The organism is Idiomarina sp. UBA4520, from assembly GCF_002388365.1.
In the GTDB taxonomy this organism is placed as follows: domain Bacteria; phylum Pseudomonadota; class Gammaproteobacteria; order Enterobacterales; family Alteromonadaceae; genus Idiomarina; species Idiomarina zobellii.
Genome location: NZ_DGMK01000001.1, coordinates 1 through 57,671, shown reverse-complemented (window position 1 = coordinate 57,671; position 57,671 = coordinate 1). Strand labels below are relative to the sequence as shown.

General features: G+C 47.6%; 55 protein-coding genes and 1 tRNA gene (1 of these 56 running past the window's edge). 25 read left to right on the top strand and 31 right to left on the bottom strand.

Annotated elements, in window-relative coordinates:
- Both B3850_RS00280 and B3850_RS00275 read left to right on the top strand, forming a co-directional pair.
- On the top strand, positions 1–460 hold the 3' end of the coding sequence (locus tag B3850_RS00280) for a DUF3413 domain-containing protein (RefSeq protein WP_286911212.1). It extends 1,184 nt beyond the left edge of the window; 460 of the gene's 1,644 nt are visible here — the last part of the coding sequence; its start codon lies beyond the left edge, outside the window; the stop codon is at positions 458–460.
- A gap of 82 nt (positions 461–542) precedes the next feature.
- Positions 543–619, top strand: a tRNA-Pro gene (locus B3850_RS00275).
- Positions 620–628: 9 nt separating this feature from the next.
- Here B3850_RS00275 and B3850_RS00270 read toward each other — a convergent pair.
- From B3850_RS00270 to B3850_RS00260, 3 genes are read right to left on the bottom strand one after another with little or no spacing between them, the layout of a single operon-like run.
- A complete protein-coding gene (locus B3850_RS00270; protein ID WP_053953577.1) occupies positions 629–1,666 on the bottom strand; it encodes a Fic family protein in 1,038 nt (345 codons plus the stop codon).
- On the bottom strand, positions 1,666–3,714 hold the full coding sequence (locus B3850_RS00265) for a sensor domain-containing diguanylate cyclase (RefSeq protein WP_286911211.1): 2,049 nt from the start codon (positions 3,712–3,714) through the stop codon (positions 1,666–1,668). Before B3850_RS00265 ends, B3850_RS00270 begins: the two co-directional genes overlap by 1 nt.
- Positions 3,698–4,297: a biliverdin-producing heme oxygenase gene (locus B3850_RS00260; RefSeq protein WP_286874401.1), complete on the bottom strand. Its 600-nt coding sequence runs from the start codon at positions 4,295–4,297 to the stop codon at positions 3,698–3,700. The genes B3850_RS00265 and B3850_RS00260 overlap by 17 nt, the downstream gene beginning before the upstream one ends.
- 118 nt (positions 4,298–4,415) lie before the next feature.
- On the opposite strand from B3850_RS00260, the gene B3850_RS00255 reads away from it, so the two are divergent.
- Entirely contained in the window at positions 4,416–5,276 is an 861-nt protein-coding gene (locus B3850_RS00255) for a methyl-accepting chemotaxis protein (RefSeq protein WP_058579225.1), read from the top strand.
- On the opposite strand, the gene B3850_RS00250 is transcribed toward B3850_RS00255, so the two are convergent.
- Positions 5,266–5,673, bottom strand: coding sequence for an HIT domain-containing protein (locus tag B3850_RS00250; RefSeq protein ID WP_053953574.1), 408 nt, complete (start codon positions 5,671–5,673; stop codon positions 5,266–5,268). The genes B3850_RS00255 and B3850_RS00250 overlap by 11 nt on opposite strands.
- 10 nt (positions 5,674–5,683) lie before the next feature.
- On the bottom strand, positions 5,684–6,193 hold the full coding sequence (locus B3850_RS00245) for an alpha/beta hydrolase (protein ID WP_273269604.1): 510 nt from the start codon (positions 6,191–6,193) through the stop codon (positions 5,684–5,686).
- Between the two features lie 89 nt (positions 6,194–6,282).
- Here B3850_RS00245 and B3850_RS00240 point away from each other — a divergent pair, with 89 nt between their 5' ends.
- On the top strand, positions 6,283–7,119 hold the full coding sequence (locus B3850_RS00240) for a hypothetical protein (RefSeq protein WP_286874405.1): 837 nt from the start codon (positions 6,283–6,285) through the stop codon (positions 7,117–7,119).
- 11 nt (positions 7,120–7,130) lie between these two features.
- On the opposite strand, the gene B3850_RS00235 is transcribed toward B3850_RS00240, so the two are convergent.
- The 3 genes from B3850_RS00235 to asnA all read right to left on the bottom strand — a co-directional run bounded on the left by B3850_RS00235 (position 7,131) and on the right by asnA (position 9,612).
- Positions 7,131–7,517, bottom strand: coding sequence for a glutaredoxin family protein (locus B3850_RS00235; RefSeq protein ID WP_286874407.1), 387 nt, complete (start codon positions 7,515–7,517; stop codon positions 7,131–7,133).
- Between the two features lie 65 nt (positions 7,518–7,582).
- A complete protein-coding gene (locus B3850_RS00230) occupies positions 7,583–8,566 on the bottom strand; it encodes an LLM class flavin-dependent oxidoreductase (RefSeq protein WP_286911210.1) in 984 nt (327 codons plus the stop codon).
- 29 nt (positions 8,567–8,595) lie between these two features.
- A complete protein-coding gene (gene asnA, locus B3850_RS00225) occupies positions 8,596–9,612 on the bottom strand; it encodes an aspartate--ammonia ligase (RefSeq protein WP_286874411.1) in 1,017 nt (338 codons plus the stop codon).
- Between the two features lie 133 nt (positions 9,613–9,745).
- Between asnA and asnC the strand changes: the two genes are divergently transcribed.
- The 9 genes from asnC to B3850_RS00180 all read left to right on the top strand — a co-directional run bounded on the left by asnC (position 9,746) and on the right by B3850_RS00180 (position 21,864).
- Positions 9,746–10,216 carry a transcriptional regulator AsnC gene (gene asnC / locus B3850_RS00220; RefSeq protein ID WP_053953569.1) on the top strand — a complete coding sequence of 157 codons (471 nt, stop codon included), beginning with the start codon at positions 9,746–9,748 and terminating at the stop codon, positions 10,214–10,216.
- A 119-nt stretch (positions 10,217–10,335) separates the two neighbouring features.
- Positions 10,336–12,963 (top strand): M14 metallopeptidase family protein, encoded by a 2,628-nt coding sequence (locus tag B3850_RS00215; RefSeq protein ID WP_286911209.1) that lies wholly within the window; start codon positions 10,336–10,338, stop codon positions 12,961–12,963.
- A 154-nt stretch (positions 12,964–13,117) separates the two neighbouring features.
- Complete coding sequence (locus B3850_RS00210) at positions 13,118–13,288, top strand: DUF1328 family protein (RefSeq protein ID WP_074668909.1); 171 nt, start codon at positions 13,118–13,120, stop codon at positions 13,286–13,288.
- 121 nt (positions 13,289–13,409) lie between these two features.
- Complete coding sequence (locus tag B3850_RS00205; protein WP_286874415.1) at positions 13,410–15,092, top strand: carbon starvation CstA family protein; 1,683 nt, start codon at positions 13,410–13,412, stop codon at positions 15,090–15,092.
- An 11-nt stretch (positions 15,093–15,103) separates the two neighbouring features.
- Positions 15,104–15,376 carry a cory-CC-star protein gene (locus B3850_RS00200; RefSeq protein ID WP_058579233.1) on the top strand — a complete coding sequence of 91 codons (273 nt, stop codon included), beginning with the start codon at positions 15,104–15,106 and terminating at the stop codon, positions 15,374–15,376.
- A gap of 35 nt (positions 15,377–15,411) precedes the next feature.
- Complete coding sequence (locus B3850_RS00195) at positions 15,412–16,422, top strand: ArsA family ATPase (protein ID WP_286911208.1); 1,011 nt, start codon at positions 15,412–15,414, stop codon at positions 16,420–16,422.
- 90 nt (positions 16,423–16,512) lie between these two features.
- Positions 16,513–17,529: a zinc-binding alcohol dehydrogenase family protein gene (locus B3850_RS00190; protein WP_286874422.1), complete on the top strand. Its 1,017-nt coding sequence runs from the start codon at positions 16,513–16,515 to the stop codon at positions 17,527–17,529.
- A 70-nt stretch (positions 17,530–17,599) separates the two neighbouring features.
- A complete protein-coding gene (locus B3850_RS00185; RefSeq protein ID WP_286911207.1) occupies positions 17,600–18,751 on the top strand; it encodes an efflux RND transporter periplasmic adaptor subunit in 1,152 nt (383 codons plus the stop codon).
- 11 nt (positions 18,752–18,762) lie between these two features.
- Positions 18,763–21,864, top strand: a complete 3,102-nt coding sequence (locus B3850_RS00180; protein ID WP_286911206.1) for an efflux RND transporter permease subunit — start codon at positions 18,763–18,765, stop codon at positions 21,862–21,864.
- A 79-nt stretch (positions 21,865–21,943) separates the two neighbouring features.
- On the opposite strand, the gene B3850_RS00175 is transcribed toward B3850_RS00180, so the two are convergent.
- The 4 genes from B3850_RS00175 to B3850_RS00160 all read right to left on the bottom strand — a co-directional run bounded on the left by B3850_RS00175 (position 21,944) and on the right by B3850_RS00160 (position 26,137).
- Positions 21,944–22,336, bottom strand: a complete 393-nt coding sequence (locus B3850_RS00175) for a hypothetical protein (protein WP_286911205.1) — start codon at positions 22,334–22,336, stop codon at positions 21,944–21,946.
- Between the two features lie 73 nt (positions 22,337–22,409).
- The gene (locus tag B3850_RS00170) at positions 22,410–24,083 is read right to left on the bottom strand and encodes a M28 family metallopeptidase (protein ID WP_286911204.1); all 1,674 of its coding nucleotides are present in this window, start codon (positions 24,081–24,083) and stop codon (positions 22,410–22,412) included.
- Between the two features lie 23 nt (positions 24,084–24,106).
- Positions 24,107–24,628, bottom strand: coding sequence for a DUF192 domain-containing protein (locus B3850_RS00165; RefSeq protein WP_273269099.1), 522 nt, complete (start codon positions 24,626–24,628; stop codon positions 24,107–24,109).
- Between the two features lie 75 nt (positions 24,629–24,703).
- Positions 24,704–26,137 (bottom strand): protein adenylyltransferase SelO, encoded by a 1,434-nt coding sequence (locus B3850_RS00160; protein WP_286911203.1) that lies wholly within the window; start codon positions 26,135–26,137, stop codon positions 24,704–24,706.
- Between the two features lie 118 nt (positions 26,138–26,255).
- Here B3850_RS00160 and B3850_RS00155 point away from each other — a divergent pair, with 118 nt between their 5' ends.
- Positions 26,256–27,152, top strand: a complete 897-nt coding sequence (locus tag B3850_RS00155; RefSeq protein WP_273269103.1) for a gluconeogenesis factor YvcK family protein — start codon at positions 26,256–26,258, stop codon at positions 27,150–27,152.
- Here B3850_RS00155 and dcd read toward each other — a convergent pair.
- Both dcd and apbC read right to left on the bottom strand, forming a co-directional pair.
- The gene (gene dcd / locus B3850_RS00150; protein ID WP_053953558.1) at positions 27,149–27,736 is read right to left on the bottom strand and encodes a dCTP deaminase; all 588 of its coding nucleotides are present in this window, start codon (positions 27,734–27,736) and stop codon (positions 27,149–27,151) included. The two genes, B3850_RS00155 and dcd, sit on opposite strands and share 4 nt — an antisense overlap.
- Positions 27,737–27,782: 46 nt before the next feature.
- Positions 27,783–28,766 (bottom strand): iron-sulfur cluster carrier protein ApbC, encoded by a 984-nt coding sequence (gene apbC, locus B3850_RS00145; protein WP_286911202.1) that lies wholly within the window; start codon positions 28,764–28,766, stop codon positions 27,783–27,785.
- A gap of 108 nt (positions 28,767–28,874) precedes the next feature.
- On the opposite strand from apbC, the gene metG reads away from it, so the two are divergent.
- Positions 28,875–30,911: a methionine--tRNA ligase gene (gene metG, locus B3850_RS00140; protein ID WP_286874443.1), complete on the top strand. Its 2,037-nt coding sequence runs from the start codon at positions 28,875–28,877 to the stop codon at positions 30,909–30,911.
- Between the two features lie 13 nt (positions 30,912–30,924).
- Here the strand turns inward: metG and B3850_RS00135 are convergent, their stop codons facing one another.
- The gene (locus B3850_RS00135) at positions 30,925–31,227 is read right to left on the bottom strand and encodes a PilZ domain-containing protein (RefSeq protein ID WP_286874445.1); all 303 of its coding nucleotides are present in this window, start codon (positions 31,225–31,227) and stop codon (positions 30,925–30,927) included.
- Between the two features lie 97 nt (positions 31,228–31,324).
- Between B3850_RS00135 and hspQ the strand changes: the two genes are divergently transcribed.
- Both hspQ and B3850_RS00125 read left to right on the top strand, forming a co-directional pair.
- A complete protein-coding gene (gene hspQ / locus B3850_RS00130; RefSeq protein WP_053953554.1) occupies positions 31,325–31,636 on the top strand; it encodes a heat shock protein HspQ in 312 nt (103 codons plus the stop codon).
- Between the two features lie 61 nt (positions 31,637–31,697).
- Positions 31,698–32,066: a histidine triad nucleotide-binding protein gene (locus tag B3850_RS00125; RefSeq protein ID WP_053953553.1), complete on the top strand. Its 369-nt coding sequence runs from the start codon at positions 31,698–31,700 to the stop codon at positions 32,064–32,066.
- A gap of 1 nt (position 32,067) precedes the next feature.
- Here B3850_RS00125 and B3850_RS00120 read toward each other — a convergent pair whose 3' ends face one another.
- Together B3850_RS00120 and ggt are read right to left on the bottom strand one after the other, a co-directional pair.
- Positions 32,068–32,511, bottom strand: a complete 444-nt coding sequence (locus tag B3850_RS00120) for a hypothetical protein (protein WP_286911201.1) — start codon at positions 32,509–32,511, stop codon at positions 32,068–32,070.
- Between the two features lies 1 nt (position 32,512).
- The gene (ggt, locus tag B3850_RS00115; RefSeq protein WP_286874448.1) at positions 32,513–34,252 is read right to left on the bottom strand and encodes a gamma-glutamyltransferase; all 1,740 of its coding nucleotides are present in this window, start codon (positions 34,250–34,252) and stop codon (positions 32,513–32,515) included.
- A gap of 77 nt (positions 34,253–34,329) precedes the next feature.
- On the opposite strand from ggt, the gene rrtA reads away from it, so the two are divergent.
- Positions 34,330–34,899 carry a rhombosortase gene (gene rrtA, locus B3850_RS00110; protein ID WP_286911200.1) on the top strand — a complete coding sequence of 190 codons (570 nt, stop codon included), beginning with the start codon at positions 34,330–34,332 and terminating at the stop codon, positions 34,897–34,899.
- A 10-nt stretch (positions 34,900–34,909) separates the two neighbouring features.
- Here the strand turns inward: rrtA and B3850_RS00105 are convergent, their stop codons facing one another.
- The 14 genes from B3850_RS00105 to pspA all read right to left on the bottom strand — a co-directional run bounded on the left by B3850_RS00105 (position 34,910) and on the right by pspA (position 49,450).
- Positions 34,910–37,402: a S9 family peptidase gene (locus B3850_RS00105; RefSeq protein ID WP_286874452.1), complete on the bottom strand. Its 2,493-nt coding sequence runs from the start codon at positions 37,400–37,402 to the stop codon at positions 34,910–34,912.
- A gap of 11 nt (positions 37,403–37,413) precedes the next feature.
- Entirely contained in the window at positions 37,414–38,052 is a 639-nt protein-coding gene (gene maiA, locus B3850_RS00100) for a maleylacetoacetate isomerase (protein WP_273267983.1), read from the bottom strand.
- Complete coding sequence (locus tag B3850_RS00095; protein ID WP_286874456.1) at positions 38,052–39,077, bottom strand: fumarylacetoacetate hydrolase family protein; 1,026 nt, start codon at positions 39,075–39,077, stop codon at positions 38,052–38,054. The genes maiA and B3850_RS00095 overlap by 1 nt, the downstream gene beginning before the upstream one ends.
- 6 nt (positions 39,078–39,083) lie before the next feature.
- Positions 39,084–40,214, bottom strand: coding sequence for a homogentisate 1,2-dioxygenase (locus tag B3850_RS00090; RefSeq protein WP_286911199.1), 1,131 nt, complete (start codon positions 40,212–40,214; stop codon positions 39,084–39,086).
- On the bottom strand, positions 40,207–41,280 hold the full coding sequence (gene hppD / locus B3850_RS00085; protein ID WP_286874461.1) for a 4-hydroxyphenylpyruvate dioxygenase: 1,074 nt from the start codon (positions 41,278–41,280) through the stop codon (positions 40,207–40,209). Before hppD ends, B3850_RS00090 begins: the two co-directional genes overlap by 8 nt.
- 224 nt (positions 41,281–41,504) lie before the next feature.
- Positions 41,505–43,076: a transcriptional regulator TyrR gene (gene tyrR, locus B3850_RS00080; protein ID WP_286874463.1), complete on the bottom strand. Its 1,572-nt coding sequence runs from the start codon at positions 43,074–43,076 to the stop codon at positions 41,505–41,507.
- 120 nt (positions 43,077–43,196) lie between these two features.
- Positions 43,197–43,538: a 4a-hydroxytetrahydrobiopterin dehydratase gene (locus tag B3850_RS00075; protein ID WP_053953544.1), complete on the bottom strand. Its 342-nt coding sequence runs from the start codon at positions 43,536–43,538 to the stop codon at positions 43,197–43,199.
- Between the two features lie 39 nt (positions 43,539–43,577).
- The gene (gene phhA, locus B3850_RS00070) at positions 43,578–44,372 is read right to left on the bottom strand and encodes a phenylalanine 4-monooxygenase (protein WP_286874466.1); all 795 of its coding nucleotides are present in this window, start codon (positions 44,370–44,372) and stop codon (positions 43,578–43,580) included.
- Positions 44,373–44,432: 60 nt separating this feature from the next.
- Positions 44,433–45,665, bottom strand: coding sequence for a methionine gamma-lyase (gene megL / locus B3850_RS00065; protein ID WP_286874468.1), 1,233 nt, complete (start codon positions 45,663–45,665; stop codon positions 44,433–44,435).
- A gap of 108 nt (positions 45,666–45,773) precedes the next feature.
- Complete coding sequence (locus B3850_RS00060; RefSeq protein ID WP_286911197.1) at positions 45,774–46,769, bottom strand: TIGR01620 family protein; 996 nt, start codon at positions 46,767–46,769, stop codon at positions 45,774–45,776.
- Entirely contained in the window at positions 46,766–48,139 is a 1,374-nt protein-coding gene (locus B3850_RS00055) for a YcjX family protein (protein ID WP_286874471.1), read from the bottom strand. The genes B3850_RS00060 and B3850_RS00055 overlap by 4 nt, the downstream gene beginning before the upstream one ends.
- The gene (gene pspC / locus B3850_RS00050; RefSeq protein ID WP_053953539.1) at positions 48,136–48,519 is read right to left on the bottom strand and encodes an envelope stress response membrane protein PspC; all 384 of its coding nucleotides are present in this window, start codon (positions 48,517–48,519) and stop codon (positions 48,136–48,138) included. Before pspC ends, B3850_RS00055 begins: the two co-directional genes overlap by 4 nt.
- Positions 48,516–48,758, bottom strand: a complete 243-nt coding sequence (gene pspB, locus B3850_RS00045) for an envelope stress response membrane protein PspB (RefSeq protein WP_053953538.1) — start codon at positions 48,756–48,758, stop codon at positions 48,516–48,518. Before pspB ends, pspC begins: the two co-directional genes overlap by 4 nt.
- 14 nt (positions 48,759–48,772) lie before the next feature.
- Positions 48,773–49,450: a phage shock protein PspA gene (gene pspA / locus B3850_RS00040; protein ID WP_053953537.1), complete on the bottom strand. Its 678-nt coding sequence runs from the start codon at positions 49,448–49,450 to the stop codon at positions 48,773–48,775.
- Positions 49,451–49,639: 189 nt separating this feature from the next.
- On the opposite strand from pspA, the gene pspF reads away from it, so the two are divergent.
- From pspF to putP, 7 genes are read left to right on the top strand one after another with little or no spacing between them, the layout of a single operon-like run.
- Positions 49,640–50,719 carry a phage shock protein operon transcriptional activator gene (gene pspF, locus B3850_RS00035; protein ID WP_058579256.1) on the top strand — a complete coding sequence of 360 codons (1,080 nt, stop codon included), beginning with the start codon at positions 49,640–49,642 and terminating at the stop codon, positions 50,717–50,719.
- Positions 50,712–52,340: an ABC transporter substrate-binding protein gene (locus B3850_RS00030; RefSeq protein ID WP_286874476.1), complete on the top strand. Its 1,629-nt coding sequence runs from the start codon at positions 50,712–50,714 to the stop codon at positions 52,338–52,340. Before pspF ends, B3850_RS00030 begins: the two co-directional genes overlap by 8 nt.
- Positions 52,337–53,350: an ABC transporter permease gene (locus B3850_RS00025; RefSeq protein WP_053953534.1), complete on the top strand. Its 1,014-nt coding sequence runs from the start codon at positions 52,337–52,339 to the stop codon at positions 53,348–53,350. The genes B3850_RS00030 and B3850_RS00025 overlap by 4 nt, the downstream gene beginning before the upstream one ends.
- 1 nt (position 53,351) lies before the next feature.
- Positions 53,352–54,245: an ABC transporter permease subunit gene (locus tag B3850_RS00020; RefSeq protein ID WP_063744332.1), complete on the top strand. Its 894-nt coding sequence runs from the start codon at positions 53,352–53,354 to the stop codon at positions 54,243–54,245.
- Positions 54,245–55,237 (top strand): oligopeptide/dipeptide ABC transporter ATP-binding protein, encoded by a 993-nt coding sequence (locus B3850_RS00015; RefSeq protein WP_053953533.1) that lies wholly within the window; start codon positions 54,245–54,247, stop codon positions 55,235–55,237. The genes B3850_RS00020 and B3850_RS00015 overlap by 1 nt, the downstream gene beginning before the upstream one ends.
- Entirely contained in the window at positions 55,234–56,046 is an 813-nt protein-coding gene (locus B3850_RS00010; protein WP_273267957.1) for an ATP-binding cassette domain-containing protein, read from the top strand. Before B3850_RS00015 ends, B3850_RS00010 begins: the two co-directional genes overlap by 4 nt.
- A gap of 24 nt (positions 56,047–56,070) precedes the next feature.
- Positions 56,071–57,600: a sodium/proline symporter PutP gene (gene putP, locus B3850_RS00005; RefSeq protein WP_286911196.1), complete on the top strand. Its 1,530-nt coding sequence runs from the start codon at positions 56,071–56,073 to the stop codon at positions 57,598–57,600.
- Positions 57,601–57,671 lie beyond the last annotated feature (71 nt).

Genomic DNA, 57,671 nt, shown 5'->3' with positions numbered 1-57,671 from the left:
TCTAGCTAAAGCGCAACAACATCAAGTTTTGGTCAGTTATTTATCGCCTAAGGACCAGTCTGGATTGTTAGGCAAGGAGCAGTTTGCACTTGCAAACATGACTGTCCCATTGTGGCAATCGAACCTAGAGCTTCCTAAGCAACCTATTGCCGGTTTAATGGATATTATTCCGACTGTTATGGATGATCGCATTGCCTGCGCAGGGTCTTTTAAAAACTACACCAACGGTGAAAGTTTACACTCACAGAAGCCTCGTTGGCCGCTTATCGAAACCTACAGTCCTTATATTGTTATTTATGACGAAGCGGAAATAACGATTTTGGATAATAGTGGCCAGTTTAACGTCTACAGCAGCCCTGAATTTACTTTGAAAAAAGGCTCTGAACCACCGGTCCCGGTTTTAATAGACGCATTAAAAGACCTTAAACGCTTTACCGAAACTCAAGAGTCAGGTAATTGATGAAAATAGAAGCACTTGAGCAGCTAAAAGGCTTCTGAGGCTTGCGTAATACGTCAAATACAGTAAGATAGCTTCCCTCGGTCGGCGTGTAGCGCAGCCTGGTAGCGCACTGTCATGGGGTGTCAGGGGTCGGAGGTTCAAATCCTCTCACGCCGACCAATTCTTCCTTTAACTATCTCCCTGAAGCAAACCTAACTGTTCATTCAACGGCGCAACAACTCGCCAGTATCCGCCTCTTGCTGAGCCAACACGTTTTAATTGCCCGCGAGACTTTAATTTGGAAATGTGCTTTTCGACAGCACGGTCAGAAATTCCGAGCACTTCTGATAATCGTGCGGCACTCCACTCTGGATGTTCCTGTAATAACGCAAGAATGTTCTCACGAGTGGTAAAGTAAGGCCTAATTTCGTGAAAACGCCCTTTCTCCGAATTTATATCCGAACTTATTACCGAAGCTTTCATCGAATTTACAGGTTTATCGTGTTCCGTTAGTGTCTTTTTAACGCTATCCAGAAGTTCATCGAAAGCCTCATCCAAACGGTTCAGTACAAACTCAACCATGACACTCAGGTCATTATTGCCAATAGACAACCTTAAGCAGTCATAATATTCGCTACGCTTTTCTTTTAACTTAGTTTCAAAGTTAAGCCAACGCAGCAAACCATGCCACTGCTCAAGAATTAGGCTGACCCACAAATGGCCAATACTGCTATTCCCAATAGAAAAAGGCTGAATGAATTCGTATTGACGCAAAAATATGACGGCTTTAACTAGCGGATGCTCGTCCGCTTGCTCCACCCACTCAAGTAATGAGCGGAGTTGCTTAGGCACTTGCCCGGCGGGCGCGGTGGTATGAACCAGCTTGTTATATTGGTAAATACCCATGCCCGTGGAACGATAACTGCCGGCTTCCGGCGTCACGGCAGCGAAAGTTTGTCTATGAGCATCCCGAAGACTCTCATCAGAGCCTATGCGCCAGCGCGAATGCGACTCATAAGCTTCGCTTAAAGACACGCCGTTAAGCTGCGTTGCGTTTAAGTCCATACCAATAGAGGCATTTAGCTTTTTCTGACGCGAAACGTCACTAAGCCCAACTTGTTCAGACTGAGCATCTTCAAGCAAACACTCCAAATAGCCGAGCTTTTTACTAACATCAGCAACCAGGTTAATGCTTTGTGTCGACAACGCGCCCTCGGTATTTATCATTATTCTGCGGTCACCACCCTGTTTCGCCCATTTTCTTTCGCATCGTACAGCGCATCATCAACACGTTTTATCAGCTGAGCGCGGGCTTCTTTCTCTTTGTAGTCAGTCACACCAAAACTCGCGGTTACCGTGCCAACTTCATCGAAAGCAGCAGCTTCTAAGCACTTTCTTAAACGCTCTGCTAACGCAACAGTTGCCTCTAAATTAGAATGTTTAGCAACAACGATAAACTCTTCGCCACCCCAGCGGCCAAAGTCGTCGGTATCGCGCAGTTCTTTTTTAAACAAGCTTGCTAAACCAATTAACACAGAATCTCCGACGTCATGACCATAGTTGTCATTAACGTCTTTGAAGTTATCAATATCTAAAAGTATAACGCCTAGTTCGTGACTGTAGCGCTTCGCTGCACTAATTTGCTCGTCCAGAACATACTCCATGTGATACCGATTCCAAATTTGGGTTAATGCATCGGTATGCACAAGGTGCTCTAACTTATCGTTGGCGACTGTAAGCTGCTCGTTCAGCGTTTCAACTTCATACGCAGACAAGGCAATTGCTAAATCTTCCGCTAAGTTAATAGCCGCTTTTCTTTCGCTATCAAGCCACAGGGCTGAGCGTCCTTTTATTGTCTCCTTCCAGCTTTCAAAGGATGTTCGCGGCGACATAACCGTTTTACCTTTGTAATGCTCGATGGTGTCTTTATTGGGTTTTCCGGCCCACTCCAGCTCTTCAATTTGCTCGGGCCGGAAAAGCATCAACCAACCTTGCTGACTAGTCGAGCCCGCCGGTAAAGCAATTGCCATAACGCCAGTTACTGCATTGTCATGAAAAAGCTCGGCAACTTCTGATTCAGCTATCTTCCGGGTAACAAAGGTCCCCACTAACCGGCACTTTTTATTCAGCCATTTTTTAAAAGCCAGAACATTTTTATCCGACAATTCTGCTCCGGATTTAAGTACTTTATTGCCATAGGCTAACGCGACTGAATTCGCCCGAAAAAGCTCCAGCCACTTGTGACCTTCCCGTTCAAACAGGGTTTTCGGTTCATTAATTTCCTGACTGTCGCTAATGAGCGCCCCGCGAGTACTTTCAATGGCTTCAAAAAACGCTGCCGTTTCATATTGCTGCTGCAAAATCAGTCGCTGGCTAGCAAGTGTGACTAGCGCCTGAGCGGCATGCCGTTGCTGAATATTTAACGGGTGCGCTTCCAGTCCATGGCAAGACAGTAACCCCCACAGTTTATTTTCCTGAAAAATCGCAACTGACAGTGAACTGTGCAGCCCCATATTCTGCATGTAGGTCATATGAATAGGAGAAACAGCACGCAAAACACCTTTGGTTAAGTCCAGAGGCTCGCCAGCCTTATGAGCAATGATGTCAGCCGGTTGTTCGGCTGAGCCCACGATACTTCTTATCGGGTTTTTACTGTATAGCTCACGCACCTGTTTAGGAATATCGGAAGCCGGAAAGCGTTGGTGTAAATAACTGCGAATGGTCGACTGTTTACACAGTTCAGCAATAACCTGACCGTTCCATTCTTCGTCAAACTTGTACACCATAACGCGTTCAAAACCGGTAATTTCAGCAATACTTTTGGTCAGCTCATTTAAGGTTTTATCAAGCGAATCGGAACAACGAATTTGCTCTTGGTGCGCCTGTAGTTCAGATAAAAAGGTCGAACTTAAGGTGCCGGTAACCGGTTCAATTTCAACGCAAATATACTCGCCAGACACATAAATAGTGCAATACACCGAGTGACCGTTAATTTCATCATTAAAGCCGACTGATTCTGAACTAATTTGACGAAGCCGCAAAAGGTGCTGTTGCCAGCTCGCTTTCAAATAATCCGGGGCCGAGTGACCTAATAAGTGCTCCGCAGACACACCCAGTAGAGCCTCTATATTTGTGCTGCAATGGGTGAGCTGCTCGAAGTTATTAGTAAATGCTAAAAAATAGCCATGCGGTTGAATTGCACCCGGCGTATGTACCGGCTCGGTGGCGCAATTCTCCAAAGCTTCTTCAAGCTGCTTTTTAGTAAGCTCTGACAATGGTCGACTCCCTGTTAGCGCTTTGTCGATCAGTACCCTGGTGGCTCAATTCAAGCAGCAGTTCAAACGCGCTTATTGCCCCTGCACATACCTCATTATTTTCTGCTGGGCTGAGTGACTGCTTTGCCAACCAATTAATGTAATCTGACCAAGTATTTTCCTTATAAAAGCTAAAGTAGCTCAGGGCGTTAGCATTAGCAATGAAATCCTGTTTTTGCAGTCTTTTATGAAGTATTTTTCCGCCCAGAGTCGAGCCTTCAATAACATATGCAGCCCCTATAGCCTCAGTGTCAGTCATTGTTCGTCGGGGTGTGTCCAATACTGGAGGGTGGCCCAAAGCCTCTAGGTCGCTCTGAACGCACCAAAGTCGTGGCTTATACACATAGTCACTCTTTGTTAAATAAGCTTCTATAGCAGGCTCAAGTGTTGCCAGAAAAGTATTCAGGCTATTTAACGCAGCAACATACTGTCCATAGCTAATATCGGCTTTCATCAAGTCAGCAAAACAAGACTCTTGTTCTAGCTTACTGTGCAGTTTTTGAGTCTTTGTTCTAAGCTCATTTAATAAAGGAAAGGACGTCAAAAACTTCTCCTAATTATTTCGCTGTATTAACCGATAGCAATAATAGCTACGGCACAGTCACGCAAATAGTTTGTATTAATTAGGTAAGCATGAATTTGCAAAAGGCTTCAATGCGTTTGTGGCCAACCTCGGCAGTATTATTACGCATGTGCGCAATACCGCTTATGAGGTTAACGAAAAAGTGACATCAATTGATAAGTCCATGACGCAAATTGATGGCCTCTCCAACGAGCAGGAGAATAAAACAGACCAGGTTGCGGTCGCTATGAACGAAATGGAAACCACCGTTCGTGAAATTGCCGAAAATGCCAACCAAACGGCCAGCCATGCGTCAGAGTCACGCTCAACCACAGAGCAAAACCAAGAGCAGTTACGACAAGCCGTCAATACCATGCACCAATTGTCTGACTCGATGCAAAGTGCGGCACAGTCTGTTGAAAGCTTAGCAAACGACGTCGAAAGTATTGTTACTGTTATTGATACCATTGAAGGTATTTCAGAGCAGACCAACTTGCTTGCGTTAAACGCAGCCATTGAGTCAGCCCGCGCCGGTGAAGCCGGTCGAGGCTTTGCCGTAGTTGCCGATGAAGTCAGAACGCTGTCACAGCGTACCGGCCAGTCAACCGAAGAAATTCGTCAGAAAATAACTCGCCTGCAAGAGGGCTCTCGCAATGCGGTTTCCGCTATGGAGCACAACCGTAAGCAAGCGCAAAGCACCAGTGAAAAACTGAGCGATGCCGACAATAAGTTGAATGAGTTAGTTAACCTCATTCAAGAAACTGCGGATATGAGTACTCAAATCGCAACCGCAACAGAAGAGCAGGCGTCGGTTAGCCAGGATGTTGCTGCCAACATTCAGTCTATTGCTGACTTTGCGACGCAGGTGTCGACAGCGGTTCGCGAAAGTCACAGCGAGTGTGAACAAATGTCCTCACTCGCTGACAGCCTTCGTAAGCAATTAGAGCAATTTAAAACGTAATATCAGCAAATAACTCTTGCAGCCGTGCAACTTCCTTGTCTGAAAGGGGTTGCATTGGCTGCTTACCCCACACTGGATCCGGCCATGCCGCATCACTCATAAACCGGGCAATATGGTGCACATGCAACTGAGGCACTCGGTTTCCCAACGCAGCGACGTTGAGTTTATCGGGCTTATACTCTGCCTTTAGCCAGTGACTTAAAAAGGAGCTTTCATGCAAAAATTGAATTTGCTGCTCTTCGGTTAAATCGCAGAGTTCCCGCACGTCATCAACTCGCGGAATCAGCACAAACCAAGGGTACTGCGCATCATCCATCACACGCACTTGGCATAGCGGCCAGTCGGATAAAAAATAACTGTCTTCTAGCAGTGCCTTTGCAACCGGAAATTCACTCATTATTGACTCCTTAATTAGCGTCCTGCGTTTCAAGCTGGCTTAAAAACTGAGAGAACAACGTACTTATTTTAGGTAACGTGCCTATCAATCGGTGATCATCATCCAGTATATGCAATTCTGCTGAGTGTTGCTTCGCAAAGCGCCAGCTGTTTTCTACTGGCACAATATCATCACGCCAACCATGCACAATAGCCGTCGACTCGGGAAGAGCCACAGTATCGAAATTAACCGAGCCCCCCAAATAAAAGGCGGGAGCCAACACAAATAAGCCCTTACACGCGGTTTCTCCGGCGCAGGCTGTTGCCACGTAACCGCCCATGCTTGAGCCCACCAATACAACCGGCCCTTCTATAAATGTTAATTTTTCTCGAAGTTTAAGAGCGCGATCATCAACATTGTCAATCCCCTGATAATCGACACTATCAACCTCAAAGCCTTTTTCTTCAGCTATTTTAGCGAGTTCTTTGATCTTGGTTCCCCAAGGTCCGCTTTCTTTTCCGTGACTAAAAACAACATTCATGTATCAAAACCCTATATTTTTTGTTTAACTTGCGCTAAAACTTACAGTATAGATTTAGTTAACAAACATAATGCACACAGGAGGACGTTATGCCGCTAAAAAATGGTGTATCGCTACTTGTAATGGTGGCTGCTTCAATGGGCTCATTCCTGTCTGCAAAAGCAGTGGCTAACGATGACATTACCTGGGGCGTTAACTCGGCGCCGCCTTTTCATATTTACGATGGCGAATATAAAGACGCCGGTGTTTGCGATGCTCTGGTCAGTGCGTTCCAGCAAGAACTGCCGCAAAACATTCATAACATCAGAAAGCTGCCATCAAAACGCATTACGATGATAATGAAACGCAGTAAAAACCTGTGCTTTCCCTGTGTCATTAAAAACAGCTCCTATAACGACACCTTTCTTTACAGCGATACAACCCACAAGTACGCACCACATGGGGTAATAACCAACCAAGATACCGCTCAGTATATCACCGCCAAATATGGTTACCCTGTTCGGTTCGAAGAGCTCGCGAAAGACACCGACTTACGTTTTGGACAACCCGATGAACGCCGTTACGGCAAATTACAGCCTTTTATCGATGACTACCTGCTTAACTCGAGTAACTTTAGCTTTATCAGTGGGCAGAAGTCACACGTGAGCGTACTTGCTATGATACTGAATGATCGTATTGACTACACTGTCGACTACGAAATGATAAAAACCTATTACCAGCGCACTCATGATGACGGTGCCAAACTAAGTTTTGTTCCTATTGCAGAATACGACGGTCAGGTGATTGAAGGTGCTGTTGGTTGTACACGAAACGAATGGGGTAAACGCACCATAGAAACCCTGAACAGCGCGATAAGTTCCGTACAAAGCAATTCAGAGTTTCAGCGAGCGTTAGACCGGTGGTTGGGACCAAACCGGCCACGTTAATGTCGGCAGAATTAACCGAAACGCTTTTCTAAGTATTGATTAATATCATCAGACTCGTACATCCAGGTGGTAGAGCCGTCTTCTTCGCTTATGCGTAAGCATGGAACTTTCACTCGACCGCCACCCTGCTCTAACTCATTTCTATGAGTTTGGTTGTGTTGCGCATCACGCAGTTCGATAGGCAACGACAAACGCGCAATGGTTTTGCGAACCTTTATACAAAACGGACAGGTTTTAAATTGATATAACGCTAGGTTCTTACACTGTTCATCCACCTTGCTTTGCTCTTCAGCACTGCGTTCAACACCTTTCGGGGTTGTCAGCTTTTCACCAATAATCATAAATGGCATTAAAATAAGACGAACTAAGCGGAAGAAATAACGAATCACAATGCGCATAAAGCAAAAACTCAACTATTAATAACAAAGAAAGGCCGATAGCCTAGCACATATCGGCCTATTGCTTAACGCTCGTTTAATACCTCGCTGGCAATTTCAAAACTCCTCAAACGCGCGTCGTGATCATACCCATGGCAGGTTAAAATCAATTCATCGATACCTGTGTCATCAATAAACTGATTGATATGACGACTCACGGTATCTTTTGTGCCAACTGCGGTATAAGTCAGTGCGTGATTCGCACCTGCAATTTCCTGCGGTGAGCCCACCCGGCTAATATCCTCAACCGGCGCTTTTAATTTACCCGGCATGCCTCGTCTAAGCGCAATGAACTGCTGTTGCATTGAGCTCATCATGTATCGGGCCTCGGTTTCCGAGTCTGCGGCAAACACATTCATTGCTGCCGCAACATAAGGCTTATCCAAATATTGTGAAGGCTTAAAGTTGTCCCGATACGCTTTTAGTGCATGATGCAAATAGTCCGGTGCGAAGTGTGAGGCGAAGGCGTACGGTAGCCCCAGATGAGCTGCAAGCTGCGCCCCAAAGGTACTGGACCCCAGCAACCAAACCGGTATTTTTTGCCCATAGCCAGGTACCGCTTTAATGACATCAGCAGGCTGAGCTTCTGCCAGATAGCCAAGTAACTCTTGCACGTCACGCGGGAAGTTCTCTGCGTCATTCGGAGTGCGGCGCAATGCCCGTAATGTGGCACCATCAGTGCCTGGCGCCCTGCCCAGCCCCAAATCGACTCGGCCCGGGTATAACGCATCTAAGGTTCCGAATTGCTCCGCCACTACAAAAGGCGCATGATTTGGCAACATAATACCGGCTGAGCCCACTCGTATGTGCTCAGTCTTGCTCGCCACATAACCCAACGCAACGGCCGTTGCGGCTGAGGCTATGCCTTCCATATTATGATGCTCCGCCATCCAGAAGCGAGAGTAGCCCCACTTTTCTGCGTGCTTAGCAATGTCTGCTGCATTATGCAAAGCGGTTGCAGCTGTTCCCTCCTCGGTCACCGGAGCCAGGTCTAATAATGAATATTTCATAACAACTCAAAAACAGTGATTGATACTCTCTATATTGGCATGGCTTCTTTATTTTCAAGGTCTGATTGCAATGACTGCGTAACCTCCTCTGGCCACACACTCGCCTGCACCTTGGCAATATGACTGTCCTGCATAAGGAACATAACCACTCGCGACTGACCTATACCGCCACCAATTGTTAAAGGCATTTTCCCACCGATAAGCGATTTATGCCAAGGTAAGCATGCTTTAGATTGCTGCTGGCTCAATTCGAGTTGACGTTTCAGTGCGACCTTATCAACTCTAACCCCCATAGAGGATAGCTCTAACGCATCGTCGATAGCCTCGTGCCAGACGAGTAAATCACCGTTTAATCCGGTTTCACCGGTTTCTGACACCGTGCTCCAGTCGTCGTAGTCGGGCGCGCGTGCATCATGCGCTTGTCCATCACTTAAGCGCGCACCAATACCAATAATAAAAACGGCGCCGTACGCTTTAGTTATTTCCCGCTCGCGTTGTTTCGAGCTCAGTTCGGGGTACTGCTGCGCGAGAGTTTCACTGTGAATAAAGTAAATGTCGTCTGGCAGTTCTAACCCTCTCGCTCTAATTTCAGGAATGCACTCAACAGTGCGAAGCAACGCCGCATAGATGCGCCTGACAGTGCGCTTTAAGTAAGCCACGCTGCGATCATGCTCGGCAATGACCTTTTCCCAGTCCCATTGGTCGACATACACCGAATGCTTGTGACCTAAGCTTTCTTCATCGGGCCGTAACGCGGTCATGTGGGTTAAAATGCCCTCTCCCTCGCTGAATCCATACTCACCGAGTAATTGTCGCTTCCATTTCGCTAACGAGTGAACGACTTCATAGGTCTTGTTGGGTATCGCTTTTATTGACACTTTAACCGATTGCTCTTTGCCAGACAGGTCATCCTGCACGCCAGTTCCACATTCGCTCAGTAGCGGTGCCTGAACCTCAATAAGGTTTAATGCCGATGCAAGTTCCTGAGTAAACTGCGTTTTAATTTGGCGAATCAGTTGCTGTCGTTTTATAAATGAATGTTTCATAAGTCTCTCCTACTTTCTGTTAATTCATTAACACCAAATAAGAAGAAACATTCAACAGATAAAACAAAATTAGCTTTTCACTGTAATTAATTTAAAATAAAACCCGATAAATTCACAAAAACATTAAATAACCATGAAAAAATCAGCGCAAAATTATCAAATCGACAATTTGGATAAAAACATACTGTCAGAGCTTATGAACGACGCTCGCAAAGCCTATAGCGAAATTGCCAAACGCTACAAAGTGAGCCCGGCAACCATTCATGTACGTGTCGAAAAAATGCGCGCTGCGGGAATTATTAAAGGCACCCACTTAGCCGTTAATCCTAAAGCTCTAGGCTATGAAGTCTGCTGTTTTATTGGCATTACCTTGCGTCAGGCGGGTGATTACCCCTCGGCTATTGCTAAGCTGGAAAAATTAGAGGAAGTCATTGAAGCACACTACACCACCGGTCAGTACAACGTGTTCATCAAAATACTGACTCGTTCAATAGATGACTTACAAAACATTCTTATTAACCGCATTCAGGCCATCCCTGAAATACAGTCAACTGAAACACTTATTTCTTTGCAGCAGCCTATAAAGCGAGACTTGCAACCTTAACCTGTCCGGTCATTTACCTCAGGAATGAAACGAAACACCGAAAAAGAAGCGCTTATACACCAGTATCTGTTAGGGTAAAGTCACTGATAATAGTAACTAGAATAAAGAAGGAAGCCCGTATGTTACGAAAGTGCATTCGTTACGTCAGTGCGCTTACGGTCGCTATCGTTGCTGTACCCTCGATTGCTGCCGCTGAGAACCTGTCGTACTACTTACCTGCAGATGTCAGTTATGACGAAAGCATAACCAAACCTAAAGAGGCGCTGGGTTATAACGTTGGCGACTGGCACGCGCGTCCAGAGCAAATTGTTAACTACATGAAGCAACTGGCGGAAGAGTCTGATCGCATTACCTTTGAAGAAACTGGCCGCACTCACGAACAGCGCCCGTTGGTTTTGCTGACAGTCACTTCACCTGACAACCATAAGAATATTGATGACGTCCGCGAGCGCCACTTAGCGGCGGCTGACACGTCACGTGACGCCGACCCTGACGACACGCCAGTAGTGCTTTACATGGGTTACAGTATTCACGGTGATGAGTCCAGTGGCAGTAACGCCGCTATTTTATTGGCTTATTACCTGGCGGCAGCGCAAGGTGAAGAAATTGAGGCCGTTCTAAAAGACTCAGTGGTACTTTTAGACCCTGCGTTTAACCCCGACGGATTGGCGCGTTTTGCACAATGGGCAAATCAGCATAAAAGCCAAAACCTGGTCGCTGACCCGCAAAGTCGTGAACACGTACAACCCTTTATACGTGGTCGCGTTAACCACTATTGGTTTGATATGAACCGCGACTGGTTGCTGTTGCAACACCCTGAGTCACGAGCTCGTATTGCTAACTTTCAGAAGTGGAAACCAAACGTGCTCACCGACTATCACGAAATGGGCACTAACAGCACTTACTTCTTCCAGCCGGGTATCCCGTCGCGCAAAAATCCGCTGACGCCCGATGAAAATGTGCGTTTAACTGAGATTTTAGCGGCTGAGCATGCGGACTCGTTGGATGATATTGGCAGCCTTTACTACACCGAAGAGTCATTCGATGACTTTTATTACGGCAAAGGTTCTACTTACCCTGACATTCAGGGCGCCGTTGGTATTTTGTTTGAGCAGGCGTCAAGCCGTGGTCACTTGCAAGACTCCGTAAACGGTGAAGTTGCCTTCCCATTTACTATTCGCAATCAGTTTGTGGCGTCACTTAGCACCATTTATGGCGCTCATAAAAACAAAGCGCGTTTTATAAGCTTCCAGGAACAGGCTTATGACAACGCATTAGAAGCAGCGGCTAGCCAGAACTTCGACGGCTACCTTGTCGGCGATGCTACCGATGCGTCTCGCCTGCAAGGCTTTATCGATATTCTTCAACAACATGGTATTGAAGGCTATCGCGTTGAAAAAGATATCGAAAAAGACGGACAAGTCTACAAAGCAGGTAAAAGCTATTATATTCCGGCTGAGCAAGACCAGTTTGGCCTTATTCAGGGTATCTTTAGCACTCGTAAAGACTTCCCGGATAATACTTTCTACGATGTTTCAGGCTGGACCTTAGCTCACGCTTTTAACCTGCCGTTTACAACACACCGTGGACGTATTCAAATTGCTGATGCAGCCTGGGATGCTCCGGTTAAGCAGCAAACGACACTGGAAGACGCCTACGCTTATGCCTTTAGCTGGGACGACTACAAAGCCCCGGCGTTATTGCAAAGCCTGCTGGAGAACGACATTCACGCGCGCCAGTCAACCAAGTCTTTCGCAGTTAAGGCTCAGGGCGAACGCAAAACTTTTGAACCGGGGGCCGTTGTTGTACCAAAAGCTTACCAAAATAAAGACTGGCATCAGGTACAACGCATTTTAGCCACTCTGGCTAAAGAGCAAAACGTACAAGTTACATCTATTGGCACGGGGCTTACCCCTGAAGGTGTCGACTTAGGTAGCCGTAATATTCAGCCGGTAGAAGAGCCTAAGGTAATGATGCTAACCGGCGGCGGTGTGAACCTGTACGAAGCTGGTGAAACCTGGTACTACCTCGATCGCCACGTGGGTGTTCCTCTGTCCATGGTTGACACAGACCGGTTATCGCGCGTTGATTTAACTCGTTATTCTCACATTATTATGGTCGATGGTTGGTACAACAGTTACCTGTCTGACGACGTCAAAGAGAAACTGAAACAATGGGTACAGCAAGGCGGTGTCATTATTGGTCAGCGTGGTGGCGCTGAATGGCTTTCAAACAATGGATTGTTGCACGCTCGTTACGTCGGTGAAGAGGTCTATCAAAATGCGTTTGCAAAAGAAGGCCTGACGTATGAAGAGCGCGACGACTTCTATGCCGAACAACGCATTGCCGGAGCTATTTTCTCAATGGATGTAGACACTTCGCATCCGTTGTTCTATGGCTTCCCGCGCTCAACCATGCCGGTATTCAAAAGCTCGTTAGAGGCCTTTGAAACACCAGAGTCGCCGTTTGTCTCCGTTGCTAAATACAGCGACACCCCACTATTAAGTGGCTACGCCGACAAACGTAACCGCGACATTCTTAAAGGCAAAACCAACATCGCCGCCCACCGCTTTGGTGACGGTCATGTTATAGCCTTTACCGATAACGTAAACTTCCGCGCTTATTTCTGGGGCACGGCAAAACTATTGAGTAACGCTATCTACTTAGGCGACCGCATCAACGTTTATGCGAAGCCTCTTAAAGACAAAGCCGCAGCTGATGAAGAAGCGGCTGAGCAAGCTCACTAAGGCTTTTTAAGCCCTTTAAACCTGTCACTGCCTGTCCTCAACGGGCAGTGACTTTTTTCTGCCCCTCATCTTTACATTTCCTTTTCTGGCAAAGCCGAAAATCCTGGTCTACCTTAACTAGTGACACTTAAAATCTCATAAAAAAGAGGTGCTTATGTTACGTTGGGTACTAATATTCTTAATTGTCGCTGTAATCGCTGCCGTATTTGGCTTTGGTGGAATAGCAGGTGCCGCCGCTGAAATTGCCAAAATCATTTTCTACATATTCATCATTCTGTTTGCGATATCTCTTGTCGTTCGACTGGTTAAAGGCCCGGGTAGGTAGTTAAGAGGTTAGACAAACAATTAGACATTGGTCGAATGCACAGTATTATTGAATATGCGCTACACTAGCGACTGATATTCGATCAATGTCCTTCTAACCCAATAAAAACGAGGCTAACGCCATGAACGCTATCGTCATGATGCTTTTAGGTTTAGGCGCAATGTTTCTCGGTTATGTGTTTTACTCGAAATTCATTGCCGAAAAAATCTTTAAGCTTGATCCTAACTTCAAAACCCCCGCCCACGAACTCGAAGACGGCGTCGACTTTGTTCCGACCAATAAATACGTACTTTGGGGACACCATTTTACTTCGGTTGCAGGTGCCGCTCCTATTATCGGCCCGGCTATCGCTGTAATTTGGGGCTGGGTACCCGCTTTCCTATGGGTGGTTTTCGGTACTATTTTCTTCGCAGGTGTTCATGACGCTGGCGCTATTTGGGCAAGTAACCGTAACAAAGCTAAGTCTATTGGTAACTTGACCGGTGATGTTGTCGGCAAGCGCTCTCAAACGCTATTCATGATAGTCATCTTCTTGGTCTTGTTGATGGTTAACGCCGTATTCGCGACTGCTATCTCAGGTTTGCTCATTAAGTTCTCGAGTTCAGTGGTGCCGGTCTGGGGGGCTATTTTTGTGGCGTTGATTATCGGCCAAATCATTTTCCGTAAATGGATGGGACTTGGAGCGATATCGGTCATAGGCGTTGTTGCTTTATACATTCTTATTTTCGTTGGTCCTTCAGTACCGCTGGAATTGCCTGAAACCTTCATGGGTGTCAGCGACAATGCACAATGGGTACTGATTCTGTTCGGTTATGCAGCTATTGCTTCGTTACTGCCAGTTTGGGTGCTGTTGCAACCGCGCGACTACATTAACGGCCTGCAGCTGTTTATTGGTCTGATTCTTCTTTATGGCGCTACCTTGTTATTAGGGCCAGAGATTTCGGCTCCGGCATTTAACACCAATACGCCTGAAGGCACGCCGTCCATGTTGCCATTGCTCTTTGTCACCATTGCCTGTGGCGCAATTTCCGGCTTCCACGGTTTGGTTGCATCAGGAACCACCTCTAAGCAGCTGGACAAAGAGACGGACGCCCGCTTTGTTGGTTATTTTGGCGCCATTGGCGAAGGCTCGCTGTCACTGGCAACCATTATTGCAGCGACCGCTGGTTTTGCGACATTGGGTGACTGGGAAGCCGTATACTCCTCATTCGGACAAGGTGGTGTGGCAGCCTTTGTCGAAGGCGGCGCAAACATCATTAGCCAGGGCATTGGCCTGGAGGCGAATATTGCCGAAACATTGCTGACGGTAATGGCTGTCCTCTTTGCCGGCACAACCATGGACACAGGCCTGCGCTTGCAACGTTACATATTCCAGGAATGGGGTGGCTTATATAATATCCGCTGGATGCAGAAAGCCTTACCGGCAACCCTGCTGGCGGTAGGCTCATGCTTAATCTTGGCATTTGGTGCTGGCGGCGCTGACGGCTCTGGCGGTCTGTTAATTTGGCCTCTGTTTGGTACGACTAACCAGCTGCTTGCCGGCCTGACACTGTTGGTTATTACCGTGATGCTGGTGCGCTTAGGTCGTCCAATGTACTACACGTTATTACCGCTTATTTTCTTGTTGATAATGACAGTATTCGCGCTTATCGTTCAGCTGAAAGGCTTCTACGATAAAGGCGACTGGTTCCTGTTATCGCTTGACCTTGTGGTTCTTGTGGCAGCTATCTGGATAGCCCTGGAAGCAAGTGCCAGCTTGTCAAAAATTAAAAAGGAACAAAAAGCGGAGAAAACGAAAGGGTAATGAATATGAGCATGAACATTCATTCGGTAAAACGTTGGTTCAGTCGTGCAGGCGAGTTGGTAAACGAGTTTTATAATGCGCCCTACCGCTCTGCCATTGCTCGTGCTAAACGCGACGAAGATGATTTGTTCATGCTCTTGGTTTACTCCGAGATAATGGGCGTGCCGAATCCGGCCGCCTATTACACATTAGAATTACAACCCTTAATGCTCGAACGCTTTCACGAATGGCACAAAAGAATGGGGATGGAGCACTCACCGCTTGATCACTTCCGTTGCTGCTAATCAATTTTTTCACTCTCCACTAAAGAGCCCGTTGTATGCAGTTATCCAGTAAAAAAATCTTACTTGTTGGCGGTAAAGGTGGTGTTGGCAAGACAACAGTCTCGTCCGCGCTTTCCATGTTAGCTGCCAAGAACGGCAAAAAGGTGCTACTGGTATCCACTGACCCGGCTCACAGCCTGTCCGATGTCTTCAATATGGATATTGGCGATCGTTTACACCACGTTTCTGACAACCTCACGGTTATGGAGATTGATCCCGACAAAGAAGTGAAAGAGCACGTTGCTCGTGTTAGCTCGCAAATGAAGCGTTTTACCAACCCCGACCTATTTCCTGAAATTGAACGGCAAATGCGACTGACACAGCAGTCACCAGGTGCGCAGGAAGCAGCTATGCTTGAACGCATTTGCAAAATTATCGACCAAGCCGAGAAAGACTACGATTTGCTCGTATTTGATACTGCACCGACCGGCCATACATTGCGTTTATTATCGCTCCCTGAAGCGATGGCAGCCTGGACACAAGGAATGCTGCGTTCGCAAAAACGCTCCGAGGAATTCGATAGTGTCTTGGAACACTTATCACCTAAAGCCGGTAAGGATATTAATAACCCTATGGCGGATCCGTCTGACAACGCCAGCGATGGCATGTCAGATAAAACCAAAGCTATTACCGAACAGTTACTCAATCGGCAGCGTCTTTTTCAACGTACTCGCCGACTGTTACAAGACCCGAACTATACCGGCATTTTATTCGTGCTAACGCCTGAGCGTTTGCCCATTAACGAAACTCAACGTGCATTACAGTCTCTCACTGAAGAAAAGCTGCCAGTTTCAGGGGTGGTCGTGAATCGTATCTTACCTGAGTCAGCAGATGGTGGTTTTCTGGCGAAGCGCAAAGAACAAGAGCGAGCCTATCTAGAGACTATTGAGCAGACCTTTGCTCAGTGGCCAAACTTCAGGCTTTATCTGCAAGAAGAAGATATTCAAGGTGTCGATGCCCTTTCAGCATTTGCCCAAGAGCTGGAAAAAAGTGGCTTCTCTGCCTAATCCTTTCTAATTTCTTTCATCGCAGAGTCATCGTTTTGACCTAAACTGCGTATATATAAAACATTTAACGTCCGAAATAAGGAGTAGACGATGCGCGCTGTCGGATACCAACGCTCTCTTCCCATTGATGACCCTAAGTCTTTGGAAGATATCGAAATTGACAAACCCACTGCCGGTGACCATGACCTACTAGTTAAGGTCAAAGCCATTGCGGTTAATCCGGTGGATACCAAAATCAGAATGCGTGCCGAGCCCGATTCGGGTCATAAAGTCATTGGTTGGGACGCCGTTGGCGAAGTGGTTGAAACAGGAAGCAAGGTGAAAGGCTTTAGCGCCGGTGACCGTGTCTGGTATGCCGGTGATTTAACACGCCCCGGCTGTAATGCAGAGTATCAAGCCGTTGATTACCGCATTGCCTCACACGCGCCCAGTACTTTAGATGATACTCAAGCGGCAGCTATGCCACTGACGACTATCACGGCCTGGGAACTGCTCTTTGATCGTTTACAGATTGATGCGCCCTCACCTCACGAGAAGCGTAACTTGCTCATTATAGGTGGTGCCGGCGGTGTTGGTTCAATACTCACGCAACTCGCAGTACAACTGACAAATGCTACCGTCATCGCAACCGCTTCACGCCCTGAGTCTCAGCAATGGGTAAAGGCCTTAGGGGCACACCATGTTATCGATCACAGCAAACCATTGGGTGAGCAAATTGAGAGCCTTGGTATTGGCCAGGTAACTGATGTCGCCTGCCTCACGCACAGCGAGCAGTACTTCGAACAAAGTATGGCATTTATGGCACCGCAAGGCCGGTTTAGCTTAATTGACGACCCGGCCGAACCTCTCGATATTCGACTGATGAAACAAAAAAGCATTAGCCTGCATTGGGAGTTCATGTATACCCGCTCAATGTTTACTACCGACGATATGATTAAGCAGCAAGAGCTACTGCAATCCGTTGCTAATTTAGTCGACAACCATCAGGTACGCTCGACGTTGGGTCAGAATTTTGGACCCATGAATGCCGAGAATCTGAGAAAGGCGCATTCGGCGTTAGAAACGCATAAAACGATTGGCAAAATCGTCTTAACTGTCGAGGAATAGTTTTACAAACATACATGAATGTATGTATAATTCTGCGGTATTTAAAAATGGACAAGCTAGAGGTATTTTGATGAAAAAGCGCTTTCAAATTGCGCCGTTATTCGCAGCGGGCATTTTAGCAACCACAGTCTTAACCGGCTGTGGTGACGCACCGCAGCAAGGTCAGCAACAACAAGCTCCGCAGGTCGATGTTATAACGGTAAAACCTGAAGCACTCGAGCTAAGCACCGAACTCCCCGGCCGTACTGCAGCATTTCGCGTTGCTGAGGTTCGCCCGCAAGTCAGTGGTGTACTTTTAGAACGAACGTTCGAAGAAGGTACTTTCGTCGAGAAAGGTCAACAGTTGTATCAAATTGACCCGGCAACTTACGAAGCAGAATTAGCCAGTGCAGAGGCTGAAGTACAGCGCGCAAAAGCCGTTTTACGCAGCTCAGAACTTCGCTATAACCGCTTCAAGGAGCTCATTGAAGAAAACGCGGTCAGTCAGGACGAATTCGACAGTGCCGAAGCGACTTACTTTCAGAATAAAGCGGCAGTAGCACTGGCGGAAGCACAGCTTAAAAACGCCCGCATAAACCGCGAGTACACCAAGGTAAACGCGCCTATTAACGGCATTATTGGTCGTTCAAACTTTACTGAAGGCGCCTTGGTTACTGCTTCTCAGCAAGAGCCGCTAGTGACTATCAACCAGCTTGATCCTATTTATGTTGATATCAGCCAATCCAGCAAGCAGTTCATGCAACTTCAGGCAGACATCCAGTCCGGTCGCATTGAAGCCAACGAGTCGGGCAATGCGCCGGTTCGTTTAAAACTGAACGGTTTAGACTTTGACCAGCAAGGCGAATTGCTGTTTTCAGAGGTAAGCGTTGAAGAAGATACCGGCGCTATTTTGTTAAGAGCCGTTTTCCCTAATCCGGATAAAACTCTGTATCCAGGCATGTTCGTTAGAGCCGCTGTCAGTGAAGGTACTATCAACACTGCCCTGTTACTGCCGCAAAAAGCGGTGACTCGTGATCCGCGAGGTCGCCCTTATGTCATGATCGTCAACGACGACAACAAGGTAGAACAGCGCATGATAACTACCGAGCGAGCCATTGGCAGTGACTGGTTAGTCAAAGATGGCGTTAAAGAGGGTGACACCGTTATCACCTCAGGCCTTCAGAAAGTTCGTCCGGGCGCAACGGTCCAAATTTCGAACTCTGCCTCTAATGAACAGCAGTAAAGGATTCATCAATGGCTAAGTTTTTTATTAATCGACCCATATTTGCCTGGGTTATCGCGCTGTTGGTCATGATGGCAGGTGCCATTGCAACCATTCAGCTACCGGTAGCCCAGTACCCGACCATTGCGCCACCGGCAGTTGAAATACGAGTTAACTACCCTGGCGCAAACGCGGAAACCGTGTCTGACACTGTAACCAAAGTTATTGAGCAGAATATGACAGGTATCGACAACCTGCTCTACTTCTCTTCGCAAAGTAACTTTGGTAACGCGACTATCAGCCTGACATTTGCGTCCGGTACAGATCCGGACATTGCGCAAGTACAGGTGCAGAATAAGCTTTCCCAGGCAACGCCACAGCTACCTCAGGAAGTACAGGCACAGGGAATTACCGTCAGTAAGTCCAGTAGCTCTTTCTTAATGGTTTTGGCGCTGGTCGCAAAAGATGATCGCTTTACCCAAACCGATTTAAGTGACTACATTGCCTCCAATATTCAGGACCCTATTGCGCGGACAACCGGTGTTGGTAACGTCCAGTTGTTTGGTGCGCCTTACGCCATGCGTATTTGGGTTGACCCTTCAGCGCTGGTTAACTACGGCATGACCATGGATGATCTTAAGTCGTCGATACGTGCACAGAACGCTCAGGTCGCTGCCGGTGAACTCGGTGGTACACCAGCAATTGACGGTCAACAACTGAATGCGACCATTATTGCTCAAACACGCTTATCCGAGGTTTCAGAGTTTGAAAATATCACTCTGAAAGTTATGCCGGACGGCTCTCAGGTGCGCTTAAAAGACGTTGCGCGTGTCGAGAAAGGTGCTGAGAACTACTCGATTGAAGCCAATTATAACGGTAAGCCCGCAACCGGCCTCGCTATTAACTTGCAAACCGGTGCCAATGCGCTTGAAACGGCTGAAGCCGTTAATGCGCGCATCGAAGAGTTGCAGGAGTTTTTCCCTGACGGTATGGAAATGGTGACCGCTTATGACACCACGCCGTTTATCAAAATTTCAATTTCAGAGGTTGCGCAGGTACTAATCGAGGCCATTATTCTGGTTTTCCTGCTCATGTTTATCTTCCTGCAGAACTTGCGGGCGACACTTATTCCTACCCTGGCTATACCAGTGGTTATTCTAGGTACTATGGGCGTTATGGCTCTGGCTGGCTTTTCGATAAACACGCTAACCATGTTCGGTATGGTGTTATCGATAGGTCTTCTGGTGGATGATGCCATCGTTGTTGTCGAGAACGTTGAGCGGCTTATGTCCGAGGAGGGCTTGTCTCCTAAACAAGCCACTATTAAGTCTATGGGGCAAATTACCGGCGCATTGATAGCCATTGGTGTCGTCATGGCCGCAGTATTCGCGCCTATGGCCTTCTTCCCCGGCTCAACGGGGGCCGTTTACCGACAATTCTCATTGACCATCATTACCTCAATGGGACTTTCGGTCATGGTTGCCATTATTTTCTCGCCGGCGCTGTGTGCAACATTGTTAAAACCAGTGAAGCACGACAAAAACGACGGCTGGGGCCCGTTAGGCTGGTTTAACCGCACTTTGGAAAAGTGGACGGTGAAGTATACCAATTCTATCCATTATATCTTGCGTCGTACCGTGCGGTTCGGGCTTATCTATTTAGGCATTATTGGCGTACTGATTTTCTTATTCACACGTCTGCCTGCTGCATTCCTGCCCGATGAAGACCGTGGTGTATTCCTGACGCAAATGCAGCTTCCGGTTGGCTCGACGCTGGAACAGTCCGTTACGACTATGGATAAGATAGAAAACTACTACCTGAACCAGGAAGACGCAGTACAATCGGTATTCTCCGTCGTTGGTTTTAGTTTCTCAGGACGCAGTCAAGCCAATGGTATCGCCTTCGTTCGCCTGAAAGACTGGGACGAGCGTAACGAGAGCCAAAGCGTCGATGCGGTTATTGGTCGTGCTTTTGGATTCTTTGCGGGTATTAAAGAAGCCATGGTTTTTGCCTTTAACCTGCCACCTATTCCCGAACTGGGTGTTTCCAGTGGTTTCAACCTGTTCCTGCAGGATCGTGGCAACATTGGTCACGCAGGCCTTATTGAAGCCCGTAACCAATTGCTGGGAATGGCATCACAGAACGAGAAACTAGTGCAGGTTCGCCCTAATGGCTTACCCGATGCGCCGCAGCTGCGTATTGATATCGACTTTGAAAAAGCACAAGCCTTAGGTCTGACCATAGCTAGTATTAACGACACCCTGAGTACCGCCTGGGGCTCTGCCTACGTTAATGACTTCATTGACCGCGGCCGAGTCAAAAAAGTATACCTACAAGGTGAAGCTGACGACCGTATGCTGCCTGAGGATATTAACGAATGGTACGTACGTAATAATCAAGGCGATATGGTGCCCTTTAGCTCTTTCTCAAGCTGGGAATGGACCTATGGTCCGCAGCGTGTGGAGAGTTATAACGGCGTTGCCGCACTGGAAATTCAAGGTCAGGCAGCTCCTGGCATCAGTACCGGTGAAGCCATGACAGAAATTGAGAACTTAATTGCTCAATTGCCGCCGGGTATTGGTTTTGAGTGGACAGGTATTTCATTGCAGGAGCGTCAATCTGGTAACTTTGCTCCGATACTTTATACCGTATCTATTCTGGTTGTGTTCCTGTTCCTGGCCGCACTGTACGAGAGCTGGTCTATTCCATTCTCCGTCATGCTGGTTGTGCCGTTAGGTATTTTGGGTGCCGTTGTTGCGGTGATGCTGCGCGGTATTTCCAACGACGTGTACTTCCAGGTCGGTCTATTAACGACCGTGGGGGTCTCAGCAAGGAACGCCATACTCATCGTTGAGTTTGCCAAAGACTTGCAAGCACAAGGTAAAGAGTTGCTTGAGGCCACCATGGAAGCGGTTAGACTACGTCTGCGCCCTATTCTGATGACGTCACTTGCCTTTATCTTTGGTGTTATGCCATTGGCCTTAAGTGACGGTGCGGGTGCCGCAAGTCGTAACGCTATTGGTACCGGGGTTATCGGCGGTATGATTGGTGGTACAGTATTGGCAATATTCTTTGTGCCCCTATTCTTCTATGTGGTGAGAAAGATATTCCCACCCAAACAGGCTGAAGAATAAATTGGCGCAATAGTAAATAGCCATAAAAAACCGGAGCTTCAGGGCTCCGGTTTTCTTTTAAGTGAAACGAAAAAATTAATTAACGCTTCGTTGTTTCGTCTTCATCTTTTACTTCGTATTCACCGTCAATGACTGAGCCATTGGAACTGTTCTCTTTGTGGTTCGCTTGCTGACGGTAACTTTCCTGCTGTTCATATTGACGTTGTTGATTCTGGTAATGTTGTTTCGCTTGTTTGCGCATACGCCATACTTGTTTAATGGTATGACGTTGGCGCCAAAGCACCGGTATCATCAGTAATAGCAAAATACCGGCAATAACCAAGCCAAAAGCCAGCCCCAAACCAACAATGACCAACAGCAATAATAAGCCAAGAATGCGGGTAAACCAGTTCCCGGAAGCGGATGAACGCCCCCGGGCACTTTGTCCGCCCTGGCTGAAACGTATATAAAGCTTATCTCGTTTATCTGTCATAACGACTCCTACAACTCTCTATCAGTTAAGACAACAAGACAGAATATCTGTTCCAGCCAAGTTATCTAAGGTTTTACTTGCGCATATCTTGTGTCGCTTTACGGGCAGCTTCAAACTCATTACCTGGTGCCCATTTAGGCCACTCGCGAGAGTTCGCTAACTCTTCACCTACCGCATAAAATAGCGACATGTCTTGCTGTACGCCTCGTAAATCCCAGTTTTCATCAAACTCGTCAGCAGGCTTATGGTAAGCATCGCGGTTGAAAATAGCTCGTTGCTCTTCGCCCCACTCACGACCCTTCGTAAAGTGATCATTACCGCCTTTTGCATACAGCATTGGTACACCTTTCTTCGCCAGATTGAAGTGATCTGAACGGTAGAAAAAGCCTTTTTCTGGTGTTGGCTCAGGTGCTATATATCTATCTTGGGCCTCAACGTAAGGTTTCAAGTAGTCATCCATATTTGAATTACCATAACCGACAACCACCATGTCTTTCATAGGGCCATAGACATTCATTACGTCCATATTAATTCCGCCAACAGCTTTACCCAAAGGTAACAGCGGATTATCGGCATACCAGGCCGAGCCCAGCAGCCCGCTTTCTTCTGCGCCTACCGCAGCAAAGACAATAGAACGCTCAGGACGCGGTTGTTTTGAGAACTCTTCAGCCATGGCCATCAAGGCTGCAGTACCCGAGGCATTGTCTTGAGCCCCATTGTAGATAGGGTCGTCCTCGCGTACCGGATCCATACCTAAATGGTCATGGTGAGCCATATAAATAACGTGCTCTTCCGGATACTTAGTGCCTTCGATATAGCCAATGACATTATTAGTGTCCAGGTATTCGTATTTATTATTAATGGTCATCGAGGCTTGAATGCCTAATGGCTGTGGCTTGAAATCACCAGATACGGCAAGTTCCTTCATTTGCTCAACATTTTTGCCGACAGAAGCAAATAATGCATTGGCGCTCTCTTCTGTGACCCAGCCCTCAACGGCAGCGCGATCCATATTGTTATTTTCACGTTTTAAGTCAAAACGTACCGGTGAGCCGCCTGCAACCACGCCCCAGCCATAACCTGCCGGGCCAGTTTGGTGAATCACAAATGCCGCTTTTGCACCCTGACGTGCTGCTTCTTCATATTTGTATGTCCAACGGCCGTAGTAAGTCATTGCATTACCGTTGAAAAGTTCCGGATCGCCCGTTGCGTAACCCGGATCATTGACGAACATAACAACCGTCTTCCCTTCGACGTCCAGACCTTCGTAGTCATTCCAGTCATATTCTGGCGCCACGATACCGTAACCCACAAAGACCACATCGCTGTCGGTTAGATTAACTTCTTCAACAACGCGCGGTGTCCAGGCCATCATTTCAGTACGATACTTCATCGACTCCGGCGCTGACTCACCCGAAAAGCTCAACGAACTGACTTTGTAAGGCATTAACTTCACCAAAGGCAACGGTTGACGGTATGAGTTATTTTCTTCGTCATACGGCTTTAAGCCCCACTCACGGAAATGGTTTTCAATAAAGCTAACCGCTTTCTCTCCACCTTCTGACGCGGGCGCACGTCCCTCAAATTCGTCCGACGCCAACGTTTTTAAGTAGTTTTTATAATTTGGGTTAAACGCGGAATCTTTAATATCGGCGGCAGCCTTCTCAGTCGGCTTCGCTTCTTCGCTTGCCGGACCGCAGCCGGTTAATACGGTAAGCCCAATTAGGCCTGCTAGTGCGTATTTCATTTCATCTCCTTTTTGTTATATCGTTATTTTTGTTCGTTTTTATTGTTCGTTATGCACGAACCATTCTCGCTCGCTAAAGACACTTTATCGCCCAGTCGAACATCATGCTCTGAAAAGAACCCCGCGTTCACTTCCAAAACGCTCCAGTAAGGTTTACCCGGTGAGTAGCTTTTACACTGGCTCGGATCGGTACTCCGGCAAGGGCGCATCGTGAATGTCTTAACAATTTCCCCGTGTTTATTGAGGTAAGCGATATCCAGCGGAATTAAGGTCTGATACATCCAAAAACCACTGTACCCAGGGCGCTCATGGTTATAGCGAAACCACATGCCTTCGTACTCACCCAGTGACTCTCGCTGCATAAGCCCACGGGCTTGTTGAGGCTGAGTATCAGCCAGCTCAACCGACAAAGGCGAGTCAACACCATCCATACATATCGTTGTTTTTTCGAACTCTTGCGGTGCCGGCACAGACCATTGCTGGGCTGCTGCACTCATTGACAGCATAGTGGCAGATACCAGCAAACACCCTTTTATTAGTCGCATTATCCGCTTCCTTTCTTATAGTAAGTCTTAGTTATGACCGATTTTGTCCTATCCCGGCACTAACCGCAATGCTCATTAACTGGAGCATGACAGCTCAGCCGGCGCTTGGCTCGGCTCTGGTGGTAATACCCAGCGAGTATTATTATGGGTTTCATCAAAGGGTGTTATCAGTGCGCTGACATAATCAGTCAGCGGTTTATCGTCGCCCTGTTCAGCCTGCTCAATAACATATTGCGCATGATGAGTGCGTAAAATCACCAGCGGATTCACTTGCTGCATTGTTGCCGTGTCAGGCTTATTGGCAACTGCCTTGCTGTAATCACTCAACCAGCTCTGTCCCTTACTTTTTATTTCTGTCGCTGTCTTTTCTAACGAGCTATTCAGCGCTTGCGAATTTTTATTGAACAGCGCGCCCAACGCCCTGTAACTTAGGTTGTAATCGAGCTGATAAGTTTCCAGAAGCATCAGCCAGCCACTAATTAGCGACCAACAAGTATCATCATCATCGACATGAGTTAACCCAAGCCGTTGCTTCATAACCTTTAGGAATTCTTGCCTTAACACCGGTTCATAGTCGTCCAATACGTCATCAACAGGCGCGTCACCGGCAAATAAACCCAACGCATGAGCAAGTCGTTTTAAGTTCCATAAACCCACACCGGGCTGTTGCATAAAGCCGTACCGACCGGCGTGATCAGTATGATTAAAAATATGGTTAGGCTTATAGTCGTCGAAAAAGGCATAGGGACCATAGTCGAAGGTTTCTCCGGCCAGACTCATGTTATCCGTATTCATCACGCCATGCACAAAACCGTAAGCCTGCCATTTTGCTATCATCTCAGCCGTCGCGTTAACGACATAGCGGAATTGTTCAGATACAGTTTTGTCCGCCGCACTAGGCCAGAGTTCTTCAATGCTGTGCTGCCAAAGTCGCTTAGCACTGTCTTCTAAGTTTCGGTACAAACAGTGTTCAAAATGACCAAAACGAATGTGTGTGCGGGCAACTCGAACCAGCATTGCTCCGGGTTCTATCGTTTCCCGTTGAATTCTTCCTTCTGTCGATACCAACGCCAACGCGCGTGTCGTTGGAATGCCCAGTGCCTGAAACGCCTCACTGGCTAGTAGTTCACGAATAGACGAGCGCAGCACCGCACGACCATCACCACCTCGACTGTAAGCTGTTGGCCCCGCACCTTTTACGTGCAGATCATAACGCTCGTTAGCCGTTTTTACCTGACCCACCAACAAACCGCGACCATCACCTAAGTATGGATTAAAATGCCCAAACTGATGCCCTGCGTATTTTTGTGCTACCGGCTCAGTACCCGGCCAGTCGCGGTTGCCGGCAATCCAGTCCGCCAGTTCTTTCGGAGGAGAGTCATGACTGAGTGACTTCCACAAAGCGTCATTGACCCATCGCAATTTTGCCTGACCATCAGGTTGTATTTTTTGTGCGTGACAAAGTTCCGGGAACTTATTAGCAAACTGATTATCGAAAATTAGTGGCATACGTCCTCCTGCGACATCTATTGTTACACAGTCGACGAGGCTTGCATAACTAACAAAAAATCGGCTAAGGTGCGCTAAAAGACACAAACAGCACGGCCTTAGCAGAAAAAGGAGCCACATGCAACTGCAATCACTAAGATGTATCACCGCGATTGGTGGCGGACACGGTCTGGGTCGTGTACTTTCGACGTTGTCGTTCATGAAGCATAAGCTGGTTGGTGTTGTGGCTACAACCGATAACGGCGGTGCAACTGGTCTTCTTCGAGCTTCCCAGCACTGCATCGCCTGGGGTGATATCCGAAACTGCCTGTCCCAACTGGTAGAGCAGCCGTTAGCGGCTGAAGTTTTGAATTACCGCTTTGACTCAGATTCAGCATTAAAAGGCCACAACTTCGGAAATTTGTTGCTTTATACGCTGGACCAACTCAGCGCCCGTCCACTTGATGGCATTCAACTTCTAAGCCGCTTACTTAACGTCGACAACCGTATTCTTCCCATGTCGGAATGCCCGACCGATCTTATCGCAACCACCAGCGACGGCATTCAGTGCCACGGTGAAATTCATATCGACAAACTGCCCAACATGCCGCACAAGCTGGAGCTTTCTGGTCAGGTCGAAGCAACTCCTGAGGCCGTTCGCCATATTAAGAACAGTCAACTTATTCTTATAGGTCCGGGCAGCTTTATGACGTCTGTCATGCCGCCCTTATTGGTTCCGGGTATTTGTGATGCGCTGAAAAGCACCCGAGCCAAGGTCGTATTTATTGATAACCTGGTCGACGAGCATGGCCCTGCTGGTGAGTTGTCACTGGCAGAAAAGCTGGAGTTTATGAAGTACGAACTGGGCCAACAAGTTGTCGACCTTATTTTGAGTAACAAGAAAGAGAAAGGGCTGCCAGTGCCTGTTATTGGTGGGCTTACCAGCGACACTGACGTTCATTATCGCCACAATACCAGCAGCCTGCTAACAACCTTAGAGCAAGCTGCACATCAACTGTTGGTCGAGAGCGCTTAACCGCCGTCCGCCGAAATACGTGAGGCAACGGCGCCGTGTTGATCTTTATACTTCGCATCATCGCGCTTGTTATAAGGTCGCGCACATTCCTGCCCCAGCGGCTCAAAGCTGATAGCCCCTATTTTCATGCCTGGGCGCAGCGCTAAAGGTAACTTTCCGCTGTTATAAAATTCCAGCACAATTTGCCCGGACCAGCCCGGATCAATTCGGTGAGCGGTAACGTGCACCATTAACCCTAAACGTGCTAACGACGAGCGACCGTCAAGCCAACCGACCATATCCGCGGGCAGCTGAATGGACTCATGAGTTACCGCTAACGCAAACTCCCCTGGATGAATGAAAAACGCCTGACCATCTTTGAGTTTGATTTCATCACTCATCACTTCATGAATAGCCGCTTCTATCGCCTCGCGCGAACCGCTTATGTCGATAAACGGCGCTGCGTGGTCTTGCAAAACCCGAAACTCATTACCGAGGTGAATATCCAGAGTAACACCTGAAATATCCGTCGCCTTAGGCGCCGGTGTTACCCCTATTTTTCCTTCCGCTAAATGTTGTTCTATTTCGGTATCGGTTAAGCGCATTCTTATTCACCTGTGACTGTTGTCATTATCCTTTCTATAGCGCGTACTATAGCGAATTTTTCTGCTGATAATAGAGGTTGGCAGCAACATATTGTGCTGACTCCAGAATTAATTGACTCAACTTGTGCTCTGGCTGTTTTAACAGCAATGGTTCGTTACCATCCAGACTATCGCGTAGCTCTGTCGACAGCGGCCACTGTCCCAGCACCGGCAGCTTATTTTCCTTGGCGATAGCGAGTCCGCCGCCCTGCCCGAATACAGGATCCTCATGCCCACAGCTCGGACACTGATAATAACTCATGTTTTCCAGCACGCCTATCATCGGAATGTTCAGTTTATTAAACATAGCAATGCCTTTTTCGGCGTCTCGCAATGCCACCGACTGAGGCGTTGTTACCACAATAGCGCCTGTTACCGGCAGTTTCTGCGCCATGGTTAATTGAATATCGCCGGTACCCGGAGGCATATCAACAATTAGATAATCTAAGTTAGGCCATGCGGTGTCTTTGTATAGCTGCTGCAAGGCGCCACTGGCCATTGGTCCGCGCCAAATTGTGGCGTCCTTTTCATCCACCAAATAACCCAGTGAATGCACGTAAATACCATGGCGCTCCATGGGGACCATCTTGTTATTTGCGGTTAGCTCCGGCTCTTTATTGCCCTTACCCAACATTGTCGGAATTGAAGGTCCGTAAATGTCCGCATCCAACAAACCCACTTTGGCACCGAGTTGACTGAGTGCTAACGCCAAATTCACGCTAACAGACGACTTACCAACGCCGCCTTTGCCCGACGACACCACAATGACATTACCGGTCGTTAACGGCAAATCGGGCTGCGAGTTTTTAAGCTTTTCAACTTGGCTGTTTATTTCCCAGTCAAACCCGGCCAGCGAGTCTTGCTCTTTTAACGACTTTAACAGCGGCTCACCAGCAGCAAAAGGCACATTCAGCACTCGCGTATTACCAGAGCCTGTTACCCACTCATTCGGTATGCCGTTCGGGAATATTTTGTCGAAAAAATTTGCCATTGGACGTCCTGTTGTAGCTGTGTATCGAGCATAGCCTATGGTAACATGAGTCACAGTAACTTTGGGTTTGACTTAAATTAATTAACGAATATGGAAGCATAATTTCGCATGAGCCAATCCGCACGAAAAATTCTAGTGACCAATGCATTACCATACGCTAACGGACCTATTCATATAGGCCACATGTTGGGCTACATTCAGGCCGATATCTGGGTACGTTTCCAGAAGCTAAGAGGCCATGAATGCCATTTCATGTGCGCCGATGACGCACACGGCACCCCCATTATGCTAAAAGCTCAGCAGCTGGGTATTACGCCGGAACAAATGATAGGCGATATGCAGCGCTCACACGAAGCGGACTTCAGCGACTTTTTAGTGGGCTTTGACCACTACTACAGCACGCACAGTGACGAAAACAAAGAGCTGGCCGAAACCATTTATAACCGTCTCAACAAAGCAGGACATATAAAAACCGAGGTTATCGAGCAGCTGTATGACCCGCAAAAAGAAATGTTTCTGCCCGACCGTTTTGTTAAAGGGGACTGCCCTGACTGCGGTGCGGAAGATCAATACGGCGACAACTGCGATGTTTGTGGCGCAACTTACGCCCCTACAGACTTAAAGAATCCGAAGTCTGTTGTCTCTGGTGCAGAACCCGAACTTCGTAAGTCAGAACACTACTTCTTCGATTTACCCGCTTTTGGCGACATGCTGAAAAGTTGGACACGCTCAGGCTCGTTGCAAAATGAAATGGCCAATAAGCTTAATGAATGGTTTGAGCAAGGCCTACAGCGTTGGGATATTTCCCGCGACGCACCCTATTTTGGCTTTAAAATTCCGGGTACCGAAAACAAGTATTTCTACGTTTGGCTGGATGCGCCAATTGGCTACATGAGCAGCTTTAAAAACTATTGCGATACTACCGGCAAGGCTGACTGGGACACTTACTGGCAAGCCAACAGCGAGGCAGAGCTGTATCACTTTATTGGCAAAGACATTATCTATTTCCATAGCTTATTCTGGCCAGCCATGCTCAAAGGCGCGGACTTCCGCCAACCGACTAATGTATGGGCGCACGGTTTCATTACCGTTAACGGCACCAAAATGTCTAAGTCTAAAGGGACCTTTATAAAAGCAAGAACCTACCTGGATCACTTAGACCCGGAGTATTTGCGCTATTATTTTGCTGCCAAACTAACGAGCCGTATTGATGATTTAGACCTGAACCTGACGGACTTCGCGCAACGTGTTAACTCTGACTTAGTGGGTAAAGTCATTAATATCGCCAGTCGTTGCGCCGGCTTTATTCAGAAAAAGTTTGACGGCAAATTGTCCTCAAATGTGGCTGACTCAGCATTATTGGAAGACTTCCAGTCAGCGGGAGCAGACATTGCTGAGCTGTACGAGAAGCGCGAATTTTCTCGAGCCATGCGTGACATAATGGCGCTGGCTGATCGCGCCAACCAATACATTGCGGACAAAGAACCCTGGCAGCTTATTAAAAAAGAAGGTGCCGAGCAGGAAGTTCATGAAATTTGCTCATTAGGTATTAATCTGTTCCGTGTACTTATGGTCTATCTGACCCCAGTGCTTCCGAAGCTGTCTGCAGACGTTCAGCACTTCCTGAACGACACTTTCACTTGGGAAAGTCACAAAACCGCATTAACTGACCACCCAATTAACAAATTTAAAGCGCTAATGCAGCGCATTGACATGAAAGACATTGACGCCATGATTGAAGATTCTAAACAGCAGCAACCACAAGCGACAGAGCAGCCGGCAGTGGCAAACGATGAATTAAAGAAAGAGCCTATCGCCGATGAAATTTCGTTTGATGAGTTTGCCAAAGTTGACCTGCGTGTGGCACTCATTGCAAACGCTGAACACGTTGAAGGTGCAGACAAGCTACTTAAGTTAACGCTGGACCTGGGCGGCGAGCAGCGTCAGGTTTTTGCGGGCATTAAATCGGCTTATAAGCCTGAAGAGCTGATTGGTCAGCACACAGTGATGGTTGCCAACCTGGCACCACGGAAAATGCGCTTCGGCATGTCAGAAGGTATGGTGTTAGCCGCGGGCCCCGGGAAGGATGAAATCTATATCCTGAACCCTCACGATGGTGCAAAACCGGGCATGCGAGTCATGTAACCAGAGGTCGAAATTAATCCATTGAGATAATTCGACAACCCAGTATGTAATCGCCGCTGTTGTCTTCCAGCCTTTGGCTGTGAACGACTTCAGCGGTTGCTTTTAACGATGGCACGCCACTCGCTGAAACAATTTCCGCTGTTAGCTGCTGCCCTTTCTCAAGTTCCACCGGTACTTTCAACGACAGCCCTTCTGCACTTAAATCCAGACAAACCGCATTAAAAGACTGTGTCTCACCAGATTTTTCAAAAGTCACCTTGGCGTCTGCGTTTATCGACATTCGCATAAAGTTTCGATTGTCATTCGACTCAAGCATGCGTTTTTCCAACTGTTATTAAAGTGTAAATGTCACTTCAGTTTTAGCACGCTTTGGCCGATAAAAAAACATTGTTAGATAACAAGGAACCGTCATCATGGTTGAAGCCAAATTTTCAATAGGACAACTTGTCACTCATTCAATATATGGATACCGCGGAGTGATTATTGATGCCGACCCGGAGTTTACCCTGTCCGACAGCTGGTATGACAAAATGGCGACGACGAAACCATCAAAAAATCAGCCCTGGTATCATATTCTGGTGAACAACTCGTCTATTCAAACATACGTTAGCGAAAGTAGCCTGGAAATGGACTTATCTGAGCAGGAAATTCAACACCCAATGGTTGATTTGGTTTTCTGTGGCAAGTCTCATGGTCAATATAAGCTTGCTGAAAACCTTAACTAAAGTTGCCCCGTAGAGCTGCTGTGGTTACCATTGAGTGACACTAAGATACAAGGAATTGGGCATGGCAGAAGAAACCATATTTTCTAAAATTATCAATCGTGAAATTCCGGCGGATATTGTTTACGAAGACGAAAAAGCACTCGCGTTTAAAGACATTAACCCGCAAGCGCCTGTGCATTTGCTGATTATTCCGAAAGAGCCCATAGCGACCGTTAATGACGTTGACGAAGAAAATGCCCATTTAGTGGGTCACTTATACGTCGTTGCTTCAAAGCTCGCCGTTCAGTATGGCTTTGCAAAAGACGGGTACCGCTTAGTCATGAACTGCAATGAGCACGGCGGCCAAACCGTTTATCATATTCACCTGCACTTGCTAGCAGGTAAGCCTCTTGGCTGGCCTCCGTACACAGACACCCTAAAGCAAGGATAACTTAAGGACGGTATCTGGGGTCGAGAATTCTGTCGACTAACCAACTGCCCCCATTTTGGATGAGTACAACATCGCGGCTGTCCTTGTTGTACTCGCCTTTATACTCTCCCTCAAACAAAACAGTTGCCCGGAGTTCATCCGAGTGATTTAAATAGTCACCCAGCGAATCACTAACCACTTCCAGCTCTACTTTGTCGTAATAGCGGCCAAGCACATAGCGTTGAACCGAGCTTACCGCCGCATAATGACTGATAAGATCAACCATTCGCGGTGATGCAAACCGTTTGGCTTTTTCGAGATCTTTCTCTTCATAAACGGCCTGATAAAACCCCTGAATGACCTCCGTTGGCGTTGCTGTATTCAGATCAACGGCCTCGTCATCGCTACAGCCACTTAGCCCAATTAGAGCACCGACCATTAATAAACCACTTAACAGTTTTTTCATTTTATTCCCCTTTCGCGACACCTTCCCTGCGCGGGTCAGCTGCTCCAATTAATTTGCCACTGTCAGTTAGGGTTATACCATGTAAACCACTATTTAAATCAAGCACTTTGACATTGTGACCGCGTTTTTCAAGAGCACTCTTTAATTGGCTGATATCCCGCCCTTTTTCAAGCGAGGTATAGTCATTCCGGTTAGTAACATGCCCCAGGTTTATAGCGTCCTGAATATCCATGTTCCAGTCCAGAAGTGCCACCAGGCTTTGAGTCACATAGTTAATAATGCGGCTGCCACCGGGAGAGCCAATAGCATGAAGAACCTGTTTCCCGCTCTCATCAAGCACAATAGCCGGTGCCATAGAGCTGCGCGGCCGTTTACCCGGTTCAACTCTATTGGCGTATTTGTGCTCTCCGTCATCTGGCGCTAATGAAAAGTCAGTTAACTGGTTATTCAGTAAAAAGCCTCTCGCCATAACGGTAGAACCGAAGCCCATTTCAATGCTGGTGGTCATTGACACCACATTGCCCTCGTCATCGACAATAGAAACATGACTCGTATTCGGCCGCTCATAAGCGATATCTTGCTGGTACTTCGGCAATAGCTCAGTACCGGGTTGCGCTTTACCTAAATCTTTATCGCTAATCAGCTCAGCTCGTTTGGCTAAGTAGTTCTTATTTAACATAGCCTCTACCGGCACATCGACAAAGTCGCTGTCGGCTATCCATTGGTTTCTGTCCGCAAAAGCTAACTTAGATGCCTGCGCAAACAGATGAACAAACTCTTCACTGTTAGGCTCTAAATGACCAATGTCAAAGCTCTCCAGAATGCCTAAGGTTTGCTGCGTAGTAATGCCACCGGAGCTTGGCGGCCCCATACCGCATACCTGATACTCCCGATATTCACTGCATAAGGGTTCACGCAGTTTCGCTTCGTAATTTGCCAGGTCTTCTAAGGCTAAAACGCCCGGCTCAATTGGGCTATTTTGTACGGCTTCGACAATGTCTTTCGCAATTTCGCCTTCGTAAAAGACATCAACGCCTTGCGAGGCTATCAAACTAAGACTATTGGCGTATTCTTCATTTTTCAAAAGCTGCCCCGCTTTTAGCGGCTCGCCGTTTGGAAAAAAGTAATCACTGGCGACCGGCATTTTCTTAACGCCCGGATTAATTTCAAGCTCGACAAGTTTGGCGAGTCGGGGAGATACCTTAAAGCCTTCTTCCGCCAGCTTAATAGTGTCGTCAAACAAGCTGCCCCACTCTTTTTCGCCCCATTTAGAATGGGCTAACTCAAGCCCTTTCAAAATACCCGGGGTACCGACAGAGCGCCCACCAACGACTGCATCTATCCACTTAGCTGGCTTACCGTTTTCATCTAAGAACAGTTCTTCAGTTGCTGCCATTGGTGCTGTTTCGCGAGCGTCAATGGAGTACAGCTTTTTAGCCTCATTGTCCCAATACAAAATAAAGGCGCCGCCACCAATACCAGACGATTGCGGCTCGACAAGCCCCAGCATTGCCTGAACGGCTATGGCCGCATCTATTGCTGATCCACCGGCTTTTAAAACGTTATATCCGGCTTCAACCGCATGAGGGTTTGCCGATGCAACCATAAATTCATCGGCTTTAACTGACTGCTTTTGTTGAAAACCGGTCGCCGCTTCAGGCTCTCGTACTTCTTGCTGCTGTGGCTGACAGGCGCTAACGGCAAGCATTGCCGCAACCAGTGTGGTAATGCGATATTTCATATAACCTCATTCATATTCACATTTAATTCCCCTATCATACGAAGCTGAGTTTGCGCACGCAATGAAAAGGACGCTAGATGCACTATTTAAATCGGTACTGGGTTGGTCTTGTTCTTATTCTGGCCACTTGCTGTGTTTTGCAGCTATTGCCACAGTGGCATCAGCAGCTAAGTTTTCACAGTGAAACTGTTATGTCACAAGGCTGGCCGCTAATTACCACCCACTTTATTCATTTAAACTGGACCCATGCACTGTTTAATCTTGCAGGCCTGGCTCTCATTGTGGTTATTTGGCGGGAGTACTGGAATACACGCTGGCTCGTCAACGCTTTGCTATTGAGTTCAGCAGCGACGTCTCTTATTTTGTGGTTACTGCCTTTTACCATTATTTTTGTCGGTTTGTCCGGCGTTCTGCATGGGCTGCTTGGCTATTGTTTAATAAAAGATATTAAAGCCGGGAAAAAGTGGATGTGGCTAATTCTTGTTGCGCTTATTGGCAAAGTCGTGGTTGAGTTATTGGGATGGCAGCCTGACCATTTCGTGGGTCAGCACGTAAGCTACATACATGCAGCCGGTTTATTAACCGCCTTATTGCTTTATAAACTAGAACGGCGCCGTTTAAGCGACGCCGTTCCCCATAAAGACTAAGCGTAGTTGCTTACTTTAGGTTTTCCTCGAACAGTTTGAAAATACGACGGTATTCGTTCAGCCAGCTTTCTGGCTGACGGAAACCGTGTGGTTCAACCGGGTAAATAGCCGTTTCCCAGTCTTCTTTCTTCAGCTCGATTAAACGCTGTACCAAACGTACACTGTCCTGGAAAAATACGTTGTCATCAATCATCGGTGAATTGATAAGCAACGCATCTTCTAAGCCCTCAGCAAAGTAGATAGGTGAGCTTTGGCGGTACGCAATGGTATCGTCCTGCGGCAGGTTCAGAATGTTTGACGTATAACCGACATTATAGTGTGCCCAGTCAGTGACCGGACGCAATGCAGAGCCAGCCTCAAATAATCCCGGTTCTTTAAACAGCGCCATAAAGGTTAAGAAGCCACCATAGGAGCCACCGTACGTGCCAAGGCGGTCACCATCAACGTTCAGGTTGGTTTCCAAATAGCTCGCCACATCGACTAAATCTTCTACTTCCGGCGTACCCATTTGGCGATAAATAGCCGTACGCCAGTCGCGGCCGTAACCTTTGGAGCCACGGTAATCAAGATCCGCGACCACGTAGCCGTGCTTGTTCAGCAGGCTATGGAACATAAACTCACGGAAGTAACCAGACCAGCCCATATGCGCATTTTGCAAGTAGCCCGCACCGTGGATAAACACCACTGCCGGGTATTCTTCTGCACGCTCAGCATCAAAACCTTCCGGCGTATAGATACGCGTATAAACAGGCTCATCGACATGGCTCGACTCTACCCCGACAACATCCGGCGCCGTCCAGTCTATGCTCAGGAACTTCTCTGACACTGTATGCGTCTTGCGCTCAGGCGTATCGCTGACGTTAGCCTCTTTATGATAAAGCTCTGGTGGCATAAGCGGCGTTGAATGCGTAAGAATCAGCTCGTCTGCTTGCGGGCTCAACTCAAACGCAGTCATACCGTCTAAATCCGTCATCGCTTCCGGCTCTGAGCTACCGTCAGTTTTTACACGGTAAACTTCGTAAATGCCAGGATGTTCAATGTTCGCCTGAAAATAAAGGTACTCAGCGTCGTTGCTTAACTCCGCCGTTTCGACGACATAGTTGCCTTCGGTGAGCTGCTGAGTGTCACCGTTTAGCGGCTTCACATACAAATGCGAATAACCATCGGCTTCCGACATGAACCACAGGCTGTCGTCGTTTAACCAACCAAACTCGTTATGGGTATAGTTAATCCAGGCATCATCGTGCAGGCGATCCTGAGGCACTAATTTTTTGCCGGAGAAATCAACGGTCGCAATCCAGCGATCTTTGTTGTCCCAGGCTTCCAGCATAACCGCCAGCTCAGTGCCGTTGTCATTCCACTGAATCGCCCCATTTTCCCAGCCCCAATCGGCCATTAAATGGATAGGACGTGGCTTTTCTTCCGACTCATAGTCCTCGCCTCGCGCTTCGTGGTTTTCACGCTTAACGTCAGCTAAAACGTCTTCATTCCAGCCCGGTAACGTATTGTAAGTCAGTGCCGTGTCGGTGTGATTTTCTAAGTCCAGAATCACTAACTGGTCTTCATCGGGCTGCGCATCGGCAACACGGCGACGTACCTGTTCGCTGGATATACGACCGTCTTCGTTAATGTAGTTTGGCATGATATCGCCGTCTTCACGCCATTTGTTGGGTTCGCTAATCGCCGCAACAATTTTATCGCCGCGAGGCGATAAGCGTGCCTGAACTAACTGCTTCGACTTATCCAGATAGAAAGGCTTAGGAGCCAGGCTTGCGTTTTGAGACTGCAGCTGCTGTTGACGTTCAAAACGCTCTTCCGCTGCTTTGCGCTCTTTTTGCACGTACTGAATAAGCTGCTGTTCTTCTTTCGCTAAGTAACCTTTTGGGTCTTCGTTGGCTTTTGGCGCATCTTCAAACTTAATGGAGGCAACCTGACGGGTCAGGCCAGAGTTAATATCAACCACATAAAAGTCATTGCCCTGCTGATAGCTTAAAGAGCCGTCGGTCATGGCTTGTAAGTTATGCTGGCGCGCTTCGTCACGGGTCAATTGCTTAACGCTGCCATCGCCAAAGCGGGCAAACACATTGCCCTCAAAGGTGTAGGCCAGCCAATTACCGGCAACGGACTGCTCTTTTTCATCCGCCACGTAAAGGTGATAGTCCGACAGTGCCACTTTGGAGGCTTCGCCTTCAGCATTGTTGATAATCATCAAGTCACGAATATCGCTGCCTTCGCGCTTCTGATAAAACAGAATATGCTCACCATCCATGCTCCAAAAAGCATTTTCCGGGAAGCGACCCATCCAGTCAGGGTCAGCCATAATCTGTTCCATGGTAAGTTCCGCAGTGCCTTGCGCCGAAGCTAACGGGTCAGCACTTAACGTTTGTACCTGTGGCGCCGTTGCATTGGTTGTGTTTGCGGTTTCATTTGCAGGGGTTGTAGATGCGCAAGAGGCGGCCATTAATGCCGCCCCTATTGCCATCACTAGACGTGATTTGACCATTTAATTATTCCTTATTGTGCGTCTGGCTGATTCTCTGGGCGTGCTTGTTGTACCGCGGTTAATTGTTGTAAGCGGTCATGCACTGCCACAAGCGTTGGGTAGTTATCTAACGGTACCTTAAAACGCTCGGCATTGTACACCTGAGGCAACAAGCAGATATCCGCTAATGTTACCGAATCTCCATAGCAATAATCACCCGCTGTTTCGGTCAGGCGCTGTTCAAATGCGGTGAAACTCTGATGAACCCAATGATGAATCCAGTCATTGCGCTGTTCGTCACTGCAATTAAGTTCACCAGTAAGGTATTTCAGTACTCGCAAATTTGTCACCGGTTGTAACTCACACGCCAAGTCATAGGCTAATGCCCTAGCACGCGCCTTATCAACGGTAGCACTTGGCAATAGCGGATGTTGCTCATAGCGTTCATCCAAATACTCAATAATGGCTAACGATTGATTCAGCGTGACTTCGTCATCGACAAAAGTCGGCACTAATCCGGCCGGGTTTAATTTTCGGTATTCAGGAGTGTGTTGTTCACCGCCATCCTTGACCAGATGCACTGGGTGGTATTCAAATTCTAATTCTTTTAAATAAAGCGCCAGTCTGACACGAAAACTGGCGCTAGAGCGCCAGTATCCATAGAGCTTCATCATTCTGAAGGTCCTTTGTATTCAACCACTTTCTGATCAATCGCACCGAAGATAGACTCACCGTCGGCATCTTTCATTTCCATATGGATAGTGTCGCCAAACTTCATGAACTCAGTCGTTGGCTTGCCATCGCGGATGGTTTCTATCATTCGAACTTCAGCGATACAGCTATAACCAACACCACCTTCAGCAATCGACGTGCCATGGTCTGTGCCTTGTTTATTCGAGACCGTACCCGAACCAATGATAGCGCCCGCACCCAGGTTACGAGTTTTAGCCGCATGAGCAACTAACTGACCAAAATCAAAGGTCATGTCCTCGCCCGCGTTTGGCTTACCAAACGGCTTGCCGTTATATTCTGACAACAGCGGTAAGTGAACTTTACTGTCTTTCCAGGCACTGCCCAACTCGTCCGGTGTTACCGCCACAGGCGAGAACGCAGACGATGGTTTACTCTGGAAAAAGCCAAAGCCTTTGCCGAGTTCGCCCGGAATAAGGCCACGCAATGACACATCGTTAACCAACATAAATAGTTTAATGTGACTTGCAGCCGACTTCGCATCGATACCCATAGGTACGTCGTCAGTAACTACAGCAATTTCGCCTTCAAAATCAATGCCCCACTCGGTGCTGCCCATCTGAATTTCGTCGTGTGGACCTAAGAAGTCATCCGAGCCACCTTGATACATCAGTGGATCTTCCCAGAAGCTTGGTGGCATTTCGGCACCACGCGCTTTACGTACCAGTTCAACGTGGTTGACATAGGCACTGCCGTCGGCCCACTGGTACGCGCGAGGTAATGGCGACTCACACATGACTTGCTCAAACGTCACTTCACCATCAACGCTACCTTTATTCAGTTGCGTGTAAACGTCATTAAGCTTTGACTCAACATCGTCCCAGTTATCAATTGCTTCTTGCATACAGGAAGCAATAGCAGGTACTGCAACTGCTCGGGTTAAGTCTTTGCTGACTACCATTAACTGGCCGTCACGCGTTCCATTTCTATAAGTGGCTAATTTCATAAGTTGTTATTTCTCCTGCCAACTGTAGACATAATCTGGATTTTCGACCTTCTTCGCCGCGTCGCTCATTTCCAGCGAATCACGAGTATCCAGCATGACTGCTACTTCGTCAGTGAATTTCTTTTTGTGTTCCCGACCCGCCTTGAAAGCTTTCGGGTGTGGGCCATGGGTAAATCCTGCCGGATGGAAGGTTACCATACCACGGTCGATATTATCGCGACTAAAGAAGTCGCCTTCGTGGTAGAACAACACTTCGTCATAATCATCGTTATTGTGATAGAACGGCACTTTAAGTGCGCCAGGATCAGACTCAATAGGTCTTGGCACAAAAGTACACACCACAAAACGTTCAGCAACAAACGTTGTGTGTGCTGACGGTGGTAAGTGGTACCGGTGACTCATAAGTGGCCGTATGTCACGCCAGTTCAAACGCACAGGTGCTAAATCACCGTGCCAGCCAATGGCATCCAACGGGTTATACGGATAAGTAATAACGCTGACTTGCTGGTGACGCTTAACGTACACTTTCCAGCTGTCTTCGCTGTACTGTGCTTTAAACTCGTCATCAATGGCAGGCGTATCCAGAACCGCCGGGTCGAATACCGCATGGTTACCGACAATGCCCTTCTCCGGCAGCTGATACGAACCATTGGTGGTTTCAATCATCAGCAGTTCCATTTTCTCGTCGGGCTCTAAGCGCCAGTTGGTCGAGCGCGGCACTAAGAAGTAGTCGCCTTTAACCAGATGAATATGGCCATAGTCGCAATACAAATGACCACTGCCTTCATGCACAAATAACAGGTCGTCGCCATCGGCATTGCGCACTAAATACGGCATATTCTCTGAGCAGTGCCAAATACGGAACTTACAACTGCTGTTTGACAGCAAATCCGGCGTTAACCACGGATTTTCCGGTGCTTGCTCGGTAAGCTGATTAAAATCGAAGGCACGCGGTTTAAGCGGGCCTTCCCATTCCGACCAACCGGTCGGCGCATGTTGATGATGGAAGTGTGTCGCAGGGCCAAAAAAGCCGCTGCGCCCCGCTTCACGCTCATAAATGGCCTGCTCCGGAAAGTCAGCATGGGCTTGTCGTGACGACGTCCCTTCCTGCTTCGGGAAGCTGATCCATTTACGCATCGTCTAATACTCCTCGGCGAATTTGGTCTTCTTCAATGCTCTCAAACAGCGCTTTAAAGTTACCTTCACCAAAGCCTTCGTTACCTTTACGTTGAATGATCTCGAAGAATACCGGACCAATAACGGTTTGCGTGAAAATTTGCAGCAAAATACCGTCTTTCATTGGCGCACCATCAATCAGAATGCGTTGCTTGCGCAGCGCGTCAACGTCTTCATCATGGCCTTCAACACGCTCGTTGATTTTCTCGTAATAGGTGTCCGGCGTGTCCATGAATTCCATGCCAATTGAGCGCAAGTCTTCAACGGTTTTGTAGATGTTGTCTGAGGTGAGTGCAATGTGCTGAATGCCCTCGCCTTTGTATTCGCGCAGGTATTCTTCAATTTGTGACTTGTCGTCGTGCGACTCATTAATTGGAATACGGATTTTGCCACAAGGTGCAGTCATTGCACGACTTAGCAGACCTGTTAGCTTACCTTCAATGTCGAAGTAACGGATTTCGCGGAAGTTACCAATGCGCTCATAAAAGCCTGCCCAGGTATCCATGTTGCCGCGGAACACGTTGTGCGTCAGGTGGTCAATTTCGTACAGACCGGCCGCATGGTCTTTCATTTTACTTTCCCAGCTATCGTAGAAATCAAAATGTTGCTGGTAGATTTCGTTATTTTGATAGTTGTCGACAAAGTACAACGCACTTTCACCAATGCCGAAAACCGCTGGAATGTTTTCAATAACACCTTTGTCGTCCGGAAACGCCTTCGCGCCATTCTCTAATGAGTGCTTTAATGCATGGCTAGCATCTTTAACACGCCAAGCCATACCACAAACACTGGGGCCGTGGTCTTTAGCAAATTCTTCTGCCTGACCACCTGGCTCGGCATTTACCACAAAGTTAATGTCATTTTGTTTGAACAACCAAGCTTGCTTTGACTTGTGCTTAGCCACTTCAGTAAAGCCCAGTTTATCGAACAGATCTTTTAATGCGTCGATGCCTTTTTGATCCGGAGCCGTGTACTCAACGAACTCAAAACCATCGGTATTTAGGGGATTCATGACTTGCTCTGACATTATTACTTCCTCTTGTTATTCGTTTATTAACACTAAGACTGTAGCCGTAAAGGTGTTAATAATGCGAATTCAAACCGGAAATAGTGCCGAGCGCGGGGAAGCGCATTATTGTAAAGTAACTGTTACAGGGTAAACCTTTGCTCTATATCAAGGTTTACCCTGCTGCTTTTGTAAATTAAAGTTTACAAGGGTGTTTTTTTGGCAGGTTAAGTTTACGACAGCTTTTAGTCTTTGGGTTTACGAGGCCGTCCTTTGCGTTGTTTCCCAATACCGTAGTCCCGTAGTTTATTCGCAACGGCCGTATGCGACAGCCCTAACCTCTTGGCTAATTGACGCGTACTCGGGTAGTTTGGATACAGCCGTTTCATAATATGACTTTCGAACTGCCTCAACGCCTCTTCCAGCGTAATATCTTCAATATCAACCGCCAGACGCTCGTCGTTTCGCTCCAGCTCCGGTAATCGAATGTCTGCCGGCTCCAGAGTCTGCCCTTCCAACATAGAAACAGAGCGGAACATTGTATTCTCTAACTGACGCACGTTACCCGGCCAATGATAGCTTTTCAGTCTGTCTTTCGCGGTACGGCTTAATTGAATCTGACTGCGTCCCAGTTTTTTACAGGCCTGAGTAACAAAGTGCTCGGCCAGCAAAATGATATCCGCTTTGCGTTCGCGCAGAGGTGGAACGGTCAAAGCTAATACGTTTAAACGATAATAGAGGTCTTCCCGGAAGTCACCGTTTTCAACCAGTTCGAATAAGTTACCTTGCGCTGTACAAATCACCCGAACATCGACACTCACTTCCTGCTCTTCGCCAATGCGGCGAAATACACCGTCTTCCAGGAAGCGCAGTAGCTTGGCTTGCAGGCCAATCGACATTTCCCCAACAGAGTCGAGCAACACGGTTCCACCGGCGGCCTGTTCAAGAACACCTGTCTTCTTCGCGCTTTGCGCACTTAAGCTGCCCTCGCCATGACCAAAGAGTTCACTCTCAGCGACGTTGTCAGGTAAAGCTGCGCAGTTTATCGCGAGAAACGGTTTTTCATGTCGTGGGCTGGCCAAATGACAGGCTTTCGCAAGTAGCTCTTTGCCAACACCGGTTTCACCTTCCAGTAACAGTGGCGCATCAAGCTCAGCCATACGTTGGGCATCGCTGATAACACGTTTCATTACTGGCGTTTCCGTTAGTAAGCGATCGAACGCAGCTTTATTACTGGCTTGCTGCCAGTTCTCGGTAACAGGTTCTGACTTACAGGTCATCACAGCGCCCGCAAAGACTTCGATACCCTCTTCGTCATTAACCCAAATAGGCAGTAGCTGAGCATAGTATTGATCACTGCCTATGGTCACAGCTTCATAAATAGGCATTTTCGGCTGTTTATCCAGCCAGCGCTGCAGCGCAATACCCTGCACAAACTGTGACAGAAGCTCACCTTTAAGCACGTCATGACTGTCCGAAAGGAGTTTTAAACCCGCATCGTTAATAATATCGATAACGCCTTTGGTGTCTATGGACAGAACCGGATCCGGTAACGTAGAAAGCAGCAGATTAAACTCGTAATGCTCGCGCTCGAACGGCATGTAAGGAATGGTTTTTACGTCTTTGACGTTAGGAATACGACGAATTTGCGGCATTAAATGACGAAAATCATCAAAGTCTAACTCAGGGAAATTCAGAAAAATTTTCCCTTTAGGGTCGACTTCAATGCCACGTAGGTCAATTTCGTGATCACGCAGAATTTGCAGGACATCCTGACAAATACCAAGCCTGTCATCACAGGTAATTTCTAGCCGCATAACACCTTGCTTCACCGTCTAAATGTAAAGCAAATGATACACCAAAGGTGGGCATTTAAAAACAAAAAACCCCGGCCATTTTCACCAGGGTTTTATTAGCGCTTTAGTCGAAGCGAGTTCCTAGGCGTCCAGGACCTTGTCGGTCTTCGCCGCCATAATAAAGTCGTTCTTATGCAAGCCGTTAATAGCGTGAGTCCACCACGTTACTGTCACTTTGCCCCACTCGGTAATTAGCTCGGGGTGGTGCTTTTCTTCTTCGGCAATATCACCAACACGGTTAGTAAACGCCAGTGCCTGCTTAAAGTTTTTAAACTTGTATTCACGTTGTAACATCATAACGTTGTCTTTGGTGACCGGCGTCCAGTCCGGAATTTCACGCATTAACTCTTTTAGCTCGTCGTCACTCACTTTGGGTGCGTCAGCGTGGCAAGCTTCACAACGTTCCTGATCTAATTGTGCCATGTAACTTTACTCCTCGTTGTTCTTTATCGTTGGCAAAAGCTAAGCTGCATCTTTCGGTGGAAACTTCGGTTCAAACAAACCGAGCTCCATCGCTTCATGTACAAGTGACATGATATCCATGTCAGAAATTTCAAACAGCTCATCAACACTTTCTATGGTGTAGTAAATGGGCTGAATAATATCAATACGGTACGGCGTTCTCAGTGCATCAAGGGCTTTTAATGGTTTGCGCTCTGGCTTGTCGCTGTTAACCGCATACTCGGTTTCCGCCGGCGACGATAATATACCACCACCGTAAATGCGTGTGCCCTCTATAGTTTGCAGCAGCCCAAACTCAACCGTAAACCAGTACAAACGAGCTAAATAAACACGTTCTTTAGGTGTTGCCGCATACCCCAGTTTACCGTACTGGTGGGTAAAGTGAGCGAACGCCGGGTTGGTTAATAACGGACAGTGTCCAAATATCTCGTGGAAGATATCCGGCTCCTGCAAGTAATCAAACTCTTCGCGAGTTCGAATAAAGGTGGCGACCGGGAACTGTTTATTCGCCAGTAAGCGGAAGAACTCGTCAAACGGAATAAGAGCTGGCACAGCCGCGACTTGCCAGCCAGTTTCACGCTCTAACACCTCGTTCAACTCATGCAACTGTGGCAGACGATCTTTCGGTAAGTTGAGTAATTCAAGTCCCTTCATATACTCGTCACAAGCCTTACCCGGAATGCATTCTAACTGACGCTCAACGAGATCTTTCCATATCGCGTTTTCTTCGTCAGTCCAGTGAATAATACCGTTCTCGTCCGGTTGCTTCGATACGTATTGACTTTCTTTACCCATAATTCAACCTTGTTGCTTCCTCATTAAATTTTGATAGTTATTGTTATTATTAGTTCAGAATTACGCTGACTGTTGCCATTGCGCTTTACACGCATCCAGCGCTTGCTCGATGTCAGCGATAATGTCTTCTGCGGCCTCTAGGCCGACAGCAATGCGAATGAGCGTATCTGAAATGCCTGCTTTGGCCCGTGCTTCCGGTGTATACGGCGAATGCGTCATCGAAGCCGGGTGCTGAATTAACGTTTCAGCGTCCCCTAAACTCACGGCCAGCTTTATCATGCGCAGTTGATCCAGAAAGTAACGCGCCATAGCTTCATCGCCGTCAAGCTCAAACGCAATAACGGCGCCATTGGCCTTCATCTGCCGCCCCATCAGCTTCTGAGCGCTATGGTCAGGCGCACCAGGGAAATAGATGGTTTTAACGTCACTGCGCTGAGTTAAAAATTCATAAACCTTATTGGCGTTTTCGCAGTGACGCTGCATACGCACATCCAGGGTTTTTAAGCCACGCAAAATAAGCCAGGCATCGTGCGGGCTAATGGTCGCTCCCATATCTTTTAATGTCGTGCTTTTAATAGTGGCTATGTCTTCCGCGCTACCACACACAACACCGGCAACCACGTCACCATGGCCGTTCAAAAACTTAGTAGCGCTATGCACGACTATGTCCGCACCATGCTGCTTGGGCTGCTGTAATAGCGGCGTCATAAAGGTGTTATCAACAATCAGTCGAATATCTTTGTCCTTAATAACGGCGTGTACGGCGTCAATGTCGACCGTTTTTAAATGCGGATTCGCAGGTGTTTCTAAAAACACCAGACGCGTGTTGTCTTTAATCGTAGACGCTAAAAGCTCGGTATCCGTTAAGTCGATAAAATCGGCATGCACACCAAAGCGTTCAAACAATTCGCTGAATAACGCAAAACTACAACCGTAAATGGCGTCAGAAACGACAATGTGGTCGCCCGCTTTAACGAACGCCATAGTCGTTGCCGCTATCGCCCCCATACCGGTTGCTGCAGCGGCGGCAGCCTCATAGCCTTCTAACTGAGCCATGCGTTGCTCAAGTTCGTTCGTGGTTGGGTTACCTAAACGACTATAAATATAGCCCTCTTCCTCGCCGGCAAACCGACGCGAACCCTGTTCAGACGATGAAAAAGCAAACGTCGATGTTTGATACAACGGACTGCTCAGCGCCCCATGCGGATCATCATGGTTAGCGCCAGCGTGAATCACCTGAGTTGCAGGTTGCCACTTATTATTAGAATTGTTGTGGTTGCTCTTGGCAGACATACAAATTTCACTCGTTTGTCAGTAAAATGTTAACGAGCAACAGAGTGCAACGAGCAACCCAATATTGGCAATCTTTGCGCTATCTCAAACCTTTTTTAAAGTGTAACGCTAGTTTTCCACTTTAGTGTCTGAGCTCTTCGCAGCCTTTGTAAAACGGGCTTTATATAAGGATGGTAAAACACCTTTTAACTGACTGAGTAAGTCTTTTTGCAGACGACCGTACCCTGGTTTTTTGGTGTGTTGAAATGGCATTGGTCGACAAAGTGATATGACCTGATACCCTAAACGTGCGGTTAATAAGCCGGCGCCTAGCCCTTGTCCGGCGCGGGCAGAGAGTTTGGTGATAAGCTCTGCACTTACCCACTGTGTGCCTAGATCAACAGCCGCTTCACTCAGCCCCGAATAAGCGATATTTGCCAGCACTTGCCGCCACAAACGCAGCCTTGCCAAATAGCCCAGCTTCACGCCGTAAAGTGCGGCAATGCGATGAATCATTCGTTGGTTGCGCCATAAAATAATCAGCATATCTAAGACCGCAAAGGGGCTAACGGCTATCATAGCGGCAGCTTCTGCTGACCAGCGACTGACCAAGCGACTGGCTTGTTGGTCGACCCGACTGAGAATATCGCACTCAAAACGTTCGCGTTTCTCACTGTCGGACCAGTATGGCTGGTAAATTTGCGCCCAACGCTCCTCTAAGTCTGGGTGGTCAAGCAGTTTTAACTGCTGCTCAACGCTTTCTATTCCATGGCTTTGCGCATGCCAGCGGCGTTTTAATTGCCGTAACTGCCAAAACTCTTTGACGATAAACGCTGAGAAAATCCCTACTATTAATGCGAAACCAAGGCTCCATAGCCCACCTAATACCCAACTTTGCTGCCAGGATTCGATAACACCTAATACAATTTCGACAGTGCCGGCGACTACCGCTAACACCAGGCCTAACAGCAGCCAACGCCCCCAACGGCGAGGTTTTCCGTCATAACGTGCCTGCCAGTCGGTATTGTTTTCTATCGTATCTTGCTCATCGAAAGGCTCTGGGGAGACCTGAGGCTGTGCCTCTTCCTCGACAGAATAATAGGTGAGTTCGCGATGCTTACTCATCGTAATTTGTCTCCAATGACTGAATTCAGCAACTTGTCTAAGCGAATATGCGGCAACGGGGAATCTGCAAGCGTAAAGTTTGGCTGAAAATGCGGATAAACATAACCTTGCTGCCAGTCTTCTCGCGTTGGCAAACGACCCGGCACATGGGGAGCGCCAACCCGGACTAACTCGCCGGATTGATCAATTCCCTCCAGCACATTAGTACCGTTTTTCAGTTGCTTCCATTGGCTGGTCGCAACACCTGCCACACTGAATAAGTCAAAAGGAATACGCTCAAACTGCAGTTGCTGACGACCCTCGAGGGTCAGTGCATTAATAAGCCCGGTGAGCTTGGCATGATCAGACGGTACAACGCTATCAGCCTTCGTAACGACGAATGAGACTTTATCAATTTGCGGCGAAAACAGGCGCCTTAGCAAACTGTTTTGACCATAATTAAAGCTCTGCATAATTTCGTTCAGCGCCAGCTTAAGTTCGTTAAAATAAGACTCGCCACCTTCTAAGGCACTTAACACATCCACCAGAATGAGCTGGCGGTTAAAATGGCGAAAATAGTTCTGATAAAAAGGCTTAACCACCTGCTCTTTATAATACTCAAATTTACGCTCAAGTAAGCTTTGCCAGGCATCCGGCACGGGCTGCTCTAAAGGCCACGGGAAAAAGTCGAGAGAAGGCGTTCCCGCTAACTCGCCGGGCAGCACTAAGCGCCCGGGCTGCAGCAACTTTAAGCCCTGCTCTTTACAGTCTGCCAAATACTGGCGATATGCCTTGGCGACAACTTTTATCTGCTTCTCGGCGTTATCATCAGTAGCAACGGCTGTCAGATCGTTTAATTGATGAAGCCATGCTTTTGCCAGCTCTTTACGTGGTTCAGTGGAAAATAATGCGCGTTGCTTCTCAGACCATTGCTCGTAAGTCAGCGACAACAGCGGTAAGTCGAGTAGCCACTCGCCGGGGTAATCAATAATATCTACGGTAAGTCGACGCTCATCAAGAACTTTACCCGCCAGGCCCCGCTCCGGATGGTATTTCAGCTCCAGCCGAATTTCACTGACATCGCGGGTAGACTCTGGCCACTGTCCCGGTGTACCCGTTAAGCGCTCAATGGCTTTTTCATAGTCGAAACGCGGTGTGTCCCAGTTAGGACTGGTGTGCAGTCGGCAGCCTATAAGCCGCTGGTGTTGACGCACATTAAAATAAGGCAGGTTTTGCGATTCATTCGCATACAGTAGCTGCTCCAGAACGCCGGTAATTAATGCGGTTTTACCCGCACCGCTTAGCCCTGTTACTGCCAGCTTAATATGACGATCAAACCCGCGATGGATGAGATCGCGGGTTTGGCTTTTAAACTGCTTAATACGACTCACAGACGATTAAATTCTCGCTGAAGATTATAATGATTGGAGGTTACGTATTTCTCCATAGATTGCAACTGAGCTTCCAGCTCATCGAACTCGCGCTTTATGTCGTGAATGGCGTCTCTTGGCGGTTCGCCGCCTTGCCAAACTTTGGTTTTAACGTCGACGCGATGCGAGTTCAAATCGGGCTTTTTTTTGTCGAGAATCAACCACCCTGCCAAATACAACACAAAGAAAAAGCCTGATGCAAAAATCAACCCTGTGAAAAATACGACTCGTACCAACCACGGCTCAACGTTCAGGTAGTCTCCCAGGCCGGCGCAAACACCGGCTATTTTGCCTTTTTCTGAGTCGCGGGTCAGCTCTCTACGTGCTTTTGAAATACTCATTGTCTGTCCCTCCAACCGGGTGAGTCAGCGTCCAGAATACGCTCCAGCGTCTGCACGCGCTCACGAATACGTTTTGCCTGGTCGGCCAAGAGCGCAAGCGACTCACGCTCTTCCTCATTCAACCCCTGATTCATTTGTCGTTTGCTGCGGTAATGTAAAATTATCCAAATGGGTGCAACAACCAATACAAACAGAATCAGCGGCGCCATCAACATCCCTAAAATAGCTTCAATATCCATCTTGCGTTGCCTATTTATTCAGAGTCTTTAGATGACTTTGACTTCATACGAGCGCGCAGAGCTTCTAACTCTTCATCGACCTTGCCTTCGTTTTCTAACTCGGCAAACTCATCACGCAAAGTGCGTTTACCCATATCGTAGGATTCAACTTGCGCTTCTAAGTCATCGATTTTTGCTTCGTAGCGATCAAAGCGCTGCATTGCATCATCTACTTTAGAACTATCCACCTGCTTTTTCACCTGTAATCGGCTACTTGCGGTTTTCTGGCGCATCAAAATCGCTTTTTGACGAGACTTCGCGTCCGCCAGCTTTTCCTGTAGCTGTGCAATTTCGTCATTCAGTTTGTCGAGTGACTCATCAACACGCTGCATTTCGTTTTGCAAAGCATCGACATTGTCTTGCGCCCGGCTCTTCTCAATAAGTGCTTGTCGAGCTAAGTCTTCACGCTCTTTGCTCAACGCTAATTCAGCTTTTGCTTCCCAGTCGGCAACTTCTTTTTCCATGCGCTGCTGCTGACGCTGAATGTCTTTTTTCTCCGCTAATAAGCGCGCAGACGTTGAGCGTACTTCCACCAATGTGTCTTCCATTTCCTGGATAATCAGACGCACCATTTTTTGCGGATCTTCGGCTTTATCTAATAACGCATTGATATTAGAGTTCACGATATCGCTAAAACGTGAAAAAATACCCATAATAAATACCTCTTACATAGCTAATGATTTATTCGCTCATACATTATTCAAGTATCGAGCCAACTTTTTATATTTAGCTAGAGCACTGATTAATAAGGTTTTTTATATTTTGTGACATAACCAGACATTGTCACAGTTCGTGAAATAGACTAATAATTAGCAAAAATAACTATAATTAAGGCTCAGTCGATGAGTAATTCGCGTCCATCAGACAATTTAATTGGTCAGTCCAACAGCTTTGTTGAAGTTCTGGAACAGATTTCACAAATAGCCCCTTTAAATAAGCCCGTCCTTATTATTGGTGAGCGTGGTACCGGTAAAGAGCTTATTGCTGCGCGCTGCCATTACCTGTCACAACGCTGGCAACAGCAGTATTTAACCCTCAACTGCGCCGCTTTAAATGAAAACCTGCTAGACAGCGAACTCTTCGGACACGAGGCTGGAGCATTTACCGGCGCGGCGAAGCGTCACGAAGGTCGTTTTGAGCGCGCCGACGGTGGGTCGTTATTTTTGGATGAACTGGCCAACACGTCCTTACGGGTTCAGGAAAAGCTGCTCCGCGTCATTGAATACGGTGAATTTGAGCGTGTCGGTGGCCGCCAGCCGGTTAAAGTCGACACCCGCTTAATTGCAGCAACAAATGAAGACTTACCAACTCTTGCAGAAAAAGGTAAGTTTCGCTCCGACTTACTCGACCGTTTAGCCTTCGACGTTATAACGCTGCCTCCCCTTCGGGAAAGACGAGAAGATATTATGGTGCTGGCAGAGCACTTTGCTGTATCAATGGCTCGGGAAATGGAGCTTGAACTCTTTAGTGGCTTTACCGAAAAAGCTCGTAAAATTCTTTTAAGCTATGACTGGCCGGGCAATGTTCGTGAGCTTAAAAACACCGTTGAGCGCAGCCTGTACCGGCTAGGCAATGGCCACGTTCCCATTAATGATATTATTCTTGATCCGTTCGACAGTCCTTTCCGTCCCGGTATCTCAACAGCAACGCAGGCAAGCCCTCAGGTCTCAGAAAACGCACCGCCGGAGCCAGCGTCAGACAACGGTCATTCAAAAGTAACCTCGACTTTGAAGCCCGATGAGCCTGTCGAATTTAAACAGCTCTCACAGGACTACGAGAAAGAACTGCTAAAACAAGCGCTTCGGTTATCGCAATTTAATCAAAAAAAGACAGCATCTTATCTCGGTTTGACCTATCATCAGCTCAGAGGATACTTAAAGAAATACCAACTGCTGGACGGAGCGGCCGCGAATAATGACTAAAGCGTTTTCTTTACTCATTTCAGCAACAACCATACTACTGAGCGGCTGTGAACCCGGCACAGAAGAAGTGACGCCGCTGTCCGAAGGTATTATCTACTGTTCAGAGGGCAACCCCGACACCTTCAACCCGCAACTGGTTACCTCAGGCACAACCGTCGACGCTACCGCAGCCCAGCTTTATGACCGTTTAATTGACTACGACGCTGAAAAGCAGGCCTTTGTGCCAGCGCTCGCCGAAAGCTGGGAGCCTCTCGATAACGGTACGCGCTATCGCTTTTATTTACGCGAAGGTGTCGAGTTTCACTCAACAGACTATTTCACACCAACGAGAGAGTTCAATGCAGAAGACGTGCGCTTTAGTTTTAATCGCTGGCTTGATGAAACCAGTCTGTATCATAACGTTGGCGGCAGTTACCCATTTTTCAGCGCCACCGGGCTCGATAAACTCATTCAAAAGGTAGTGAAAGTCGACGAGATGACCGTCGACATTGTGTTGAATAATGCTGACAGTTCTTTTCTTGCAAATTTAGCGACCGACTTCGCCATTGTTCTGTCAGCAGAGTACGCCCAATTACTGTCGGTTAAGGACATGCCCTACTTAATCGATCAAAAACCCATAGGTACTGGCCCTTATCGCTTTGAAAGCTTCCGCAAGGACGTGCTAATACGCTACACAAAACATCCTGATTATTGGCGTGAAGGCCCCGGAATTAAACAGCTAGTCTACTCCATTACTCCCAATGCCAATAAACGCATGTTAAAACTGGTTACCGGTGAATGCGATATTATTCCTTACCCGCTTATTAGCGAACTTCAGGCTTTGAATCGCGATGACATAATAGTCACTAACGAGGTTAGCCCGAATGTCTCGTTTTGGGCGTTTAATACAAAGAGGCCACCGTTTGATGATCCACTGGTTCGCCAGGCGCTCAGCCATGCCATAAATCGCCAGGCCATTATTGATACAATTTACTACGGTAACGCGGAGTTGGCACGCTCAATACTACCACCAACGTCCTGGGCTTACGATAATCAGGGAATTCAATATGACTACAACCCTGAAAAAGCCCGCAAACTGCTTGAAGAAGCTGGCCACAGTGAACTCAGCACTAATATCTGGGCAATGCCAGTCCAGCGAGTCTACAACCCTAATGCTCGTCGTATGGCCGAACTGATGCAGTCCGACCTGGCCCAGATTGGCGTGAATGCACGTATCGTTTCTTATGAGTGGAACACTTTTAGACGACGTCTGTCACGCGGTGAACATGATACCGTTCTAATTGGCTGGTATGCCGATAATGCCGACCCGGATAACTTCTTTAGGCCACTACTGAGCTGCGCTGCGGTAGCAACCGGCGGTAACCGCGCTAACTGGTGTCACCCTGGGTTTGACCAGCTGTTGTACGAAGCCATTGCGACAACTAACGCCAATGAACGCAAGGCGCTCTATCAAAGCGCTCAACACATACTCAACCAGCAGCTACCGCTATTACCTATCGCTCATTCACGCCGCTACCAGGCTCAGAAAAAATCAGTACGAGGCGTCCAGTTACCGCCTTATGGGGGAATCAACTTTCGCCTGGCAACCAAAGTGACAACAGCTGAGGAGAGCGAACAATGATCCGTTACCTCAGCAGCCGTTTGTTTGTTTTTATTATTGCGTTCTTTTTATTAACGGTATTCACTTTTTCTCTTAACTTTTTCTTTCCCGGCGACCCTGTCACCAATATGACTGGGGTGCGAACTTTTAGCGACTATTACCCGGTTATTTCAGAAATACGAGGTGCCGATAAAAACATCGCATTTCAGTACATTAACTATATGCAGAACTTGTTGTCAGGCAACTGGGGAGCTTCTCTCAGCTCCGGCGACTATGTTTTCGAGCATACCTATCAACACCTCTTCGCTTCTCTGGAGCTTATTGTCGGCGCATTAGTTCTTGCGGTACTTATTGGTGTACCCAGCGGTATCTTTGCTGCCACCCAGTTTCGTGGGCCCATTGATAAAGGCGTTATTAGCCTGGCCATGGCAGGTTACTCCATTCCGGTGTTCTGGTTAGCTCAGCTACTTATTCTGTTTTTTGCAGTAAAACTAGACTGGCTGCCTATTACCGGGCAAATCAATCCGTTGTACGGTATTGCCCCTCAGTCCGGGTCAATTTTAATTGATATTGTAATAAGCGACTCAGACTATAAAGCGGCAGCACTTCAGGATGCACTTAATCACCTTATTCTGCCGGTGATTATTCTCTCCATCATGCCAATGATGCTGCTGCTTAGACTAATGCGTAACGCCACTCAGGACATGCTGCAAAAGCCATACGTCAAAGCGGCAAGAGCCCGCGGTCTTAACGAGTTTCAAGTGTTAATAAAACACGCTGTGCCAAATGCCACGCAGTCAGTCTTGCAGCAAGTGCCACTTATTTTCAGCTTGTTACTCAGCAATAGCATTGTTATCGAGTCTATATTCAACTGGCCGGGCATTGGTAACTGGCTGGTACGCGCTATTTTCGAGCGCGACTTTCCTGTCATTCAGGCTTGTGTACTTATTATCGCCCTGACTATTTTACTGTTTAACTTAGTGGTGGATCTCTATCGTGGATGGCGATTCCCTATTGTGAGGCAGGAATAACATGCCGCATATTAACCTGTATTACAAAGACGAAAACCCCAGCCCGTTAACGCTGGTATGGCGGCGCTTTAATCAGCGCCTGCTGTCCATGACGGCGTTGTACATACTGTTGGCTATGATTCTGGTTGTTATTTTTTCACCCATACTTGCTCCCTACAGCACGTCGATGCAATTTGCAGACGCCGTTTCATTACCTCCTTCGTGGACTGAGCAAGGCAACATTCAATTTCTAATGGGAACGGACGACCTTGGCAGGGACATGTTGTCGCGATTGCTTATCGGCAGCATCTACAGCCTGGGTCTGCCTATTCTTATGGTCGCTGTTTCGTCCATTATTGGCATGGTTGTCGGGGCAGTTTTGGGCATTGACCGCACCATTAAATATCAAACGTTTTCACGCGTATTCGACACTTTGCTCTCTATTCCCTCATTTTTAATGGCACTGATTATTATTGCCATATTAGGGACGGGGTTATTTAATGTTGCGTTGGCTATTACCCTGTCACTGATACCTCAATTTATTTTTGTCACTCGTAACGCGGTTCATCAGGAGTGGCACAAAGACTATGTCACCGCGTCGCGACTTAATGGTTGTTCCAAACCTTACCTGCTGTACCGGGTTATCTTGCCGAATATTACTCCCATACTGGTTATGCAACTGACGGTGTCTTTGTCTGTGGCTATTATGGATATTGCTGCGTTAAGCTTCCTGGGGCTTGGTATACAGTCACCGACACCTGAGTGGGGAAGCATGCTGGCACGCAGCCTTGACGAAGTGTATTTATCGCCTTGGTCAATGGTGTTGCCGGGCGTGACCTTATTCGTCACCATAATGTCGATTAATATTGTCGGCGACAGTCTGCGCCGTGCACTCAGCGAAAGGGTGAACAGCTAATGCAGTTACTGGATATTCGCAATTTAACGGTTGAAATGAAAACACCGCACGGCATCGTCCGGGTGTTGGATAAGGTGAACCTACAACTCGGTAAAGGGGAAATTCATAGCCTGGTTGGCGAATCCGGCTCCGGTAAGAGTCTTTTGGCAAAAGCTATTGTTGGTTTTGCTAACCCCAACTGGGAGGTAACCGCTGACCGACTGTGGTGGAATGGCCAGGACTTATTAGCCATGAACACCAAACAACGCCGCGCCGTGACCGGCCGGGATATGGCCATGATATTTCAGGATCCATACTCTTATCTGGATCCAAACAGTACGATCGAGCAACAAATTGTAGAAGCCATTCCTGAAGGCGACGTACGTGGTACGTTCATGCGGCGCCGTGTGGACAGGAAAACCCGGGTTAAGCGGTTATTGCACCGGGTAGGTATTCGCGATCACGAGTCGGTCATAGACAGTTATCCGTTCGAGCTCTCGCAAGGGGTTGCTCAAAAAGTCAGTATTGCCATAGCCATTGCTCACCGCCCTCGTCTGCTTATTGCCGATGAACCAACAACCGCAATGGAGCCATCGACAAAGCTACAAATTCATCGGCTTTTGGCGCGACTGGCTGCCAGTCAGGAAATGTCTGTGCTGCTGATTTCTCAAGACTTAACCTCAATTTTGCCAGAGACCAAACAACTGACTTTATTGTACTGTGGTCAGCTTATGGAAACAGGGCCTGCGGAGGAAGTTATTAACCATCCGGCCCACCCTTATACCGACTCAATGCTCAGAATGTCGCTGCAAACACAACAAGAGCTACCGCATAAAGCACGCCTGCCGACCTTGCCGGGAGCAATTCCGACACTGCGTCATATGCCAATTGGCTGCCGCCTTGGCCCTCGCTGCCCTTATGCGCAAAAGCAGTGTGTAAAAGCACCACTGGCAACCCAGAAGCAGCAACGAGTCTTCCATTGCCACTTCCCGCTTTTGGAGCTTGAGTCATGAGCCATTTACTGGAAGTAAAAAACCTCGGTAAAACGTATCGTCCCCGTAAGGCGTGGCCCTGGAGTCAAAAGTCAGTGGCGATAGAGCCAATATCCTTTCATATCGATGCTGGTGAAACGCTGGCGGTTATGGGCGAAACAGGCTCCGGCAAATCAACGCTGGCAAAAATCATTGCCGGCGTCGATAACCCCAGCTCTGGTGAATTGTGGTTAAACGGCCAAAAGCTACATAACCAGCATTACCAGCAACGTTGTAACAATATCCGAATGATATTTCAGGACAGCGAGAACTCCCTGAATACTCACCTTACTCTCCGTAAACAGCTCGAAGAGCCTTTAAAGTTCAATACCAACTTAACGGCGCAAGAGCGTAACGAAAAAGTTGATATCGCTCTGAGGCGAGTGGGTATGCTAACGGAGCATGGAGAGTTTTACCCGCATATGCTGTCCAGTGGACAAAAACAGCGTGTTTGTATTGCACGGGCTATCATCCTGGAGCCACAGATTGTCGTTGCCGATGAAGCCTTGGTTGGGCTCGACCCATCAGTTAGAGCTCAAATCATTAACCTTATGCTCGATCTCCAGCAAGATATGGGTATTTCGTATATTTTAGTGACTCATTCGCCGCAAATCGTGAAACACATTGCTGATAAGATATTAATTTTATATCGTGGTAAAATGATCGTGTTTGACAAAACAGACATAGTACTAGGTGATGATCAGCAACCTTATGTTCATCAGTTGCTGCATGACCACTTGAATAAGCAGATTAAATTCAAAAGCGACAAAGCAAAAAAGATCGCTGACTAAAAACCAAAACAACAGGAGTTTAATGTGGAAACAGGTACTCTGATATCACTAGCAGCGTATTTTATCGTCATGCTAGGTATTGGTCTTTACGCCTACAAGAAGTCAACTGACTCAGTATCAGGTTACATGCTAGGTGGTCGAGGCCTCGGTCCTGGCGTTACCGCGTTATCTGCGGGTGCATCTGACATGAGTGGTTGGATGCTGATGGGCTTACCCGGTGCAATTTATGTCTCAGGTGTCTCGCAGCTGTGGATTGCAGTGGGTCTGGTCATTGGTGCGTATCTTAACTACGTCATTGTGGCGCCACGCTTGAGAACTTACACCGAGGTTGCAAACGACTCCATCACAATTCCGGACTACTTTGCGAACCGCTTTAATGATAAAGGCCGTAGACTGCGTATATTCTCGTCTGTGGTTATTATTATCTTCTTTACGCTTTACACCTCAGCCAGCCTGGTTGCCGGCGGTAAGCTGTTCGACAGCTCATTTGGCATGGACTACACCACGGGCCTCTGGGTAACTGCCGGTGTGGTATGTGCTTACACCCTGTTCGGTGGTTTCTTAGCGGTAAGCATGACGGACTTTGTTCAAGGCTGCATTATGTTCGTGGCTCTGGTTCTGGTGCCTATTGTCGCCTTTTCTGAGCTCGGTGGGTACAGCAGTGTCGTTGGCCAAGTCGGTGAGATTAATCCTGACTTCCTGGCATTCTTTAAGGATGGAGCCACCGGTGAAATACTGGGCACCTTAGGTATTATTTCTTTGCTTGCCTGGGGTCTTGGCTATTTTGGTCAGCCACACATCATTGTTCGTTTCATGGCGATTCGCTCTGTCAGTGACGTGAAAGCGGCACGCCGCATTGGTATTTCATGGATGACAGTATCTATCATTGGCGCTATGGCGACCGGTTTTGTGGGTATTGCCTATGTTGCGGAAACCAAAATGAGCTTGCCGGATGCTGAAACTATTTTCATCATCTTCTCGCAGTTCCTATTCCACCCATTAATTGGTGGTTTCCTGCTGGCAGCTATTTTGGCAGCCATTATGAGTACAATTTCTTCGCAGCTACTGGTTAGCTCAAGCTCCCTGACAGAAGACTTTTATAAAGCTTTCTTACGTAAAGACGCGAGTGAAAAAGAGCTAGTATTCGTCGGTCGTATGTCAGTATTGGCAGTTTCGTTAGTGGCTATTTGGTTAGCATGGAACCCAGAGAACACCATTTTAAGTCTGGTCAGTAACGCATGGGCCGGCTTCGGCGCCGCATTTGGCCCTGTGGTTATTCTGAGCCTGTTCTGGAAACGTATGAACCGTCATGGTGCTCTTGCCGGTATGTTGGCAGGCGCTGTTACAGTGCTGTTCTGGATTTACGGCCCAACTTTCGGTGGCGAACAGCTATCTGCTTACGTCTACGAAATTGTGCCAGGCTTCATCTTATCTACACTGGCTATCATCATTTTCAGCAAAGTCACTGCTGAACCAGAGAAAGAGCTACAAGATAAGTTCGAAGAAATGGAAAGCGTTATCGATGATTACTATCACGGTGACAAAAAAGGCTAAATAACAACACGCCTTAAACCTATAAAAAGACCAGCCTATCGTGCTGGTCTTTTTTGTTTGCCCAGCGAAGC

What these genes read in the sequence shown, in the direction of transcription:
- B3850_RS00270 (WP_053953577.1), bottom strand. Translation starts at nt 1,666, where the DNA reads ATGATAAATACCGAGGGCGCGTTGTCGACACAAAGCATTAACCTGGTT.
- B3850_RS00250 (WP_053953574.1), bottom strand. Translation starts at nt 5,673, where the DNA reads ATGAGTGAATTTCCGGTTGCAAAGGCACTGCTAGAAGACAGTTATTTT.
- B3850_RS00245 (WP_273269604.1), bottom strand. Translation starts at nt 6,193, where the DNA reads ATGAATGTTGTTTTTAGTCACGGAAAAGAAAGCGGACCTTGGGGAACC.
- B3850_RS00240 (WP_286874405.1), top strand. Translation starts at nt 6,283, where the DNA reads ATGCCGCTAAAAAATGGTGTATCGCTACTTGTAATGGTGGCTGCTTCA.
- B3850_RS00235 (WP_286874407.1), bottom strand. Translation starts at nt 7,517, where the DNA reads ATGCGCATTGTGATTCGTTATTTCTTCCGCTTAGTTCGTCTTATTTTA.
- B3850_RS00230 (WP_286911210.1), bottom strand. Translation starts at nt 8,566, where the DNA reads ATGAAATATTCATTATTAGACCTGGCTCCGGTGACCGAGGAGGGAACA.
- asnA (WP_286874411.1), bottom strand. Translation starts at nt 9,612, where the DNA reads ATGAAACATTCATTTATAAAACGACAGCAACTGATTCGCCAAATTAAA.
- asnC (WP_053953569.1), top strand. Translation starts at nt 9,746, where the DNA reads ATGAAAAAATCAGCGCAAAATTATCAAATCGACAATTTGGATAAAAAC.
- B3850_RS00215 (WP_286911209.1), top strand. Translation starts at nt 10,336, where the DNA reads ATGTTACGAAAGTGCATTCGTTACGTCAGTGCGCTTACGGTCGCTATC.
- B3850_RS00210 (WP_074668909.1), top strand. Translation starts at nt 13,118, where the DNA reads ATGTTACGTTGGGTACTAATATTCTTAATTGTCGCTGTAATCGCTGCC.
- B3850_RS00205 (WP_286874415.1), top strand. Translation starts at nt 13,410, where the DNA reads ATGAACGCTATCGTCATGATGCTTTTAGGTTTAGGCGCAATGTTTCTC.
- B3850_RS00200 (WP_058579233.1), top strand. Translation starts at nt 15,104, where the DNA reads ATGAACATTCATTCGGTAAAACGTTGGTTCAGTCGTGCAGGCGAGTTG.
- B3850_RS00195 (WP_286911208.1), top strand. Translation starts at nt 15,412, where the DNA reads ATGCAGTTATCCAGTAAAAAAATCTTACTTGTTGGCGGTAAAGGTGGT.
- B3850_RS00190 (WP_286874422.1), top strand. Translation starts at nt 16,513, where the DNA reads ATGCGCGCTGTCGGATACCAACGCTCTCTTCCCATTGATGACCCTAAG.
- B3850_RS00185 (WP_286911207.1), top strand. Translation starts at nt 17,600, where the DNA reads ATGAAAAAGCGCTTTCAAATTGCGCCGTTATTCGCAGCGGGCATTTTA.
- B3850_RS00180 (WP_286911206.1), top strand. Translation starts at nt 18,763, where the DNA reads ATGGCTAAGTTTTTTATTAATCGACCCATATTTGCCTGGGTTATCGCG.
- B3850_RS00175 (WP_286911205.1), bottom strand. Translation starts at nt 22,336, where the DNA reads ATGACAGATAAACGAGATAAGCTTTATATACGTTTCAGCCAGGGCGGA.
- B3850_RS00170 (WP_286911204.1), bottom strand. Translation starts at nt 24,083, where the DNA reads ATGAAATACGCACTAGCAGGCCTAATTGGGCTTACCGTATTAACCGGC.
- B3850_RS00165 (WP_273269099.1), bottom strand. Translation starts at nt 24,628, where the DNA reads ATGCGACTAATAAAAGGGTGTTTGCTGGTATCTGCCACTATGCTGTCA.
- B3850_RS00160 (WP_286911203.1), bottom strand. Translation starts at nt 26,137, where the DNA reads ATGCCACTAATTTTCGATAATCAGTTTGCTAATAAGTTCCCGGAACTT.
- B3850_RS00155 (WP_273269103.1), top strand. Translation starts at nt 26,256, where the DNA reads ATGCAACTGCAATCACTAAGATGTATCACCGCGATTGGTGGCGGACAC.
- dcd (WP_053953558.1), bottom strand. Translation starts at nt 27,736, where the DNA reads ATGCGCTTAACCGATACCGAAATAGAACAACATTTAGCGGAAGGAAAA.
- apbC (WP_286911202.1), bottom strand. Translation starts at nt 28,766, where the DNA reads ATGGCAAATTTTTTCGACAAAATATTCCCGAACGGCATACCGAATGAG.
- metG (WP_286874443.1), top strand. Translation starts at nt 28,875, where the DNA reads ATGAGCCAATCCGCACGAAAAATTCTAGTGACCAATGCATTACCATAC.
- B3850_RS00135 (WP_286874445.1), bottom strand. Translation starts at nt 31,227, where the DNA reads ATGCTTGAGTCGAATGACAATCGAAACTTTATGCGAATGTCGATAAAC.
- hspQ (WP_053953554.1), top strand. Translation starts at nt 31,325, where the DNA reads ATGGTTGAAGCCAAATTTTCAATAGGACAACTTGTCACTCATTCAATA.
- B3850_RS00125 (WP_053953553.1), top strand. Translation starts at nt 31,698, where the DNA reads ATGGCAGAAGAAACCATATTTTCTAAAATTATCAATCGTGAAATTCCG.
- B3850_RS00120 (WP_286911201.1), bottom strand. Translation starts at nt 32,511, where the DNA reads ATGAAAAAACTGTTAAGTGGTTTATTAATGGTCGGTGCTCTAATTGGG.
- ggt (WP_286874448.1), bottom strand. Translation starts at nt 34,252, where the DNA reads ATGAAATATCGCATTACCACACTGGTTGCGGCAATGCTTGCCGTTAGC.
- rrtA (WP_286911200.1), top strand. Translation starts at nt 34,330, where the DNA reads ATGCACTATTTAAATCGGTACTGGGTTGGTCTTGTTCTTATTCTGGCC.
- B3850_RS00105 (WP_286874452.1), bottom strand. Translation starts at nt 37,402, where the DNA reads ATGGTCAAATCACGTCTAGTGATGGCAATAGGGGCGGCATTAATGGCC.
- maiA (WP_273267983.1), bottom strand. Translation starts at nt 38,052, where the DNA reads ATGAAGCTCTATGGATACTGGCGCTCTAGCGCCAGTTTTCGTGTCAGA.
- B3850_RS00095 (WP_286874456.1), bottom strand. Translation starts at nt 39,077, where the DNA reads ATGAAATTAGCCACTTATAGAAATGGAACGCGTGACGGCCAGTTAATG.
- B3850_RS00090 (WP_286911199.1), bottom strand. Translation starts at nt 40,214, where the DNA reads ATGCGTAAATGGATCAGCTTCCCGAAGCAGGAAGGGACGTCGTCACGA.
- hppD (WP_286874461.1), bottom strand. Translation starts at nt 41,280, where the DNA reads ATGTCAGAGCAAGTCATGAATCCCCTAAATACCGATGGTTTTGAGTTC.
- tyrR (WP_286874463.1), bottom strand. Translation starts at nt 43,076, where the DNA reads ATGCGGCTAGAAATTACCTGTGATGACAGGCTTGGTATTTGTCAGGAT.
- B3850_RS00075 (WP_053953544.1), bottom strand. Translation starts at nt 43,538, where the DNA reads ATGGCACAATTAGATCAGGAACGTTGTGAAGCTTGCCACGCTGACGCA.
- phhA (WP_286874466.1), bottom strand. Translation starts at nt 44,372, where the DNA reads ATGGGTAAAGAAAGTCAATACGTATCGAAGCAACCGGACGAGAACGGT.
- megL (WP_286874468.1), bottom strand. Translation starts at nt 45,665, where the DNA reads ATGTCTGCCAAGAGCAACCACAACAATTCTAATAATAAGTGGCAACCT.
- B3850_RS00060 (WP_286911197.1), bottom strand. Translation starts at nt 46,769, where the DNA reads ATGAGTAAGCATCGCGAACTCACCTATTATTCTGTCGAGGAAGAGGCA.
- pspC (WP_053953539.1), bottom strand. Translation starts at nt 48,519, where the DNA reads ATGAGTATTTCAAAAGCACGTAGAGAGCTGACCCGCGACTCAGAAAAA.
- pspB (WP_053953538.1), bottom strand. Translation starts at nt 48,758, where the DNA reads ATGGATATTGAAGCTATTTTAGGGATGTTGATGGCGCCGCTGATTCTG.
- pspA (WP_053953537.1), bottom strand. Translation starts at nt 49,450, where the DNA reads ATGGGTATTTTTTCACGTTTTAGCGATATCGTGAACTCTAATATCAAT.
- pspF (WP_058579256.1), top strand. Translation starts at nt 49,640, where the DNA reads ATGAGTAATTCGCGTCCATCAGACAATTTAATTGGTCAGTCCAACAGC.
- B3850_RS00030 (WP_286874476.1), top strand. Translation starts at nt 50,712, where the DNA reads ATGACTAAAGCGTTTTCTTTACTCATTTCAGCAACAACCATACTACTG.
- B3850_RS00025 (WP_053953534.1), top strand. Translation starts at nt 52,337, where the DNA reads ATGATCCGTTACCTCAGCAGCCGTTTGTTTGTTTTTATTATTGCGTTC.
- B3850_RS00020 (WP_063744332.1), top strand. Translation starts at nt 53,352, where the DNA reads ATGCCGCATATTAACCTGTATTACAAAGACGAAAACCCCAGCCCGTTA.
- B3850_RS00015 (WP_053953533.1), top strand. Translation starts at nt 54,245, where the DNA reads ATGCAGTTACTGGATATTCGCAATTTAACGGTTGAAATGAAAACACCG.
- B3850_RS00010 (WP_273267957.1), top strand. Translation starts at nt 55,234, where the DNA reads ATGAGCCATTTACTGGAAGTAAAAAACCTCGGTAAAACGTATCGTCCC.